The sequence below is a fragment of the Thermoactinomyces intermedius genome, from assembly GCF_013912365.1.
GTDB classification, from domain to species: domain Bacteria; phylum Bacillota; class Bacilli; order Thermoactinomycetales; family Thermoactinomycetaceae; genus Thermoactinomyces; species Thermoactinomyces intermedius.
Map to the genome: position 1 here is coordinate 115,343 of NZ_JACETT010000003.1, position 57,671 is coordinate 173,013.

Genomic DNA, 57,671 nt, shown 5'->3' on the forward strand with positions numbered 1-57,671 from the left:
GGCAATCACGGTCACCAAGGAGGTGTCTTTCAAAAGGGTGATCATTTCATTTCCGAGCGGCGGCAACATGTTTTTAAACGCCTGAGGCAACACCACAAACCTCATCGCTTGTGGATAAGTCATGCCCAACGAACGGGCTGCCTCCAACTGCCCTTTATCCACAGACTGAATGCCGCCGCGAAAAATCTCCGCAATATATGCTCCGGCATTCATGGAAAAAGCAACAAAACCGGAAATGACAGCTTCGGGCGGATCCATGAAAAACATTTCCGCCAGCGTGGGCAATACGGCAAAATGGAAAAACAAAATCTGCAAAAAAAGCGGGGTTCCGCGAAACAGATGGACATAAACCCTGGCAGGAATCCTGAGCCATTTCTTCGCGGAAATCAACATTATCCCCAGCAAAACCCCGATCACCAATCCGACGGCCACCGCCACCGCAGTCAATTCGATGGTCGTGATCAATCCCTGGATAAACAAGTCTTTATATTCGATGACAACCGACCAATCCCAATCCATCATTTATCCACAGTCTCCTTCTCCCTGTCCACAGTTATTCACATAGTTATCCACATTATCCACAAATTAAAAAACAGGCTCTTTTCACAACTTACCCACAAGTTATCCACAGATTTGGTTCACTTATCCCCAAAATATTTGGCATAAATTTTGTCATAAGTTCCGTTTTGTTTAATCTTTTTCAACCCGGAATTCAACTTGTTCAACAATTCCCGGTTTCCTTTTTTCACAATGATCCCGTAAGATTCCGCCGGCATCGACGAATCTTGAACCGTTTTGAATTGGCTTTTTCCCAACTTTTTTAGGTATTCCGCATTCACCGCTTCATCCACCACCACCGCATCAATGCGGCCGAGCTTCAAATCTTCCACCGCCGAGGAAATCACGTCATACCGTTTCAATCCCGGATACGTGTTTCCAAATGCTTTTTGCACCACTTGTTCCCCCGTTGTGGACGATTGCACCCCGATCTTTTTCCCTTTTAAATCGTTCAATGTTTTGACCGGGGAAGCCGACGGAACCAGAATCACTTGTTTCGCTTCAAAGTAAGGTTCCGTAAAATCGTAAATCTTTTGGCGCCCCTCCGTGATGGTGATTGCAGAGATCCCTGCATCCAGCCGGCCTCTTGCCACGCCGTTTAACATGACATCCCAGCCGGTATGTTGAAAATCAAACGAAAGGTTTTCCGCTTTGGCCACAGCCGACAAAATCTCGGCATCAAAACCGGTGATTTTCCCGTTCCCTTCCAACTTTTCAAACGGGGGAAATTCGGCATTGGTTCCCACTTTGATGCCATGTTCCTTTTCAGCCGGACTGTCGCAGCCGGCCAAAAGAACCAAAGAAGAAACCAAAGAGAGTATAATCATGCAAAAACGCATTTTTTTCACATCCCTTCCCAAACCCTTGATCCGCTAAAAACCAATGAGATGAAATCATTTCCTTTGAAAAGATTTGATTTAATTATACATATCAATGTATATTTATTCAATCTCGACATGGATGCAAATTCAGGAAACCGGAAATAAAAAAATCACCCGGGGCTCAGCGCCTCAGGTGATTCAGCAGGGACGGATTACTGATTGATCAATTCTTTCAATTGTTTTCCGGGTTTAAAAGCCGGGGCTTTTCTTGCTTCGATAAACATTTCTTCTCCGGTTTGCGGGTTTCTTCCTTTGCGTGCCGCGTATTCACGGACTTCAAAGTTTCCGAATCCGATCAGTGTAACTTTGTCTCCGTTTTTCAATGCTTCCGAAATGGTTTGCAAAACGCTGTCGACGATCATTCCTGCCTCTTTCTTCGTTTTGCCCGTTTTTTCAGCTACTTTTTCCACCAATTCCGTTTTGTTCATTTTTCAACGCTCCTTCACGATTACTTGATTTACACTGCTATCTACAAGAGTTGACCACTTTTTTCTATTCTAATACTTTATCTGGCAAATGTAACAGAGAAAACTTCTTGAAATCCCGCATTCCGCAAAACTTTTGCACACTCTCTGACCGTGGCGCCGGTGGTGTAAACATCATCCACGATCAACACGGACCGTTTCCGGCCCTTTTCCGCTTGCCTTTGATCCGCCAACTGAAAAACGCCATTTATGGAATGAAGCCGCTCACGGCGAGTACGCCTGCTTTGCGGAGTGGTTTCCTTTACCCTTTTCAATAAAGGACGTACCGGGATCCACAATTTTTTCCCGATGGTCAATGCCAATCGTTCCGCTTGATTAAAGCCCCGCTGTTTTTGCCTTTCGCCATGCATCGGAACATATGTGATCACCGAAACGGCTTTTCTCCCGTAGTGTTCCCGGACCACTTCCGCCATCCACTTTCCCATCGGCACCGCCAGGCTTTCCTTGCCGCCATATTTCAATGTCCATATCCATTCCCGGACCAAAGGGGAATAGGAAACAGCGCTGCGATTCACGACCCGTTCACCGGGAGGGACCCGCAGACAATCTCCGCAAATCTCCCCGTTGAATATCCCGGGACTCATGCAAATGGAACAAAACGGTTTTTGCAGCATTTCCGCTTGCTCCAGACAAACCGGACAGATGTGATCCGATACCGACACAGGGAGTGTCCCTTGCACGGGAGACGGGCAAAACCAGCAAGTACGAAAAGCCGGAAACAGAGACGACCACCACTTCACCTCTGATTATACGCTCCTTTTTCAGCAAAATCCTTCTTTTTCAGCAAAATGATTCAGCCACTTTATTTTTTTCAACGCTTGTTTTTGCGCCATGGTTTTTTCCTCTGACAAAAACCAAACCACTCCCTTTTGGTACCCGGCATTTCTCCCGACGCGGCCGGCGATTTGCACGAGGGTTGCTTCGTCAAAAACCGGATGATCTCCTCCCATGACCAGCACATGGCAACGCGGAACGGTCACGCCCCGTTCCAAAATGGTGGTGGTCACCAAAACGTTCCACTTTCCTTCGCGGAATTCCCGGATCTTTTGCTCACGGAAAGGATCGCGGGCATGAACACCCCCGGCTCTGGCGAAACGGGATGGGGCATTTTTCTTTAACCATAAAAGCACCAAGCGGACATCCCGGACCCTGGGCACAAAAATGAGAGCTTGTCCCCGGCATTCATCCAGTTGTTGCAAAAAACGGGTCAAGACGGCGACGGACTTCCCTTTGCTGATTTTCGTCCATAACCGGCTCTCCCGAAACAGCTTTGGAAGCGGAAGCGGATGTCCGTGATACCGGGCCGGCAACATCACGGCGGCCAGACGCCCCCTTTTCGCGGAGTCCTGCCAATAAACCGGCGGTGTCGCGGTTAACAAGACTTGTTGCCCGTCGGGGGCCATCGCCCGGTTCAATCCGCTTTCCAACGCCGGATCGCCATAAAGCGGAAAAGCATCCACCTCATCAATGATCATCAAATCAAACGCATGATGATGACGCCACACCTGATGGCAAGTGGCCAGAACAAGCGGGGAAGAAAGCCACCGGTGCGGGGATCCCCCGTACAAAGCAACCGTTGCCGGAAAAAATTCCCGCACCCGGGGGTACAACTCCAACACGACATCTTTGCGCGGCGTCGCCCATAAAATTCTTTTCCCGCGATCCAGTCATTTTTGAATCACCGGAAACATGATTTCGGTCTTTCCGGCTCCGGTGACAGCCCAGACCAAAACCCTTTTTTCCTGGTGCTCAAGAAGGGCTTCGATCCGGGAAGAAACCCGTTGCTGGTTTACGGTCAATGAGAACGCCGGTTCCTTGCTGGCCGGTTTTGCCGGTTTCCTTTCTTCCGGTTCAAACAAGAAAAAAGGAGTGCAAGCACGGCTGCGCCCCATCAACAGGCAATGTTCACAAACCGCACACTCGCCGCCGCACGACAAACAGACCGTCGCTTTGATTTCTGCACCCTGATAACCGCATCGTTCACAACGCCATCTGCGTACCGGACCCTCCTTGATCACACCGGGTTTCAATTGGCATTTTTGTTCCAGGATCAGGATTTGCAAGGCTCTTTTCATCATTTTCAAATCCATGCCTGACAAATGTTTCTCCACCAGGTTTTGGACTTCCTGCCACAACAACGCTCTCCCGGAAAGAATTGGAAATAGAAGGTTTGCTTGTTCCATCCATGCCGCAAATTCATGGTCAACCGGCATGGTGACAGGTTCCGGTGATTTTTCTTTCCTGCCCCGGGCCAAAGCCCAGGCATCCCGGATCGAACGGGTCCGATGCACCTCCGCCAATGTCTTTCCCCGCTTCTTCCAATACCGGAAATCCACTTCCGCCGCCAGACTGAAACGCCCCTGTTTTTCCCCTTCCAGACGATAAAAATAAACTTCCAACCCCATCACTTCCCAAAAATGAATCAGGCCGGATCAAGGCCTGATCAAATCAAGCGGATCCTTTTTCAGATTTGTCCGACGAATCAACCTCTCTCAAGTCCATCACAATCAGCTTCCCTCTGTTTTTCTCTTGGGATTGAAGCCAGCGATAAACCGCTTCATCTTCATCGGTACCGGAATGAAGCCGAATCACTTCCAATGTGGGATAACGTTGTTTCAACCGGTTTAAAATGAACAGGGTGTCATCTTTGGAACCGGCATCCAGACAAGTGATTTGCCCCGGCTTTCCCTGTGGACCGTTCCATGCATAATAGGACCGGATCATCCACTCGACTTCGTGTTGGCTGTTTTTTGTAATGATCACCAGATGGACGGCTTTGTTATGGTAATAGTTGCCCAAATAGCGGGAAAGACCCTTCACCAGGAAATAGAGGGCAATGTACAAAAAAACGCTCCACAAAATCCATTCTCCCATACCAAACGCCCCTCCTCAAAAAGCATCGTATGGCAAAAAGGCAGGGACTGTGACCATTACGGGATATTCGTCATATCAATTGAACCCATCCGTATCTCATCGCCATCAACACCGCTTGCGTCCGATCCTGAACATTCAATTTATACAAGATATTACTCACATGGTTTTTAACCGTCTTTTCGCTGATGTAAAGATGCTCACTGATCGTCCGGTTATTTTTTCCCTGTGCCAATAGTCTTAAAACTTCCATTTCTCTTTCAGTCAAAACTTCTCTCCAGGAGACCTTGGGAACCGTCCGGTAATGATAATAAATCGTCCCTTCCATACGGCTCAATCTGCGCAATTCATTGACCAAACTGCCCATCATGACGGGATGAATATAGACGCCTCCGTGGGCAATGACACGGATCGCATCGACCATCGTCCGGATTTCGGTATCTTTCAACAGGAAACCGGACGCTCCGGAACGAATCGTTTCCAACACATAGGGATCGGCATGATCGGATAAAATCATAATCTTTGTCTGCGGGCTCATTTTCCAAAGCCGGTAGGTGACTTCCACTCCGTCCACCCGCGGCAGGTATAAATTCATGACGACAACATGCGGGTTCAATGTTCCACAGGCCAAAGGAACCTCGTTCCCTTCGGATATTTCGCCAACGAGCATCATATCGCTTTCCCGCTTTAAGGCCTCTTTGAGCCGGTCACGAAACCGGGTGTCCTGATCGGCTATCATGATCCGGATCGGAGAAGGATGTTGTGAAATTTCGATATTTTCTTCTACTTCGGCCCGCTGTTTCTCCAAGGGAATCGCCTCTTTCTCGCAATATTGCCTCTATTTAAATTTTACCATGAATAAAATCAAGATGAAATAAGATGTCCATCATTTAAAGACAATCCTTCACTTCAAAAGAGAACGCCCATTTTTTTCATCACCGGCCGGCCGTTCCCTTGTATGCCGGAACCAAACAGCCAAAGCGGGCGGTTTTTTAAAATCCATAAAGAAAAGAGCTTGTGCCTGACGGTCACAAACTCTTTTCCGTTCTTTATTATAATCCGGCTTCTTTCTTCAACACGTCCGCCAGGTCAGTGCGCTCCCAAGGCAAGTCGACATCGGTGCGCCCAAAATGACCGTATGCGGCTGTCTGACGGTAAATCGGGCGACGCAAATCAAGTTGCCGGATAATGCCGGCCGGGCGAAGGTCGAAATGTTTTTCCACCAGTTTTACCAGCGTTTCTTCATCCACTTTTCCCGTGCCGAAAGTGTCCACACGAATGGAAACCGGACGGGCCACTCCGATGGCATAAGCCAGCTGTACTTCACATTTGTCGGCAAGTCCGGCGGCGACAATGTTTTTCGCCACGTAACGTGCCGCATAAGCTCCGGAACGGTCCACTTTTGTCGGATCTTTACCGGAAAATGCCCCACCGCCGTGCCGGGCATATCCGCCGTAAGTATCCACGATAATCTTCCGTCCGGTCAGTCCGGCATCCCCTTGCGGACCCCCGATGACAAAACGGCCGGTCGGATTAATGAAGGTTTTGGTTCGCTCGTCAAACATTTCGCCCGGAACGACCGGAAGAATCACATGTTCCATCAGATCTTTTTTAATCTGTTCCAATGTAACATGATCCGCATGCTGTGTGGATACAACAATGGTGTCGATCCGGACCGGTTTATCATCCTCATACTCAATCGTCACTTGGGTTTTTCCATCGGGACGAAGGTATGGAAGCGTGCCGTCCACCCGGACTTCATGCAAGCGACGGGCCAGTTTGTGTGCAAGCGAAATGGGCAGCGGCATCAATTCTTCCGTTTCGTTGCATGCAAACCCGAACATGATCCCTTGGTCACCGGCCCCAATGGCTTCAATTTCTTCTTCGGTCATGGAGCCCTCCCTTTTTTCAAGGGCCACATCGACGCCCATGGCAATATCGGGCGACTGTTCGTCAATGGAGGTAAGCACGGCGCAAGTTTCGGAATCGAAACCGTATTTTGCCCGGGTATAGCCGATATCTTTAATCGTTTGACGAACGATTTTGGGAATATCGACATAGCAAGAAGTTGTGATTTCACCACTGACCAACACCAAACCGGTGGTCACTGAAGTTTCACAAGCAACCCGTGCATTTGGATCTTTTTCCAGGATGGCATCCAAAATGGCATCGGAAATTTGATCGCAAATTTTGTCCGGGTGGCCGACCGTGACGGATTCAGAGGTGAAAAGGCTGCGTTTTGTTGCTGACATTCATTCTCCCCCTATCTACCCTGAAACTGCAAACAGAAAAAGCCCTTCCTTCGAGGAAAGGCTTTATTGTTCGTAATCCTCGATACCCAGATACATAAAACCCCTATTTTTATTTAACATTAGAATAACCTAATCATTCATGAATTACAACCGTATTCTTCTCTTCCACATTTTGACGGCATCCGCTTGTCAAACCGGTTCAAAAGAAATGATCAATTGGTACGGATCCTCAATCAGATTTCCTGCATAGTCCGTCACGCGAAAATAAAACGGCCCCGGCTTCACATCCAGCGACAAAGTTTCGGTTCTTCCTTCCCTCTCTTCATCTTGTCGCATGTTTTCCCAATCATCCTGCCGTATTTTAAAGATCACCGGATCAAAACGCGGGGTCAGGGGTTGAACCTGCACCACCAGCCTCCCCTCTTTCGGAATCGACAATTGGTACCAATCGGCATCGCCGGGACGGGAAATAGTTGCGGAAAATACTTTTTTGTTTTCCGAAAGCGGCAACAAGGTGGCTTGGGACAACAAATCATTCGCTTCATACTCATCCTCTTCCGGCAAATAAGCGGCATGAAACCGCAAGGCAACCTCTCGTTTCGATGTTTGGGACACCGACCATTTCAACAAGATCTTCCCCTGAGAAACCGGTGTGATGATCCGTTGTTTGCCCGACCAGGCGGAAAGGGAAAAGGAACGGGTTTGACCAGTCGTTGCCTGGATGATGGACAAAAAAACATCTTCCCCCGGTCCATCGAGCACTTCCACATCCACTTGCAGCCGGCCGGCCTTGTTTAAATCCAGTACGTACCAATCCGGATCCCCTTTTTGCAGGACCAGTCGGATTTCTTGGGAAAGAAAAAAAGGCGTCGCGGTTTGTTCACTGTCATTTGGTTCGGCCATATCGGGATCCAGCGGGGACCGAAGCGCACGATCCGCATCCAACAATCCAAACCCGGTCTTTTCATTCCAACGCGGTGATGAAGCCGTTTGCCGGAGCAACATGCGGATATCCCCGGGCGTGTAATCGGGACGAAGCTGCCAGATCAAAGCCGCCACTCCGGCAACTTGTGGTGTGGAAAAAGAGGTTCCCGAATCAAAAGCATAATCCCCGTCATTGGACATGGTATAAATCATGTCACCAGGCGCCACGATGTCCAAACCGTAACCGGTATTGGACAACGGCTCATGATTCCCCTGAAAATCCGTGGCACCCACAGACAAAACTGAAGGGAATGCCGCCGGATAATACAAAGGTTGGCGGAACAACAGCTCCCCTTTTTCGAATTCCGCATTCCCCGCCGCCGCAATCACCAGCACGCCTTGCCTTTCGGCTTCCTCCACCGCGTCTTCCATCAACTTGGAGTAAGTCCAGCTCCCTTGTGACAACACAATGATGTCAGCACCGCGCCGGATGGCTTCGCGGATGCCTTTCACAGTGTAGAAAATTTCCCCATCCCCGTCGTTTTCCATCACTTTGACCGGCATGATTCTTCCCTTTCCAACCGCTTTTCCCTCTCTGGCTCCCCAGGTGGAAGCAATCACCCCGGCAACTTTGGTTCCATGCCCGAAATGATCCTGCGGGGGCAGATCAGGATTTTTCACGTTCACTCCTTCGGTCAGAAAAGGCTTAAGCGCCGGATGGGACAAATCGACTCCGGTATCCACCACCGCCACCGTCACCGGCTTTATCCTGTCAGGATCCGCCTTTTTCCGGAAATAAGCCCAAGCCTTCGAAACATGGGTTTGTTGCAAATAATAATTTTTGCCAAACACAACCCGAAAGCGGCTCCGTTTCTTTTCATCCCCCAGTTCATACCGGATATCAGGGCCGATGGATTCGATGCCCGGATCTTCTTTCCATGTTTCAACCCACCGCTCATCATCCGTTCCCGGTTTAGTCCGCACCAAATACAAGCCTTCTCCCCCTTCTTCCAAAAGCTCCGCTTCCATCCAGAAAGAAGAAGGAACCGGCTGGCGCCACTTCACCACCCACTTTTGGCTTTTGCTCCGCGCTCCGGGGGTGGACATCATCGGCAAGGTTACAGCCAAAAGCAACAAAATAAACACAAAAAACAGCCCCACTGTCCTCTTTCGATTTATCATGTCAATCACCAAAAGTACGATTATTTTCAAAAAACATAAAGCCGGATTGTAGATTCATACGAATTTATTATATAAAATAGATAATTGTAGATAGAATCTTTCTTTTTCTTTTATAAAAGCTTCTCTACCTTTTGCACCGCTCTTTTGAAAGAATTACAGTGTCTCAGACACGTCATCCGAGAAAGCGGAAACAGAAGGGGACTCCTTGACACTCCACAGCTTTCCAAATTTTGAAGAAAGCTATTCCGGATTTTTCCAAAATCCCTCCATTCTGTTGAAAAAGCCTGTTTCGCCGTTCCCGTCGTTTCACCGTTTTCTCAAATTCGACAAATTTTTACGCAACCATCCTGATCGGATTACGTCTACATAAGTAAGTCTTTTTATAGGATTCCATTCGATTCTGTTTCCATTTTGATCCATGGTTTGAACGGGAGCCATTCTTCCCGATTCAAAAAGATTTCAACAAAGCGTCAATATTATCTGTTTAATCACTATTTGACGTTTTCTTTCCTAAATATTAATTTTCAGTGAATTTGATCATTATCCATCAGTCTTTACTTGATCCAATCCAAACCACGATGTTACCATTGAATGAAAACATTTAGCGCGAGTGGGGATTTCGATGAGAAGAGTAGAACAAAGCCGATTAAAGCGGGTTAAAAAAAACCAGCGGAAAAAATGGATCATCCGTTCCATCTCTTTGGCCTTCATTCTTCTTGTAGGTGTCGGTCTTTATTTAGGTTCCGAAATATGGGGAGTCTTTGCCAATACGAAAAACGATATCGGAAAATCCGACTTACGGGAAAAACAAGTGGAAATGGAATCCGAACCCTTCACCATTTTACTTCTCGGAACGGACCAACGGAAACGATCGGATCCGATTTGGCGGGCGGACACCATGATCCTGATTGCCGTCAACCCCAAAAAACACACGGCCAAAGTCCTGAGTATCCCCCGGGATACCTATACAGAAATCGCCAATACGAATGGTTTTAAATCAAAATTGAATTCTGCCGCTTACTGGGGATATAAAAAAGATGTCGGGCAAGTTGAAAATATCCGTAAAACTTTGGAAAATCTGTTGCATGTCCCCATCGATCATTACGCACGAATCAACTTCCAGGGATTTGAAGACATTGTCGATGCCTTGGGTGGAGTGGAAGTGGATGTGCCGTTTGCATTCCACCAAAAAGCCATCGGCGGCAAGATGGTTTACTTTGAGCCGGGTCCGGCCAAATTGAACGGTTCGGAAGCCTTGGCGTATGTGAGGATGCGCAAGCAGGATCCCCGCGGGGACCTGGGACGCAACGAACGACAACAAGAAGTGGTGTCCAAACTGATTGACAAGATCGCCAGTTTCAAAGGAGTCGGCAAATTCTCCGACCTGATGAAAGCGGTTGGAGATAACTTCGAACACAGCCTTGAATTAGACAACTTCCCGGCACTGGTAAGCATCTACACCAAAATACCGAAGAGCAATATTGAAACCTTGCACATCGAAACCTATCCTGAAACGATCCAAGGTGCAGGTGCGGTGTTGATCTGGCCTGAGAAAGACCGCAAAAAAATTCAACAAGCCTTGCGGGAACAATTGGAATTGCCTCCGCTTGAAAACGGGGACACAGACGGTGACTCCGGTTCCGGAACGGATGATGACATGTCGGATACCGACAACACCGATTCATATGACAGCGATAAAGAAAGTGACGGCAGCTATTAAGCCGTCACTTTTCCATTTTACCATTGATTCCCCGGCAAACTCCTGGTATTTCACCGCCGTTTTCATTAAGATAGTAGGGAAGAAGGTGAAACGATGTCTGAGAAACAGTATTTAACCGTCGGCCCTCAAGGGGAAACGGAAATCGTCATTCAGAAATCGCGTTTTATTTGCAGGGCCAAACGGGTGTCCACCGAAGAAGAAGCCCAACAATTCGTCCAGGAAATCAGCAAACAACATTGGGATGCCACACACAACTGTTATGCTTACCTGGTGTCCGACACCGTTCAAAAATCTTCGGATGACGGGGAACCGGCCGGGACCGCCGGACGCCCGATATTGGAAGTGATCCATGCCAAAAAGCTGATCAAAACGGCCATTGTCGTAACCCGTTATTTCGGGGGAATTAAATTGGGAGCTGGCGGACTCGTCCGCGCTTACAGCCAAGGGGCTTCCGCGGCGATTGAAGCAGCCGGTGTCATCCGGTGCCAGCTGCACCAAAAAATCACCTTTACGTTTGATTATCATTTTATGGGAAAAATGGAACATGAATTCCGCCAAACCGATTACTTTTTGGAAACGCCCCTCTATCAGGAGGTGGTGTCTTGGCCGGTGTGGATCCCGGTTGGGGAAGAAGAAGCCTTTATCCAACAAGTCACCAACTGGACCCACGGGCAAGTGAAGGTGACACGCGGAGAAAAAGAATATAAAGAAATCCCCCTTTCCTCCTGACGGAAAGGGGGATTTCTTTGTGTCTCAAAATGCCGGAACCACAACGCCTTTGTATTTTTCCTCGATAAACTTTTTCACTTCCGGTGAAGTAAGGGCTTCCGCCAGTTTTTTCACTGCCGGGTTATTTTCATTCCCTTGTTTGACCGCCAAAACATTCACATAAGGATTCTGGTCTTTTTCTTCCATGAACAATGCATCCTTGAGCGGATCCAAATCGGCTTGAAGCGCATAGTTGGTGTTGATCACAGCCAGATCCACTTCATTGATCATCCGTGGAAGAGCAGATGCCTCAAGCAGCTCAAACTGCAAATTTTTCGGGTTCTCCACAATATTTTTCAGGGTGATCTCCCCTTGATGTTCATTCAACTTGATCAACCCGTTTTTCTCCAACAACTGCAAAACGCGGGTGATTTCACTGGTTCCGTTGGGAATGGCGATTTTGGCACCGTTTTTCAATTGATCAACCGATTTTATTTTTTTGGAATAAGCCCCCATCGGCTCCAGATGGACACGGGCCACATCTTTCAAATGGTATCCTTTTTCCTGATTGGTGGTTTGAAGCCAGACAATGTGTTGGAAATAGTTAGCGTCAATTTCCCCTTCTTCCAACGCTTTATTCGGCAAAACATAATCCGTAAACACTTTGATTTCCAAGTTTACCCCTTGTTTTTCCAATTGCGGTTTGATATGCTCCAAAATCTCTGCGTGCGGAACCTGCGTGGCCCCGACCACGAGCGTGTTTTCTTTGCTTTGGTTGCCGCAAGCGGCTCCCAACACCGCAACCAGCACACTGACCAACAAAACCCAAAACTTTTTCATCCCATTTGTCCTCCTTAAGATCTTTTATCCAGGGCACGGGCAATCCTGTCCCCCACCGATTGCACCAATTGCACCAAGATGACCAACAAAATTCCACAACTGTACAGCATCCCGTCATTAAATGCCTGAAAACCAAACCGATATGCCGTGTCCCCGAGACCGCCGGCCCCGACAATCCCGGCCATTGCGGAAAAACTGATCAACGAAACACAAGTGACGGTCAGGCCGGAGACAATCGAAGGAAATGCCTCCGGAATCAGCACCTTGCAAATAATGGTCAACCGGCTGGCCCCCATCGCCTGTGCAGCTTCAATCACTCCTTTGTCGATGTCGCGGATGGCGGTTTCCACCATACGCGCATAAAAAGGAGCGGCTCCTGCAATGAGCGGAATGGTGGCTGCCGTCGGCCCCAATGTGGTTCCCACCAAAAGCTTGGCCACCGGAAACAAAAACAAAACCAAAATGATGAAAGGAACGGCCCGGAAAATATTGACCACCAAAGCCAAGATACGTTGAAAAACGAGATTTTCCCAGAAATAGCCGCGGTCCGTCACCACCAGAAGCACCCCCAGCGGAATCCCCAGCACTGCCGTCATCAGGGTGGAAATTCCCACCATATGAAGAGTTTCCAAGGTTGCTTCTTGCAACAGATCAAAATCTACCGACTCCCACATTCAAGTTCCCCTCCCAACACCTTCCGCACTTTTTCCACTGCTTCATCATTTCCGCCGATTTGTACTTGGACTGCATCTTTATCGCTGCTTCCTTTCACTTCCCCGCCAACCAATTGAAAATGGACGTTATATTGGCGGGCCAGTTCATCCAGTTTGGAAAGTCCGGACCACGGCACCCAAACGCCATCCTGACCGGGTTCTGCATCCTGAACAAATTTTTTCGTCAAAGGATGTTTCGGATTTTGAAAGATTTCGGCAACAGTTCCTGTTTCAATGATCCGTCCGTTTTCCATGACCGCCATTTTGTTGCAGATAGCACGTACCACGCTCATCTCGTGCGTAATCAAGACAAGGGTCAGCCCCAATTTTTGATGGATCTCTTTTAACAGCCTCAAAATCGAAGCCGTGGTCTCCGGATCCAACGCTGAGGTGGCCTCATCGCACAAGAGCACGTCCGGATCATTGGCCAGAGCCCGGGCAATGCCGACCCGTTGTTTCTGTCCGCCGCTGAGCTGTGCCGGATAAGCATCGGCGCGCTCCGATAACCCGACCAGTTCCAACAAGCGTCTTACTTTCTCCTTGATCTGTTTTTTGGGAACCCCGGCAATCTCCAGCGGAAAAGCCACATTTTCCGCAACCGTCCTCGACCACAACAGATGGAAGTGTTGAAAAATCATACCAATTTTTTGTCGGGCAAAGCGCAATTCCCGTTCACTGAGCCGCGAAATTTCTTTTCCATCCACCAGCACCGTTCCGCTCGTCGGTGTCTCCAAACCGTTTAACAACCGGAGCAACGTGCTTTTCCCGGCCCCGCTGTAACCGACAATTCCAAATATATCCCCTTTTTCAATTTCCAAGGAAATTTCTTTCAAAGCCGTAATTTCTTTGTTTTTACCTGCAGCCGGAAATGTTTTGACAACATTTTTCAACTGAATCATTTCCTTCACCGCCTTCGATCTGCAAACATTTTTTAAGCATAAAAAAACCTTCCTGCTCATTCAGATGCAGAAAGGATCACTTGCTCAATCTCCTTCTCTCATCTGTCAGAGCAGTGTACAGCTCTGCAGGAATTGGCACCTTCCCATGGGTTCATCACGCCCGACAGGGGGTTGCCGAGAGATCATCAGGCCTGTTCCCTCCCTCTCTCTGGATAAGAGAATGTTTCATTCCCATATGCAATTTTGTTCAAGATCTTTTCTAAAATTATCACATAAAATCATTTCAGTCAACAATTAGCGTTCCAATTCGTGCAATTTTTTTAAGAAAATGTATAACTCCATTTAATTTATGGAAAAATATACCTGTTTTCAGCATCTTATCAACTGTTACTCCCAGATTACATTTCATTAACAAAGCCGCTACTTCGATCTATCCAAAAGGAAGATGGCGTATAATAAAAATACATTCATCCCTTGGAGGTGCGCATATGGAGCACACGGTTGTCGGCAAGTCCTTCTGGATCGGAGTCATGAACGCTTCTTGTTTGAGTGTGCCACTGTGGCTTCTCATGTACCTGTTTTTAAAAATCATTTTCTGAATGAGCGCACCAAAAGAAATTCATCACCCTTCCGATAAATAAAAAAGATGCCACCTTTTTGGCAGCATCTCTTTAGCGGGCTCCATTTCCGGAAACAACCACCCAAACCGTCCGAAACAAAATCTGCATATCCATTTTAAAGGATTGGTTTTGAATGTAGAACATATCCAACTCAAACTTTTCAGCAGGTGTCATCTCATATCCTCCGTTTACCTGAGCCCACCCGGTCAAACCTGGTTTCACCAACAAGCGCTTTTTAAAACCAGGAATCTCCTTGTCAAATTTCTCGGTAAAAACAGGTCGCTCCGGGCGGGGACCGATCAGACTCATGTCACCACGTAGGATATTGATCAACTGTGGAAGCTCATCAATCCGCGTCTTACGGATAAATTTACCTACTCGAGTGACACGCGGGTCATTTTTTGCCGCCCATTGCGGACCATTTTTTTCAGCATCAGTACGCATGGATCTGAGTTTGATGATCTCAAACCGTTTCCCGTTCAACCCCACACGTTCTTGTTTATAAAAAACAGGACCCGGGGACTCCAGTTTAATCGCGATCATGGTCAGTACAAGCACAGGCAATGTAAACAGCAGCAATGCAATCGAAAAAACAATCTCAAAAGCCCGCTTGAAAATGGGATAAATGGTTTGTCCGGAAAATGCACCCGTGTTGCTGCTCTCGTAGGCTAACTTGGAACGCATCAGCTATCCACCCCTGCTGTGTATAATAATCAGAATCCCTTCCGTTTCTCGCTAAGTTTACAAAAATAACAGTAACATTACAGTAATGTTTCAAACCGATTACTGTAAATCAGTATACTGCAGAACCCGCGGAATGACAATAGGTTCTTTTTTGAAAACCGTGTCAAATCCTTGACCGATCACAGCATATGCTTATTTTCTACATTTCTTTGTCCATTTTGCGATATTCGTTTTGGTAATATTCGTAGGTTTTGCGTAAACCTTCCATAAGAGTGTATTTCGGTTTCCAGTCCAATATGCGGCAAACTTTGTCATTGTTGAAATAACTGTGTTTGATGTCCCCCGGACGGTCCGGGCCGTGAACCTTTTGGTTTTCAAACGAAGCGATTTCATCAAACAAAGTAAGCAGTTGGTTCAACGAAGTTTGCACCCCGGTTCCGACATTCAGGATCTCCCCGTCTCCTTTTGAAAGTGCCGCGACGTTGGCTTTGGCCACATCTTCCACATAAATGTAATCCCGCGTTTGTTTGCCATCGCCAAAAATGGTGAAAGGTTCTTTCTTCAAGTACTTATCCACCAAGATGGAAATGACTCCGCCTTCACCGCGGGGATCCTGCCTGAGCCCGTATACATTGGCGTAGCGCAAAATGGTGTATTTCAACCCGTACAAATGGGCGTACACTTCCAAATAATGTTCCACGGTATGTTTGGAAATTCCGTATCCGGAAAGCGGCGACACCGGATGTTCTTCATCCACCGGCAGGTATTTCGGATCTCCGTAGACGGCGGCGGATGAAGCGTAAACCACTTTCTTCACCCCGCTTTTGCGGCAGGCCTCCAAAAGGTTGATCGTTCCGATAATATTGGTGTTGGCATCAAATACCGGATCTTCAACGGAAACATCCACACGGATTTGCGCCGCTTGATGGATGACGGCTTCCGGTTTTTCCCGCATGAACACATCCCTTAATTCCGGATTCGTCAAATCCACTTCAATCCATTTCGCTTCCGGATGGATGTGCTCTTTCTTGCCCGAAGAAAGATTATCAATGATCACCACCTGGTCTCCTCTTTCAATCAACAAATCGACAATGTGGGAACCAATAAAACCGGCTCCGCCTGTCACGATTACCTTCATTGTTACAGACTCCTCTCTCGAGTGGACTTTGTCAATTGAGTCGGCCATTTTCAACGTATTCCCGTCTATCTTATCAATTCCGCCGGTCAGAAGCAAAAGACAAGTTTTAAACTTTTTGTCCATATTTTTTGAAAACGGGCCCTTGGCCCGCCACTTCCCCATCCAAGATTTTGGAAGGTATTTTCCCATGGAAAAGAAGAATAATATAGTACATAAAACCTAACACCTGTGAGGGATTTTCCGTAATGAAAAAATGGATCCTGCGTTTTTTTCTGCTTTTGTTTATAACCGTTCTGCTCGGATTTGGATATTATGTGTACCTGATCTGGTCCGCCGCTCACCGGTCCTATGTCCCTCCTGAACAGGAGAAATCGGACAAACGTCAAGAAGCGGTCAAATGGCATGAGGATCCTGTCGCCATTTTGATGCTTGGCGTGGATGAACGAAACGGAGATCAGGGACGTGCCGATACCATTATGATTGCGGCCTTAAATCCGCAAGAAAAAGACATCGTCTTAACCAATATTCCACGCGACACCCGGGTTGAAATCCCCGGTAAAAACTTCCGCGACAAGATCAACCACAGCTATGCCTACGGCGGGGTGGATTTGACCCGCAAAACCGTGGAGCAATTTTTGGATCTGCCCATCGATGGTTACGTTCAAATCAACATGCAAGGCTTGAAAGAAATCGTGGATGAGCTGGGTGGAATTGATGTGGAAGTGCCTTTCACCTTTTCTTATGGAGGACACACTTTCAAAAAGGGACCCATGCATTTAAATGGAGAAGAAACCCTTGCCTTTGCACGGATGAGAAAAGAGGATCCGCTGGGGGATTTCGGACGGATTCAGCGGCAACAAGAAGTGATCCGGGCCATCGTCCGCAAGGGAACGGATTGGACCACCATCACCAAACTGGACACGATCATGGAAAAACTCGGCTCCAATGTCAAAACCGATATTTCCCCCTTTCAACTTTTGCAATTGCAAAACCGCTATGCCAATCTTTCCCGGGACCATATCAAAACGGTCCGGTTCAAAGGGGAAGATGCAACGATTGACGGTATTTATTATTTCCGGGTGTCACCCGAAGAAATCAAACGCGTCCGGAAAGTCCTGGCGGAACAACTGAACTATACCCGGCCTCCGGACACCCTTTATTAAAAGGATCCTGCCATGGACAGGGGAATCCCCCTGATCATGGACACAGGATCCTTTTCATTGAAGCAGTTCCTGATATAAAGATAGAACTTTCTTTTCCTCAACCTTCCAATTATAACGGGTTTCATGGGCTTTTCTCGCATCGGTGCTCATTTGGCCGCGCAGTTTGTCATCGCTTAAGATCCGTTCCACTTTTTGCGCAATATCCTTGGGATCCAATGCATCGGCCACCAACCCGGAATGGCTGGATTCCACAATTTCCCTCCACATCGGAAAATCCGTCGCCACCATGGGCAATCCGGCGGCCATGTATTCAAACATCTTGATGGGAAGGGATTCCCGGTAATTCTCGACCGGATGCAGGCAAACCAATCCCACTTTCCCTTTTCCCAACCACTTCTGCACATCATCAAACGGAATCCGGCCGTGCAAATAAACCCTCTTCTGTTCCAGTGCGAACTTGTCCCGGTCTTCCGGTTTGATATGCTGGAGGGGACCGATGATGTGAAGTTCCGCTTGCAAGGATTCCGGCAAATAATCCATCATCTGAATCATTTCCCGGTAACCGCGCAGATACGACACGCCCCCGACATACAAAATCCGGTTGACGCCATCCTCTTCTTTTTCGATCTCCGGCATCGACAACGGATAGTTTTTAATCACTTCGACTCTTTTGGCTTGATGGAACTGTCTTTGAATCGATTCCGTCGCTGTAATGACCGCGGACAACCGGCGGGCCAATCCCTTTTCCACTCTATGGACGATTTTTGCCAGCGGGGCACGGAGTTTTTCGGGTATCCACGGTTTGGTCTGGATCTGTTTGGGCAAATCCTCGTGCGAATCATATATCACCGGACATCCGGTCCGCCAAGCCAACAACACTCCCCACGGCAATAACTCCGGATCATGAAAATGATACAAATCCGCTCCGCATTTTAAAGCGCGCCGGTAAAGCTCATACCCGGTCCAAAGCCGCTTCCACTTTTTGTTGACGCGCTTGACCCCCCGGATTTTTACGCCATCAATCACTTTTTCTTTAAAATCGGCGATGGCGTGGAGTTCCACCCGGTATCCGTTTTTCGCCAGTGATTTTGCTTGTTTGTGGAAAATCCGCGAATCATCATAAGGATGAACCGAACTGAAGATCATTACTTTAGCGGACACTCAAGCAACTCCTTTCTCCTCACACTCCCTTTAAAGACCCTTTTTCCAGCTCCGATCCGGAGTGTTTCTTTTTCAAAGTTTCCCCGATGGCAATGATGGCCAGGCCGATTCCGTAACAAATCCACATCGGCGTATAGTGAATGGCCGTGCTAGGTGCCATGCCCCCGAAGAAATAACCGGTCAATGCGGCCATGGTGGAGTAAGCACCCCAACGCAAAACCGGGTTCAATTGCGGCGAATGCTTCAAGCTGGCCAGTTTCCACAAGCGCCACAACATGAGGAAGTAAAGGGACATATACAGGATAAAGATAATCACGCCAAAGTTGACCAACACTTCGCCCCACCAATTGTGCATATTGACTTTATCCACTTTGGGGGCGCCGTCCATGTAAACTTCAACGTTTCCGGGACCGACTCCCATGTAATGGCTTTGATGGAGGAAGCGGAGTCCGTTGATGATCAAAAACTTTCGGACCGTGGCACTCCGTCCGGTTTCCGCATCGATGGGGTCTTCTCCCCCTTCATCCACCGTCCACGGGCTGTTTTGAACATCCATCAAGAAGCCAAAAGTGCTGGACAGTTTTGTTTTGGCTTGTTCCCTGGCTTCAGCACTCAAGAAAACCATGCTCAAACCATTGGCCAGTATGAAAGCCACCAAAACGGCAATTATGCCTTTACCTACATTTTTCATCGTGATTTTGCTCCGGTCCATCACCATCGGCAACAGCACCACCAGCGGCAAAGCGGCAAGCGGCAGGGCAAAGAAAGTGTTGCTGCGCGAACCGGTCGCAATCAGGGTATAGATGGACAAAACACCGATAATATAGATAAACCATTTGTGTTTTCGTTTCAGATCCAGTATATACAAGGAACTGGCCAGGAAAGGAAGGCCGAGCGTGATGCAGGTTGCCAAATCATTTTGATTGGTAAATACCGACGTCACTGAAGCCGATATCCGTCCAAACGCACGCGACTGCGGCAAATGAATCAAAGTAATGGATTCAAAGACCGCAAACAAAATAATGGCTGCATAAACCCAAAACAAAATCCGCAGGGCTTTCCAAAAATGATCGGTCGTTTTCAGGAAAAACGGGAACGAATACGCAAGAGGCAACATCATTCCCAATAAAAAGAGATACCGCACCCCGGCAGACAGACTGGCCGACCAGGATAAAGCAATCACTCCGTAAGCAAACCAAAACAAAAAGAAGGCTCCATACCACCGAACCGGATACATGTAGGAAGTTTCCAATTTCTTTTCCGCCGCAAATCTCAGCGCGATTCCCGCCGCCAACAGCAGAAACGCGATACGGAAAAACGTCAGATTAAATCCGCTGGTGATCGGAACCCCCAAGGTAGGGCCGATCAGTGCAAAAACGATCATCAAATAGAATAATCTATCCAAACGCTTCTGCTTTGAAAACAACAGTTCACTCACCAACTCTCACCCTTTTCCTCCTAGTTTGGGTAACAAGTGACCGATCCGATTCAGTGAAGAAATGGAAAAGAGCCCTGTCGCAAAGACCGATCCGAAGGTCACAACAAACGCCAGCACATAACAGATCCAAGCATATTCCATCTCACTTAATTGCACCCAGGTAACCCCGGTCATTGAGATGAAAAAGACGGCCAAATAAATGAGAATGGATCGAAACCGGAAATCGATCGGATATTCTTTTTGATTTTTCCAATAAACCCAAACAATGACAAAAAGATAAGCAACCACAGTCATGATGACAGTGCCCCAGATACTGAAAACCGGCACCAGGATCAAATTGCCGATCAGGTAAATGGCTGCGGCAATCATAAATCCGTAGGAAATGACCTGGGTTTTTTTCTTGATCAACAAACCGACACCAAAAACATTATGCAACACATTGAACAAAGTTCCCAACGATAAAGCCCAGACATAGATATAACCGGATGAAAGCGACTGATCATCCCGACCGATAATATACAAATGATACAGTGGTTTCATGAAGAAGGCCAAAATCATGACAGCCAGCGTTCCAACCACCAACAATGCGCGTCCGACCAGCCCGAACAATTGCGGGGCATCTTCCCGCTCTTTGATGGACATGGAAAAAGGGCGCCATGCGAGTTGAAACGGTGAGGTGATCAACACAATGATGCTTGCAATCCGGATGCAGGTTTCGTAAATATCCGCACTCAGTCGGGAATCCATGTGATACAAAATGGGCCGGGATACGGATGTCATCACCCAAAAAGCCAGCAGTGTCGGCAATAACGGAGCACCGTAACGAATCAAATCCATCAAATGTTTACGCGAAATCCGCAAAACAAATTCCTTGCGAAATAGGATAATCAGAATCAATGCCACTGTCAATTGACCGATTAATTGTCCATAAAAAATTCCCATAACCCGCATGTCATAGACAGCGACAAAAAAGATGCTCAACAAATTGGAACCAATCACATAAGCCATGCTGAAAATATTAAACAGCCATACCCGGCGGCTGTATCTGGCATATCCCAAAATATGCTGAATAATGATCGCCCCAAACGTGGCCATAAAAGCAACCGGCAACAGGTTGGAATAATCCCGCGTGCTTTCATAGACCCATTCGGACAAAGGGGCCCCGAACAAAAATGCAAAAACGGTAAAAATCAAGCAAACCCCGGCACTGAAAATCACGGCATTGGTAAAATAAGTGCGACGTTCCGTGACATCCTTGGCATCATAAAAATAGAACGCCATCGCCGCATCCGTTCCCAAAATGCTGAGATAAGTCAAAATCAGGGTCAGCGTGTTGGTGAGTCCCCACTCTGCAATTTCCCCTTCTCCGGTCAAAAAAGCAACATAGATGGGGCCAAGCATGGCCGCAACCACCTTATTCCCCATCGTTGCAATTGCAAAAGCGGCTGAATCTGAAAAAAGCCGTTTAATGAGTTGTTTCATGTTTAAACAACACCTTCTGCCTGCAGGCTGTTACTCTTGATTTTCCAATTTCTCACGGTCAGGAACATCACGCAAAACCCGTGCCGGAACCCCGATATACACTTTGCCCGGCTCCGTGTCCCGATTGACCAACGCCCCGGCGGCAATGAAGCTTTCTTCGGCCACCGTGATCCCCGGCAAAAGGATGGATCCGCCGCCCACACGCGCTCCTCTTTTCACAACCGGACCGCGCACGTATTTGAAACGCTCTTTGGTCCGCCCCATGAAGTTGTCGTTCGTGGTTGTGACGGTCGGGGCAATAAAGACGTGATCCTCCAACACGGTATAAGCTGTAATATAAGCATTCGTTTGAATTTTTGTAAAAGATCCGATTTTCACCTGATTTTCCACCGCGACGCCACGGCCGATCACCACACGGTCCCCGATCTCGCATTTTTCACGAACCGATGCCTGATCCCCGATCATCACTTCTTTCCCGAAACGGCTTCCCCGGTAAAGAACGGTGTTGGCACCGATCGTCGTTCCGTCGCCGATTTCCAGCGCCGGCAAGTCGGCATCCACCTTTACGGTGGATGACTTTGCCGGTCTCGGCCAGCGGCCCAACACACAGTTGTCAGAGATAAATACATCGGAACCGATCACGGTTCCTGCTTTAATGGTGACATTGTTGCCGATCGTCACATTGTCGCCAAGAACCACGCCTTCTTCAATGACAGAGAAATACCCGACGGAGACATTGTTTCCCATTTTGACTGAATCATGAATGAATGATTGTTTCATGAAAAACCCATCCTCTTATAATTTTTCGTAATCCGCTTTGATGTTTTGGACATCTTTCAAAGCATTCCGCGTGTCAAAAATCACTTTCGCTTTATCGGCAATTTCTTGGTAATCAAAGTCGCTGTGATCCGTGGTGATCAAAACCAGATCCGCCGACTCCAAAAGTTCGGTGGTCAGCTCTTGCGTTTCATATTCTTTGCCTCCGGCTTTGAAGGTTTTCACATGCGGATCCACCAGCGTAAACTCTGCCTGATATTTCTCAAGCAGCTCGACAATTTGAATCACGGGAGACTCGCGATAATCATCGATATCCTTTTTATAAGCCACCCCGAGCACGGCCACTTTGGACCCTTTCAACGATTTGCCGTAGCGGTTCAAGATTTTCATGCAACGGTCCACCACAAAGTCGGGCATTTCATTGTTGATTTCACCCGCCACTTCAATCAAGCGTGTATGATAATGATATTCGCGGGCTTTCCATGTCAGATAGAACGGATCAATGGGAATGCAATGTCCGCCCAGACCCGGTCCCGGGTAAAATGCCATATAACCGTAGGGTTTGGTTTTTGCGGCATCGATCACTTCCCAAATATCGATTCCCATTTTGTTGCAAAGAATAGCCATCTCGTTCACCAAGGCAATGTTAATGTTGCGGAAGGTGTTTTCAAGAATTTTTTCCATTTCCGCGACTTTCGGGCTGGACACCAGATGGACTTCCCCGTCCAATACCGCACGATACAAAGCTCCGGCGACTTCCGTGCATTGGTCGGTCACACCGCCCACCACTTTGGGGGTGTTTTTGGTGTTAAACACTTTGTTGCCGGGATCCACACGTTCCGGCGAATAAGCAAGGTAAAAGTCTTCGCCCGCTTTCAAGCCGGTTTTTTCCAAAATCGGTTTCACCACTTCTTCGGTGGTTCCGGGATAAGTGGTGCTTTCCAAAACCACCAGCATGCCCGGGTGCAAATATTTGGCTATGCTTTGTGCCGAAGATTCAACATAAGAAACATTGGGCTGCTGATATTTGTCAAGCGGTGTGGGAACACAGATGGCCACCGCATCCACTTCACGGATCAAAGAGTAATCCGTGGTCGCGGACATTTGCCCGCTTTCCACCAATTGTTTCAATTCTTCGTCCACCACATCGCCGATATAGTTCACTCCACGGTTCACCATGTCCACACGGTTTTGCAGAATGTCAAAACCGATCACTTTGAACCCGGCTTTGGCTTTTTCCACAGCCAGGGGCAAACCGACATATCCCAATCCGACAACACCGATTTTTGCCGTTTTGTCATCGATTTTTTGCAATAAAGTCTTACCACTCACGGTTATTCCTTCTTTCACTTGGATTTGTTGGCATAATAACTTTTGATGGTATTGGCGATCAAACGGATGTCCTCATCCTCCAATTCCGCATACAGAGGAAGGGCGAAGGTGCGTTTGGCCATGTATTCGGAAACAGGCAAACTTCCTTCTTCATATCCCAAGTCTTTATACACTTCCTGCTGATGCAGGGGAACCGGATAATATACTCCGCAGGAGATTCCCTGCTCTTTCAAATGAGCCATTAATTCGTCGCGATCTTCCGCCTGAATGATATACAAATGATAGATGTGTTTGCGGTCTTCCGCTTCATAAGGAGTAACCACCGGTGTATCTTTTAACAGTTCGTTGTACAGTGCCGCTTTTTTCCGGCGGCCGTCATTCCAAGCATCCAAATGGCGCAGTTTGATGCGCAAAACAGCGGCTTGCAAAGCATCCAAGCGGCTGTTGTATCCGATCATGCTGTGGTAATACTTCGGATTGGAACCATGAACCCGCAAGATCCGGATCTTCTCCGCCAGTTGGTCATCATTGGTGACAACCATTCCCCCGTCACCATAGCCGCCCAAGTTTTTGGTGGGAAAGAAGGAGAAGGTGGCTGCATGGCCCCAATTTCCGATTTTCCGTCCTTTATATTCCGAACCCATGCCTTGAGCCGCATCTTCCAAGACAAACAATTGATGCTCTTCGGCCAATGCCATAATTTCTTCCATGTTGGCCGGCTGGCCGAAAATGTGAACCGGAATGATCGCTTTGGTTTTTTCATTGATTTTTTCTTTTATTTGGTTCACATCGATGTTGTACGTTTTCGGGTCGATGTCAACAAAAACCGGGGTGGCCCCGACTTGAGAAATCGTTTCGGCGGTGGCGAAAAAGGTAAACGGCGTGGTGATCACTTCATCGCCGGCTTTGATTCCTGCCGCATCCAATGCCAGAAGCAACGCATCCGTGCCGTTTCCAACGCCGATGGCATGTTTCACCCCGAGATATTGGGCCACTTCTTTTTCAAAAGCTTTGACTTCGGGCCCCATAATGTATTGTCCGCTGTCAATCACCCGCTCCACCGCTTGGAGAACTTCTTCACGAATCGGTTGCAACTGTGCCGTCAAATCCAATAAAGGAATCTTTTTCATCGCTTTCTACTCCTTTAATCATTTCAATTTATTTTCGGTTTAATTCGTCCATTTTGACCGGCCGATTTTGATCAGCAGCCAACTGGCATCCGATCACAAAGCTCAACGCCTTGCGCCCTTCTTCACCGGAAACGACCGGCTTCCGGTCATTTAACACCGCTTCGGTCATATCTTGAATGATGCATTGATGTCCCGGAATTCCGAATGGATCTTCTTCCACCCGGCGGATTGTGTTTTGAGCCTCTTCATCCGGGAGACCTTCAAATTTCCATTCTTTGATCCAATTGGCCGTCGGCCCGCCGATCACCGCGGTCCCCTTTTCGCCAAAAATACTTAATGATTCTTCCAAGTTTTTCGGATAAATGGTGACCGCCGCTTCCAACACCCCGAGTGCCCCGTTTTTAAAGCGGATCACCGACACCGAGGTGTCCTCAGCTTCAATCTTCCGGATGCGTGTGGCGTGATAAGAGGAAATCTCTTCAATGTCCCCCATCATCCACAACAAAAGATCCATGTTGTGAATCGCCTGATTCATCAACACGCCTCCGTCCATTGCTTTCGTGCCACGCCAAGGAGCCTGGTCATAGTAAGCCTGGTTTCGGTTCCAACGAACCGTTGCGTTGGCATGCCCGATTTTGCCGAAAGCTCCTTGTTCCAACTGCTTTTTAAGTTCCACGACAGCCGGGCGGAAACGGTTGGGGTGAACCACCGCCATTTTCACACCGTTTTTCTCACAAGCGTCGATCATCCGATCTGCATCTTCCAAAGTCAATGCCATGGGTTTTTCCACGATTACATGCTTTTTGGCTTCCGCTGCCTGGATGGTCAGCGGTGCATGAATCCCGCTCGGTGTGCAAATGCAAACCACATCCACATCCGAAGCCAGCATGTCTTTCAAATCGGTATACCCACGGACACCGTCGACGGCAAACTCGGAAAGACGCTCTTCATTGGTGTCGCAAACCGCAACCAATTCGGCTCCTTCCACCGCTTTAATGGCTGCCACGTGCTTTTTCGCAATGTGACCACAACCTACAATTCCATAGCGTATCAAAAGATCTCCCTCTTTTCTTTTACCCTGTCAGTCAATTCATATCCAATCTATATTACAGTAACATTACAAAATCTATTGTTCAATGTAACATAGATGAAATCTCTTGAGTACCCTGCATCAAAAAAGTCATAAACTTTTCCGTTCTGTTAAAGATGTATAAATTTGTAAGGTGGTCCGCGCGTTTTCGCTCCAAGTCAATGCACGGGATGCATCCAACGCATTTTTTCCCATGGTGTCGATGAGGGAAGGATCATCGATCAGGATTTTGCGCAGGCAACCGGCAATTCTGTCCACATCTTTGGCCGGCGCAAGCAAGCCGGTCTTCCCGTCTTGAAGAATTTCCTTGATTCCGCCCACATCTGTTGCCACCATGGGCCGGCCGCACCCCATCGATTCCAGCATTATGGAGGGAAGCCCCTCGCTCAGACTGGTGAGAACCATCACATCGGCACTGTTGATCCAGTCGGGAATCTCGGCGTACGGCTTTTTGCCTAAAAAGGTAACAGCTTCGCTTAACCCCGATTCTTCCGCTTGTTTCTCAAGCCGGGGGCGCAAAGGTCCGTCCCCGATCAAATACAGATGAATGTCCCGGCTTTCCCGGCGGATCCGGGAAAAAGCTTCCAACAAATAAGAAACGCCTTTGACCGGATACAAGTTGCCGACAAAAAGCAAAATTTTTTGTTCCCCGTTCAATCCCAGACGTTCCCTTGCCTCTAGACGGTCCATGGGGCGGAATTTCTCCGGGTCAAAACCGTTGTAAACCGTTTTGGCCGCAAGCCCGGGATGCATTTTTTCCGCTTCTTCTTTCAACCTGTCGCTGACCGTGATGACCAGGTCATTTTCCTTTAATGCCTGACGCGTCTGTTCATAAACGGAACGTTTTCGTTTGGGATACAACATGATGTCCGAGCCATGGATCGTGCTGACCACAGGCACCTTCCAAATTTTCTTCAGTTCCCCTCCCGCATAACCATCCGGATAGATGGTGTGGCAATGAATCAAATCAAAAGGAAACGATTTATGTATTTCCTCCACTGCCTTTCGCAGGGCTTTTGTATAATACTTGCCATAGCGCTGGAAAAAAAATCCCCCCGGAATCATTCGCGTGGGAACATAATAAACGGCAATTCCATCTTTTTCTGTCTTTTTCGGCAATTGACGATACCCTTGCCACTTCGGGTAAAAGGGAAAAGAAGGAACGGGCACCACCACACTTACCTCTGCCCCTTCTCTTTTTAAAGCTTTTGCCTGGTTATGGACAAAAATTCCCGCCATGGGATTGACCGGATTCGGGTACATATGCGAAATGATCAAAATACGCCCATTCATTGAAACCACTTCCTTTATCCGGTTTCATTTCCGAAAGATTACTGTCAATAGGATTTTCCAAACCGGTGATACTATGTACAACACCACACAGGAGAGGTCGTTGTCATGAAAAGACAAAGAATCGCCAGCGACTCCTATGACGGATTCCTCGGCATGTTGAATGCCTTTCTCATCAGCTTGCCTTTTTGGGGACTGATTTATTTCGGACTTCGCATTCTTCATTTATGGTAATAAATACATGACAAGGAAGGTCCATCCCCAAGGACCTTCCCGCTTTATGTATTTTTCAATCATTGATCGCAAACATCAGGTCCGCTTCCACCGCCACATGTTCCCCGACACGGGCGATACCCTTGCCTTTCCCGACTTTTCCTTTCACCCGGGTCAATTCCACTTCCAGCGTGAGAACATCTCCGGGTTTGACCTGATGACGGAAACGGACTTTATCCAATCCGGCAAAAAAGGCAATTTTGCCCCGGTTCTCCTCCACACTGAGAATGGCCACGGCTCCCACTTGCGCCAATGCCTCCACAATCAGCACACCCGGCATGACGGGATAGTCCGGAAAATGCCCTTGGAAAAACGGCTCATTCACGGTCACATTTTTGATTCCCACCGCTTTTTTCGCCGGTTCCAATTCCGTGATCCGGTCCACCAACAAAAAAGGATACCGGTGAGGAATAATTTCTTGAATTTGCTTAGCATCTAACATCGTCATCCACCTCTCAACAACCGTCTCGCCTTCTGAAATCACTTGTCACCATTATAGCGAAACCGTATTTAAATTACCAAACATCCGGGCGGCATAAAATGGCGGTTTCTTAACAATCTGGAGAATAAAAAAACACTTTGTCAAACGGGCCAAAAAGCCCGTATAACAAAGTGTCAATGCTTGTGCCCCGTAATTTTTCATGACAAAGCGGCAGTCCTTTCCACCGCGCGGGCCACTTCCCGATGGACTTTGGGATCCAAGGGATGCGGCGCCAATTCCCCGGGACTGGTGCAATCTGCAATGGCTTCGGCGGCAGCCACCAACATCGGGTGAGTGATTTTCTTGGCGTTGGCATTCAACACACCGCGGAAGATCCCGGGAAACCCGAGGACATTATTGACAGAACGCCCGTCTGCTGCAAAAGAAGCACCGGCTTTGAGCGCCAGTTCAGGATCGATTTCCGGTTTGGGATTGGATAAAGCGAGGATCACCTGGCCTTCCCGGATCATTTCCGGTTTGATCAATCCGGGAACCCCGGTTGTTGCCACCACAATGTCGCAGCGTTCCATCAATTCTTCCATGCTCAGCGGAATGCCACCGTAATTCTCCAAACGCTCCAAAGCTTTTTCCTGCCGGTCGGCACCACACATCTCCCGCACCCCGTACGCTTTAAACATGCGGCAAATGGCCAAACCCGCGGCACCGAGCCCGATTTGCCCGACCGACGCTTCTTTCAGGTTGATTCCGGTGGAACGGCAGGCAGAAATCACGGCAGCCAGTGTCACGACTGCCGTTCCGTGTTGATCGTCATGCATCACCGGAATGGGCAACTCTTCTTTGAGGCGTTCTTCAATCTCAAAGCAATGCGGGGAACCAATATCCTCCAACAAAATGCCTCCAAATCCCTGATAAATGTGTTTCAAGGTTTTCACCACTTCATCCGGATCACTTGTATCCAACAAAATCGGAATCCCGCTGATCCCGGCAAAGCGGTCAAACAAAGCGGCCTTGCCCTCCATCACCGGCATTCCCGCCAACGGTCCGATATTGCCAAGCCCCAAAATGGCTGTGCCATCGGTCACAATGGCAACGGTGTTTCCAATGCTTGTATAATAATTGGCTTTTTCCGGATTCTCCCGGATCTCCAGGCATACATTGGCCACCCCCGGGGTGTAGACACGTCGCAAATCCGCCAGGGACCGAATGTCCATCTTGCTGACCATGCGGATTTTTCCGCCTTCATGGGCACTTAACACTTCATCTGATATGGAGTGAACGTAAATGCCGCCCCCCAATGCTTCAATGCTGGAAACCACCTGATCCAGATGCGCTTCACTCTCACACTGGACCGTGATGTCCCGGAGTGTGGAAAACGGGCCGATCTTGATGGTGGTAATGTCCCCGATGTCGCCTCCTGCTTGTCCAATCGCTGTGGTCACTTTTCCCAGGTTGCCAGGCTTTGAAGGAGTTTCCACGATAATGCTGCGTGTCATATTCCGTACCATCCGTTAACCTCCCTAATCCGTCTGAAGTCAAATCGAAAAAAGAACCGGATCCGGTCACCGATTCTTCCTACATAGCCCGTTCGTTCACCGTTTTCAATTGCAACAGGTAAGAAAGTGTCGTGATGTAGGACAAAATAATGACCGACCATAAAAAAGTTTGTGCAAGCGGCAATTCAAACATGATAAAAAATAAAGCAACATAAAACAAAAAGGTTGTCAGCTTGCCGAAAATGTTTGCCGGGACCGTTCGTTTGCCTCTCAGCTTCAGGAAAACAGAAAAAAGGATCATGGACACATCACGCAAGACAATGATAAAGGCAGCCCAAACTCCGATTTTTCCGGAAATCATCAGGGATAAAAAAACAGAGAGCATCATTAATTTGTCCGCCAAAGGATCCAGCATGATTCCGATCTGGGTCACTTGCTTTGTCTTTCTGGCCACATACCCGTCAATGACATCGGTGAACCCCGCAAGAAGAATGATCCCAAACGCCCAGTGTACATTCCATGGCGTGTCCGAAAAAAATGCAACAAAATACGCAGGAATCAAAAAAAGGCGAATCATGGTCAAGAAATTGGGCAAATTCATTCAGGACCCCCCTTCTTACAGTTTACCGAACGGATGGTTGATAAAAAAGGAAAGAGCCCGTCTTTCATCCAAATGACAGACGGGGCTTATGATCCAAAAACCAATTGATAAATATGCACCCACATGTCAAAATTCAAGAAATCGCCGGCCGGTTGATCACCAATGATGGTATGACCAACGACGAATCCCGCATACAAAGCCACAATGAGCGAAACAGGCAGCCAAAGAATTTTAACCCATTTTCGAATTTGCTCTTTTTTCTCATCAATCGCCGGATCATCATCACCGTGAGAAGCGGGACTTTGCCTTTTTTCTTTGGTGAAGCCCGGTTGTTCCACCCGCGGTTCCACCGGCTGTTCCGCAACAAAAGACGGCTTTTTTACTTCTTCTTTGAAATTCTCGTCGCCGCTGTTTGCTCCGATGACCGGATCAATGGAATATTCCTTGAAATCGATGGGAGTTAACGTGTCTTCCAATGAAAGCTGCCGTTTTTCATGCGGGGAAGAAGGTTGTTCCACTTCGAAGGATGGAGGTGCGCCATGCTCATTGGAACCAAACTGGTTGCCGGAGTCTTTCTTCTCCTCCGTCTGTTCCTGCTTTTTCTCTTTGTCTTTCTCTTTGTCGCTGTCATGCTTTGCAGGCTCAAACTTGCGGGCAGCCTCCAAGCTGTCGTGGGTATCTTGCTCTTCTTCTTCATCTTTTCGCCATTTCAATTGGCCTACCGGCAAAATATCATCCACTTTTTCATTTCCCACTGTCGAATGGTTCGATGGATTATTGAATTTTTCTGCTGAAGACTCCACATCGTCGGATTGGTAGTCCATGTGTTTTTCTTTATCAGAATAACTCATCTGCATTCCTCTCCAAGGCTAACTTCTATTTCCGATCCTCTCTATTTCATGAAGCTCGTCCAACAAAATCAAGTTTACTTCTAAAGAAGCTCCATTCTACTCATAATAGAATATATCGCAACTATGAACATAAGTCTATACTTACAGCTTATAGGAGTGTGAAAGTTTCTTATACAGAAGAAGCACCGGTTGGGAGGAAAAAGGATACATATTATGGCAATGATTCGGGGATCTTGTTTTTATGTAAACACTGCCGGTGCTTCCGTCTCATTTTCACAGTCACACGGACACTTCTTGCTTCTTTTTTCCGGTTTTTTGCTTATATTTAATCTTTGTCGCTTCTCCTCCTCTTATATGACGAATCGACTTATGGTATTCCAATATCTCTTTCACTTGACGAGCCAGTTCCGGGTTGATTTCCGGCAATCGTTCCGTCAGGTCTTTATGGACCGTGCTCTTGGATACACCAAACTCTTTCGCAATCGTCCGGACCGTATTTCGCGTCTCCACAAAATAATGTCCGATCTTTAATGTTCGCTCCTTAATATATTCATGCACCCCGCCAGACCCTCCTCTCTTCTCCATTTGCTACATTATATTGAGGGAAGAGGCGGGTTATTCTTTCTAAACAAGCCATGACAAGCCATGTTTGGCAATTTTTCTTTTTCCTTGGAACAAAAAAAGCGTTCCCTTGGACGGAAACGCCTTTTTCCTTATTTTTCCCCGCTTAAATAAACATCCGGATTGATGGCTTTCTGATTCCGGTCGCGGATTTCGAAATGCAGATGAACACCTGCTTCCTTTTCAAAACGATTGCGTCCGGCTTTGGCAATCACTTGTCCTTTTTTGACGGTTTGTCCGTTTTTGACCCGCACATCGTCCAAGCTTTGGTAAATCGTTTGAATGCCGCTTTCATGCTGAATGACCACTTGCCATCCGACAACCGGGTTTTCCTCGACTTTCACCACTTTCCCTTCCAATGCCGCCACCACATCAAAGGTGCCTCCGTCTTTTTTCGCGAAGTCAACCCCCGAATGCGGCGTGAACGTGTTGGCATACTGGTTCAAAGAGGATTCCCGGCTCGCTTCCGGATCTTCTTGCTTGTAAAATCCCATGGTTTTGTTGGCATGGGCATTTTTTGCGACAGGCAATACCATGTCATCATCGGTCGGATTGGTCGGAATCGGCTCTTGGGGAAGATTTTGTTCCACCAGATCCCTGGTGGTTTTGGATGCTTTTTCGACCTGATGATCCTGATACCACCATGCCACACTTAAAATCAGTGCTGCCACAAAGAGATAAACAGCAGGGAAAAACCATTTTTTGGACATTAACTTTTTCCATTTCAAACGTCGCTTTGCTTTTTCAAAGGAAGAAATCTGGTTATTTGCATTTGGTTCCTTCGATTTCATGGAAATCACCTCAGGAACCATTGTCGACCAGCTTCTCTCTTTTTATACCCACAGATGGGAACTTTTAGTAAATTCGAAGCAAAGTCAAAACTGAGACATACATGATCTTCATTTCTTTGGCTCATACTTTAGAAAAGGTTTGGCAGAAGGAGGTGAAACGGTGATAAAACCCTTTGAACCCGATCTGGTCTACTACGAACCCGGAGCCTTGGACTATCCGCTGGGAAAAGAATTGGTGGCAAGGTTCCAAAACATGAAGATTCCGGTCCGGCCGACGACCTCGCACAACCAGGTGAAAGGCCTGCCGGGAAAAACCCCGTTGGATAAATACCGGATTGCCAAGCGGACCTTGGTCATCGGGGTGAAGAAATCATTGAAATTCGAACAATCCAAGCCCTCGGCCGAATATGCCATTCCGCTGGCCACCGGCTGTATGGGCCATTGCCATTACTGTTATCTGCAAACAACGCTCGGAAAGCGTCCTTATATCCGGATTTATGTCAACCTGGATGAAATTTTTTCCCAAGCCGAAAAATACATTCAAGAACGCGCTCCGGAAATCACCCGGTTTGAAGCCGCATGTACTTCCGATCCGGTGGGCATCGAGCACATTTCCGGGTCGCTTTTCAAAACCATCGAATTCATGGGAAAACAGCCGTTGGGTCGTTTGCGCTTTGTCACCAAGTACGCCAACGTGGAACCCCTTTTGAATGCCGACCACAAAGGACATACCCGTTTTCGCTTCAGCATCAATGCCGATTATGTGGTCAAGCATTTTGAACCGGGAACCTCCCCGTTGCCGGACCGGATCGAAGCCGCCGGAAAGGTGGCGGAAGCCGGCTACCCGCTCGGATTTATCATCGCTCCCATCATGTCTTCTTTTTCCGGATGGAAAGAACAATACGAGGCCTTATTGAAAAACTTGTCCGACCGCCTTCCCGAAGTGGATGATTTGACCTTTGAACTCATCACCCACCGTTACACGCAAAGCGCCAAACGGGTCATCGAAGAACGTTACCCCAAGACCAAGCTGGACATGGACGATGAAAAACGGAGAAAAAAATGGGGCCCTTACGGACGGGTAAAGTATGTTTACCCCAAAGAGCAAATGGACGAAATCAAAGATTTTATGCACCGCACCATTTCCACTTACTTCCCCCGGGCAGAAATTCTTTATTTTACTTGATCGGGGGAGAAGGGCTCAATCTTTACCCCCTGGTAATAATGCCGGATGATTTCATCCACCTTTTTTCCCTGTTTTGCCATCAAATTGGCGCCCCATTGGCTCATGCCGACGCCGTGTCCGTATCCGCGGGTGGTAATTTGAAGCTGATCCCCCCGTACCTCCACATCAAAGTCGGTTGAAGCCAATCCCAAGGCTTCCCGGATTTCCCTGCCGGTAAATGTCTGATCGCCAATCCTGATTTTGGCGATTCTTTTTCCTTCCGTACGCCCGGTCACCCGGATCAAACGCGTACCGGTTGAGGCCGGAAGGCTGACCGCCTGTCCGGTTTTCTTTTCCAGCCGGCTGACAAACTCGTCCCATGACAACGTATGCCGGTGAATATATTTCGGGGACATCCGGTCCCATGGGGAAGACACGCTCCGCAAGTACGGATACTTATGTTTGAAATACTCCTCCGAATTCTCAGTATAACCGTTGCTGGTTGAAAAAAACGCGGCATAAATGGGCTTTCCCCGATAGGTGATGATCTGGCCTTCGGTTTCCTTCACGGCCTCCCGGATGGAATTCCGGAAGGTTTCATACCGGGCTTTCCACTCCTTTTTCAACATGTCATCCGTTTTAAAAGCCTGATGGTTCACTGTGTCCGTGACATGTGCTTTCTTTGCTTCTTTCCCCCATTTGGACAGATCCGAATAATCTTTCCGTTCCAGCCGGTCCACGATATAAGTCCGGGCAGCCAAAGCCTGGGCTTTTAAGGCTTCCTTGTGGAAATCCGCCGGCATTTCCGCCGCCACGACCCCGTAAATGTACTCTTCCAACGGCAACTGAACCACTTTTTTCGACTCTGTCAAGTACACTTTGACCCGGATATCCTGATTTTCATTTTGAATCGCTTTCTCTTTTGCCAATGCCTCCGGCGGAACATCGGAATCCAAGGCAACCAAAAACACCGGAACCAAAAGGATGACGCCCAACAGCCCCAACAATGCCATCAGCAATCCTTTGTGCAATCTGTTCTTCGCCTCCATTTGCATCACAGCGTTTACTACCAAGCTATGAAAAAAACCCCCTTTTTTAGAACCGGAATTCGTAGATTTCCTGATAAAGAAAAAAGCGGCTTCCTTTCAAAGAAGCCGCTTGACCTTCGTTTGGTCATGCAAAAGATTTTTGTTCCACCCCGGAACTTTTTTCCTCGCTCACCCGTTCAATTTTGGCTCCCAAACCTCTCAATTTCCCGACAATATCCACATAACCACGATCCACATGATGCAGCTCCGTCACTTCGGTGACTCCTTCCGCCGCCAACCCGGCCAGAATCAAGGCCGCACCGGCACGCAGATCCGTGGCTTTCACCTGAGCCCCCGACAACGGTTTTCCACCTTCAATCAATGCGGTGCGCCGGTCGATTTTAATCTGCGCCCCCATCCGCTTAAACTCTTCCACATGCATAAACCGGTTTTCAAACACGGTTTCCGTCAACATGCTGTTTCCGTTTGCGGTAAGCAAAAGAGCCATCATCTGCGATTGCATGTCCGTCGGAAATCCGGGATAGGGCAAGGTTTTGACATCCACGGGTTTCAACTCCCCTTCTGCACGGACGTGAATCCCGTTTTCGCCGTCAAGCACATGAACTCCCATTTCACGCATCTTGGCAATCAACGGAACCAAATGATCGGAAATGGCTCCTTCCACAAAAACTTCGCCGCGGGTGATGGCAGCCGCCACCATGTAAGTTCCGGCTTCGATCCGGTCGGGAATCACGGTGTATTCCGTTCCCCGCAAAATATCCACGCCATCGATGCGAATTTCATCAGTACCGGCTCCCCGGATTTTTGCGCCCATCGCATTGAGGAAGTTGGCCAGATCCACGATTTCCGGCTCACAAGCGGCATTTTCAATCACTGTCCGGCCTTCAGCCAATGTTGCTGCCATCATGATATTTTGGGTAGCTCCGACACTTGGGAAATCCAGATAAATCGTTGCTCCATGAAGGCGCCCGTCAATGGTTCCTTCAATGTAGCCCTGCCCGATGTCAAACCGGGCACCCATGGCTTCCAATCCTTTCAAATGCAGATCAATCGGCCTGCTTCCGATGGCACATCCTCCCGGGAGAGGAATCCGCGCATGTTTTTTTCTGGCAAGCAGGGGTCCCATCACCAAAACAGAAGCTCTCATCTTGCGCACCAGTTCATAAGGCGCTTCGGTGGATCCCACTTTTTCTGCATTGATCACGATTTGGTCATCACCCAGATCGGCTTGGATCCCCAAGCGTTTCAACAGTTGAGTGATGGTTTTCACATCTTCCAAAAGCGGAACATCCGTAATTTTGATGTCCCCTCTGGATGCCAAAATGGATGCGGCAATCAAAGGAAGCACCGCATTTTTGGCGCCATGTACTTTCACTCTTCCTTTTAAACGTGTTCCGCCTTGAACGATGATCTTTTCCAAAGCTTTTCCCCCCAAAAACTAATATTCGATGGTGATAATTGGCGTGCCTAAAGTGATAACCATGCGATGGGCATCCTGATTCATCCGAACGGCCGCTTGCATATTCATCATGCCGCCTCTGGTCTTGATGCCTGCCGGCAACAACGGAGAAAGTGCGGAGATGCTGATGGTATGATCCGTGTGCATCGCTTCCACCTCTTCCGCTTTCAACAACCGGAAAATCTCCGCAAGTAAATGTTCCTCCTGTTCGTTTTGCACCGGCCTGCTTCCCTGAACAGAATAATGATAAGATGGAGTAATGCCATGATTTAACAACACACGCGTCACATGATCGCGGGCGGCTTGCCAGTTTTCCCGGTCACTTCCTTTTCCTTCCAATTGAATGGACAAATATGGATGGTTGAGTGCTTCAGACGGTTCATCATTGATCACAACCATTTTCACCAAAATGTTTTGTTCAATGATCCCTTCCGCCGAAAATTTTATTCCGTCAAACTCATCATTGCGTTCTGCAGGTCCGATATTGAATGAACGACTCAATGCTTGTGTCCACTCTTCGATCTCTTGCCGGCTCATTGCCCGGTGCAGCCGGTTTCCATAATGCAGCACATATCGCTCCGGCTCCACGCCGACTTTCTTGAACGCTTGGATCAATTGCCCTTCAGGCCGGGATTGTTCCTGTGATCCAATGAATAAAAAAGGCAAAAAGACACAAAAGAGAATCACTTTTTTCACAATCCCCCACATTTTCCATCCCTCTCCCCAAATTCTTATTATTCCCATTCTTCACATTCAGGGGAAAGGATATACGTGGAACCGGTCAGTGAATCAGCTGGCTGATCAGCCTGGACCAACTGAGATAATCAATAAAAAAGGACGCCAGTTGATGCCCGAGAATGATCGACAAGACGATCATCAAGGCTCTGATCTGAGCCGTGTGATTCTTTTTAAACAGTTGCTCGATGCGCATGCCCAGCAAAATCCACCAGACAAAGGCAATGCTGAGGATCGAGAGGAATATGTTCACCAGCCCCGACAAGGCCAGCTGCGTCGTCCCATCCATAATATGCACTCCCTCAGGCATATGTTCACATGCTACCATGGTACAAAAAAAATGGCGAATGCGCAAAAGATATTTTTGCAAATGCATGAACAAAACAAGCATACCCCTCCTGACGAAGGGTATGCTTTCACCGGATAAAAAGAGACTCTAAGGGGAAGAATTGGCGGCTTGGGAGAACGCGGACATCCAATCCAGATCTCCCAAGGCTTGAAAGAAGTAGTCCGGCATCAATCCCAACAAAAGGGTGCCCAAACATCCGATCCCGATCACAGCCATCACCGCCCAAGGGACGTTCAGCTTTCCAACCTCCCCGGCTTTTCTAAAATAGATGTGCCGGGCAATGCGAAAATAATAGTAATAAGAAATCACCGTTGTGATGATCATGATGAGCGCCAGCCAATGATGGGAACCGGCCACCGCGCTCATCAAAATGTAAAATTTCCCCACAAACCCCGCCGTCACGGGAAGGCCGGCAAGAGACAAAAGAAACAGGGTCATGATCACCGCCAGCCCCGGCGAACGCTGGTACAATCCGGAAAAAGCTTTCAAATCATAGGTTCCCACCTCTTTTCCCACAACTTCAATCACCACAAAGGCCCCGGCCGTCATGAACAGATAGGCGATGAGGTAATACACCAGACTCGGGAACAAATCATATCCCACAAATCCCATCGTGGCGGGAGGAACCAGCAGATAGCCGGCATTGGCGATGCTGGAGTAAGCCATCAGCCGCTTGGCATTGGTTTGGCGTAATGCCACCGTGTTTCCCACAATCATGGAAGCCGCTGCCATGATCATCAATGTCCAGGAAATCACTTCATTCCAGACACCGTTTGACACCAGGGGAATATAGGCCCCGAGCAATATCCGGAGTACCAGGGCAAACGCTGCGGCTTTGGACACCACAGCCAGAAACACCGCCACCGGGGTGGATGCACCCTGATAAACATCGGGAACCCAAGTGTGGAAAGGCACGGATGAAATTTTAAAACCAAACCCGACCATCATCAAAAAGAACGATAAAAAGAGGAACAGCTGGTAATCAGTTGCCGCCACTTCCGCCACACGGTCCCGTATCTCAAACAAATGGGTGCTTCCGGTCAATCCGTAGAGGAAGGACATCCCGTACAGGATAAAAGCGGAGGAAGCCCCTCCCAAAACAACATATTTCCACGCCGCTTCGGTCGCATCGGTCCGTTTTTTCCGAATCCCGGCCAATATGTAGGATGAGAGGCTCAAAAGCTCCAAGCCGACAAACAACGTGATCAATTCCGCCGACGACACCATAATCATGGCACCGAGCAATGCGGTAAGAAGCAAAGAATAATATTCGCTTTCCGCTTTCAACTCTTCGTCCTTCCGGAAGGAAAACAAGAAAACCAAAGCCGTTCCGGCAAGCAAAATGGCTTTGAGCGTCAAGCTCAAATGATCAATCCGGTACGAATCCCCCAAAATCTGATACGGTTCATGCCCCCAACCCATACCGACGAAAACGCCTGCCGCCAAGATGGCAATGAGCCCGAAGATGCCCATCCATCTCTTTGACACCGTTTCTTTCAACAACAAATCCAAAATCATCAACAGAGCGGCGACAACGACGATCGTCAGCTCGGGGGCCATCACCCTCAGGTCAAAATCCAGCAATGTTTGCATCATGCCCCTACCCTCCGATCCGAGATACAATAAGATCTAACGTTTCTTGCATCGGTGCACTCAAAACGGCCGGATAAACACCGATCAGGACAATCACCATCACCATCACCAACATCGGAAAGGTTTCGCGCCAATAAAGATCACCAACCGCCTGAAAACGTTCCGGCAACGGCCCGAAGGTCGTTTTTAACACGGCACGCAATGCATAAACCACGGTGAAAATCAACCCGAGTGCCCCGACCGCTCCAATCACCGGATGGTTTTGGAACACGCCGAGATAAGCAAGAAACTCGCTGATAAAACCGGAAAGCCCAGGCAATCCCAAAAGCGCCAATCCACCGGTCAGGAAAATTCCCGAAAGTACCGGTGCCGATTTGGCCAGTCCGCCCAGATCGTCCAATTCCGTCGTTTTGGCACGCTCATAAATGCTGCCGACGAGGAAGAAAAGCAGTGCCGAGATGATACCGTGGGACACCGCCTGAAAAACCGCTCCGTTTAATCCGGCCGTATTTATAGCGGCCAGTCCGAACAAAATGATTCCCATATGGCTGACACTGGAATAAGCCAGCACATGCTTCAACTCTTTTTGCACAATGGCAATATAAGCTCCGTACAAAATGTTCACCAAGCCAAACACGGCCAGATAGACGGAAATTTCCTTCATTTGCACCGGGAACAATCCCAGCCCGAACCGGATCAAACCGTAAGCCCCCATCTTCAGCAGGACCCCGGCATGAATCATCACCACCGGGATGGGAGCTTCCACGTGCGTTTTTAACATCCAGCTGTGGAAAGGAAACACGGGCAACTTAATGCAAAATGCGATCACAAGGGCCGCAAACGTTCCCCACAGCATCGTTTTCAAAGCCGGGGGCAGCAGTGAAAATTGCCCCATCACTTGATCCATCCGGTCTTGCAACGCCGAATAGTCCAACGTGCCAAAGAGAAGCAGCAAAGCCACCATGGCAAACAGAAGGAATCCGGATCCCAGACCGTTAAACAACAAAAACTGGTTGGCTGCTTTCTCCCGGCCCAAAAACCCCCACTTTCCGATCAGAAAATAAGCGGCAATCAATGTGACTTCAAAGAAGATGAAAAAGAGAAACAGATTGGATGCGGCAAAAACCCCGATCATCCCTGTCTCCAAGAGCAAAAACAGCTGGTAAAACCCTTTGGTCTCCTCCCTGATGAACCCGGATGCCGCGGCAGCCACGGCACTGATCAGGGTGGTCAAAACAATGAAAGGAAGCGATAATCCGTCCACTCCCATACTGTAATGAAAGGTCCACGGTTCTCCCTGTAAGAGGGGGATTTGAAACCAGACAACCGATTTCACCCACTGGAACCCTTTCAACCCCTGATCAAATTGCGCATACATCAACAAGGACAACAAAAGCGGCGGAAGTGTGGACAAAATCCCGCAAATCCGGTGCCAGCGCACTTTCTCACGGGGAAGAAAAATGAGAACCAAAACCCCTAAAAGCGGGAGAAACGTGATCAGTGAAGGCATCCAATCAAACCGACTCATTTAAATAACCTCCCCGCTGTCATTCCTACCATCAAAAGGACAAACCCAATCACACTCACCAGCACATAAGTCTGTGCCTGCCCGTTTTGGATCCTGGAGCCCAAACGCCCGGTCAATTGGACGACCCAACCGACAAACCGGACAATCCCTCCGATCACAAACCGGTCCCATCCGGACAAAAACCATCCGATGCCTTTGGTCGTCCATACAAACAAATATTGATACAATTCATCCACATAATATTTGTTCAAAACCAGGCGATGGAGCCAGGGAACGGTTTGTGCCGCCTGACGGGCACTGAACTTTCCTTTTCCGTAAAACAGCCAGGCCAATCCGATCCCGGCCAGGGAAACCGCCACCGTCACGACCGCCAACCACACCGGAGCCGATGCGGCATCGGGAACGGATCCGTTACCGGCGGCCAGCCAGTGTTCAAATCCCCCGCCGGAAAGCAAACCGACCCATCCGCTTCCAATCGAGAAAATCCCCAGCACGGCCACCGGAATCATCATCACGGCCGGCACCGGCCGGTCAGCCTTGGGTCCCCGCGGTTCCCCGGCAAACACCAGAAAGAAAAGGCGGAACATATAAAGAGCCGTGAAGAAGGAGGCAATCAACCCGGTGACAAAAAGCCCCGTCCTTCCATCCTGGTAAACGGAAAACAAAATCTCATCCTTGGAGAAAAATCCGGAGAAAGGCGGAATCCCCGCAATGGATAAACAACCGGCCAAGAACCAGACACCGAGTTGGCGGTGGGTTTTCCAGAGCCCTCCCATTTTCCGCAAATCCTGTTCATGGGCGAGCAAGACAATGACCGCCCCGGCTCCCAAAAACAACAACGCTTTGAAAAAGGCGTGGGTAAAGAGATGGAAAACCCCGGCAACATATCCGGCCGAACCCAGGGCCAACATCATGAAGCCAAGCTGGCTCACCGTGGAATAAGCAAGCACCCGTTTGATGTCATGCTGCATCAATCCGATGGTCGCGGCAAAAATCGCAGTGAATCCCCCGATATAAGCCACCACATCCATGGCAGAAGGGGATGACTGAAAGAGGAAAAACAGATTGGCAACGAGATAAACCCCGGCAGCTACCATGGTGGCGGCATGGATCAGGGCACTGACCGGCGTCGGACCTTCCATGGCGTCCGGCAACCAGGTATGTAACGGGAACTGCCCGGATTTTCCAACCGCTCCGATAAAGATGAGAACCGCCAACAAAGTGATCAAGCCGGGGGACATTTGCCCGGAAACCACAGCCGTTTTCAAATCGGAAACTTCAAAGCTTCCCACATGCCAAAACATCAGGACAATGGCAATGAAGAAACCGACATCCCCGATTCTTGTGACGACAAATGCCTTGCGTGCCGCTTCCCTGGCTTCCGGTTTGAAATACCAAAACCCGATCAACAAGAAGGAACAAACCCCGACCAATTCCCAAAAGATATAGATCCACAACAGATTGGCCGACATGACCAGACCAAACATGGAAAAAGTGAACAAAGCCAAATAAGCATAAAACACCCGGATCCGATCATCCCGTTCCATATAACCGTAAGAATACAGATGAACCAGAAAACTGACGATGCTGATGATCAGAAGCATCAAGATTTGCAGGGAACCCAGATGGATGCTGAAAGAAACCGCAACGTCCCCCAGATTCAACCAGGGAATGTTCCATGTGACGGTTTCCCCGGACAACCAAACATAAACGGACAGCAACAAAGAAAGAAACGTTGCCGTCACTCCTGTTGCGGCCGCAAATTTCCTTTGAATGAATCCACGGCCGGACAGAAGCAAAAGAAATGCAATGAATGGAAAAAGAGGAATCAACAGAGCCATGTTTGCTTCCATTTCTGACCCTTCCTTCTTTTTAGAAGTTTGATCGCTTCCGCTAACCTCTCAGCGAATGATAACGGTCGGCTTCCGCCGTGGACACCTGCCGGTACAAGGCAATCAGAATGGCAATCCCCACGGCCGCTTCCGCCGCTGCCACCGTAATCGTAAACAGCGTGAAGATTTGGCCCGTCAGATTGGGAAACAGCCCGAATTTGGAAAATGCCACAAAGTTGATATTTGCGGCGTTAAACATCAACTCAATGCAGAACAGAACCATCACGGCGTTTTTCTTCGTCAGCACGCCATACAAACCGATACTGAACAAGATGGCCGACAAAGCAAGGTAAGAAGTGATGACCATCTCATTTCTCCTCCCTTTTTGCCAGAATGACTGCCCCGACCAGTGCCACCAAGAGTAAAATCGAAGCCAGTTCAAACGGGATCACGTATTCGGTGAAGACCCGCTCTCCCAGCCGGACGACGTTCCATCCTTCCCCGTTATGCGGTTCGCTCCACACCGGTACCCGGTATATGATCCACATCATGACGCCAAAAAAGGCGGCGACAGCGATAAAACCGAGCACGGCATGCCAAGGTGCGACCGAACTTTTCTCTTCATCCCGGTGTTTGGTCAACATGATCCCGAACAGCATGAGAATCGAAATGGCCCCGGTATAAATGAGCACCTGGATCACCGCCAAGAACTCGGCGTTTAAGAGCAAATAAATGCCTGCGATACTGAAGAAAGTGAATGCGAGCGCCAAAGCCATATGGATGACCCTTGTGAAGTTGATCATGAACACGGCCCCGCCAATCGCCATGACGGAAAGGATAAAAAATGCAATGAATTCAGCGTTTACGGGCATTATTTTTTTCCTCCCGGTTTTTTGATGAGATTGGTGCTGTTTTCTTTTCGAATCTTTGTGTTATTTTGGTTGAGCCACTCCAAATCTTTAAACAATTCATCCCTTCCGTAAACGGCGAGCTCATAGTTATTGGTCATGACAATGGCTTCCGTCGGGCAGACTTCCGTGCATAAATCGCACAAGATGCAAATTTCAAAGTTGATATCGTAAGTGTCAATCACTTTCCCTTTCTTTTCCGGATGCTTTTTCCCCGTCAATGAAATGCAATCGGTCGGGCAGATGCGGACACATTGGTTGCAGACAATGCATTTTTCCGGATCGAAATGCTGTATTCCGCGAAAGCGGTCGGGCATCTCGAGCGGCTCATCCGGATAACGGTAAGTGACCTTCGGCTTTGTCATGTTTTTGAGGGTGACCCCCAACCCTTTGATCAAGCCAAGCACCATTTTCCCCTCCAATCCGTTTCCGTTAATAATAAGTCCCGATCACCGGCACTTCTTTTAAAAGACAAGTCAGCAAAATATTGAAAAGAGCCACCGGCAACAACACCTTCCATGCAAATTGCATCAGTTGGTCCACACGAATCCTCGGCATGGTGGCTCTCAACCAGAACAGGAAAAACACGACCAGCAAAAATTTCAATATAAACCAAATGACCGGCGGAACCCACGTGAGGCCAAACGGTGCATTCCATCCGCCCAGATAAAGCACGGTCGTCAGGGATGCCATGGCAAAAATGTAGGTATACTCCGCCAGCATAAAAAATGCAAACCGGAAACCCGTATATTCCACGTGGTAACCGGCCACCAGTTCCGATTCGGCTTCCGGCAGGTCAAACGGCGTCCGGTTCAATTCCGAAACCGATGCAATCAAAAAGACCACAAAACCGATAAATTGCGGGAAAATAAACCAAACCTCTTTTTGGGCCTCCACAATCTCGGCAAGGTTTAAAGAACCGACTGACAAAGCGATCCCGACGACAGACATCACCAGTGGAATTTCATAACTGATCATTTGCGCTGCCGAACGCATCCCGCCGATCAATGCATATTTGTTGTTGGAAGACCAGCCTCCCACCATGATTCCGATGATGGTAATGCTGGAAACCGCCATGTAATACAGCAAACCGACTGCAAAGTCAGAAAACTGAATGGAAGGGGTGAAAGGAATCACCGCAACCACGGCAAAAGCGGGAACAAAGGCAATTGCCGGCGCCAGTTTAAACAATCCGGCATCCGCTTTTTCGGGAATGACATCTTCTTTGATGAGCAGCTTCAAAACATCCGCCACGGTTTGAAACATCCCCCGGGGGCCCACCCGGTTCGGGCCGATCCGGTTTTGCATCCAGCCCAGCACTTTCCGCTCAAACAAAATGGCATACGTCACAAACCCGAGCACGATCAGCAAAAGCAAAACCGGTCCGATGATCATCCACGGATTCATCAACAATCCACCTCCCCGAGCACAATGTCGATTCCGCCCAAAATCGCCACCAAATTGGATATATTCTCCCCTTTTAATAAAGTCGGGAGTATCTGTAAATTATAAAAAGACGGACGCCTGAACTTTAACCGCCACGGTTTGTCTTTCCCGTTGCTGACAATGTGGCAGCCCAGCTCTCCCCGTGGAGATTCGATACCGCAATAAATCTCTCCTTCCGGAACCCGGAGAACCCGGGGAACTTTCCCCATGACCGGACCGCTTTCAGGAAACTGAGCAACCGCTTGTTCAACGATTTTCAGCGATTCATCAATTTCCCTCATCCGGCACAAATATTTTTCATACAAATCTCCGGTTTTCCCGACCGGCACATCAAATTCAAACCGTTCATAAATCGCATACGGCTGGTTCTTCCTCAAATCCCAATCCACGCCGGTCACCCGTAAATTGGCACCCGACAATCCGTATTCAATGGCCAGTGACGGCGAAACCACCCCGATTCCTTTGGTCCGCTGAATAAAGATTTCATTTCCGGTGATGAGATCATGGTATTCTTTCATTTGCCGTTTCATGTTCTCCACGAATTGCCCGACCTTGTCAATCCAACCCGGAGGCGCATCCCATTTGACACCGCCCACGCGCATATAGTTGAACGTGATCCGGGCACCACACAACTCATTAAACAGATCCAAAATCTTTTCCCGGTCCCGAAATGCATATAAAAAAGGGCTTAAAGCACCGATATCCAACAAATACGTTCCCATCCAAACCAAATGGCTGGCAATCCGGTTCAGCTCCATCACAATGACCCGCAAAAATTGAGCCTTTTCCGGAACTTCCAGTTGCATCAGCTTTTCGGTGGCATGGACGATGGAATAATTGTTGGTCATGGCGGACAGATAGTCCATCCGGTCCGTATAGGGAATGATTTGCGTATAATTCAGATCCTCCGCCAGTTTTTCAGTTCCACGGTGGAGATATCCAATCACCGGCTCGGCATCCACAATGATTTCCCCGTCTATTTTCACGACCAAACGGAGCACACCATGAGTGCTGGGATGTTGAGGTCCGACATTCAGCAACATTTCTTCCGTTCTAAGCACAAGGATTAAACCTCCTTATCCAGTGGTTCGTAATCTTTCCGGAGCGGATGCCCCACCCATTCATCCGGCAACAAAATCCTCTTCAGATTCGGGTGCCCTTCAAAAACAACCCCCATCAGGTCATAAGCTTCCCGTTCATTCCAGTCGGCTGCTTTCCATAAATGAGCCACACTCGGCACTTTGGCCTCATCCCGGTCTGTTTTGACGCGAATGGCAATCTGGTGTTTCTTTTTGAAAGAGTAAAACTGGTAAACCACTTCAATTTCTTTTTGGTAATCCACAGCCGACAGATTGCGCAAATAATCAAAGGAAAACAAGGGATCCTCTTTCAAAAGCCGGGCCACCTCAAGCCATTTTTCTCTGGCGATGACAAACGTGGGAACATGTCCGCTGGCCCGGTTGATATAATCTTCAACCACGGCGTCTTCCCCTGCTTTTTCCACGATTTCCTGCTTAAAACGTTTTAAAACCGGTTCAAGCGGTGAGGGCTCTTCCGGTTTTTTCTCCTCTTTGCCGGCTGGTTTAGAAGCAGGCCTTGCCCGTCGGGGAACGGCTTTTTCTTTCGGCTTCGGGGATTGGGGAGCCGGTTTTTCCGGTTCTAAAGCATTTGAATCCGGCCCGGCGTCTGATGCGTTTTTCTTTTCCATCCCTTTTTCTTTTTCTTCAGATTTTTTTCGATCTTCTTCATGAGAACTCACCGGTTCGTCACCTTCTTCCCGTATTTGGCTTCATAACGGATTTTTTCCTGCAATTTGTTGATCCCGTAAATCAGGGCTGCCGGATTGGGAGGACATCCCGGAATGTAGACATCGACCGGCACAATTTGATCAACGCCTTTGACAACGGAATACGATTTCACATACGGTCCGCCGGCGGTGGCACAAGAACCCATGGCGATCACCCACTTGGGTTCCGGCATCTGATCGTATAATCTGCGCAACAAAGGCGCCATTTTTTTGGTCACGGTTCCTGCGACAATCATGACATCCGACTGACGCGGGGATGCACGAAAAATGACGCCAAACCGGTCGAGATCATAATGCGGGGCCCCCGTGCCCATCATTTCAATCGCACAACATGCCAACCCGAAAGTGAGGGGCCATAAAGAACTGCTGCGCGCCCAGGCTTTGATTTGTTCCAAATTCGTCGTCACCACATTCCGCTTTAATTCCTGCTCTTCAACCGGAGCGAATCTTTCAAAATTTACTCCCATTCTAACACCTTCTTTTTCCAGGCATAAAGCAAACCCAGGATCAGAAAGAAAACAAACAAAACCATTTCCACCAGAATGAACAGCCCCACCTCAGAGCGCAAAACATCGTAACCGGCTGCCCAAGGGTATAAAAAAACCGCCTCCACATCAAAGATGACAAACAAGAGCGCGAACAAATAATAGCGGACATTAAACTGAATCCAACTGTCCCCGGTCGGATCCACACCGCTTTCATAAGAAATGGCCTTATCAGGGGCAGGCTGATGGGGACGAAGCAGTTTTCCGATGGAAAGCGCCACAATGTGCAAAACAATGCCGAGAATAAAAAAGATGGCAATGAACCCGTGACTGACGGCAGACAAACAAACCCCTCCTTCATCTTGATCTATACAAAAATAAAACGCTTACATTCTTTGAATGGAATACTAATTTTTCAGTAGTAATATACTTTTTTAAAGCAGTGCTAAAAAGTTGGCAATCCCCTCCTCTATTGTTTGATTATACACTACTTTCCCAATTGTGAGAAGGATCGTTTCCTTGAGAAAAATAGCGCTTATCTGAGATGGTTCACCAAATGCGGGAAATATTTTTCACAAACCTTAAAATAAAAAAGACACCTTCTGAAAAGGTGTCTTTTTGGAGATCCGTTTTTATACCTCTGCGGATTCAGCGAGAATGGTGACTTTATCGGGGCGCACTTCAATGAACCCGCCGCTGATTTTAAACGTCTCTTCCGATCCGTCATTTTTCACCCGAACGGTATCCCCGATAATCGGGCTCACAAACGGAACATGCTGGGCCATCACACCAATCTCCCCATCGGCCGCCTTTGTCACCACCATATCAATGTGCTTGGAATAAACAATCCGCTCAGGTGTTACAATATCCAACTGCACTTTATTCCCCATCATGACCTGCTGATCCCGGGAACAACCACGGGATTTGGCAGGGCTTCACCTCCTTGTCCTGCGGAGTGAGCCGTGTATCCATCCATCGGTATTCCGGTTGGCACCGGAAATCCGCCGGAAAAATGCCGGGATCTACACCATGCGGGTATAACCCAGTTTTTTCGCTTTTTCAATGGCTTCGTCAATGCCGCCCACCATGTAGAAAGCGTCTTCCGGCAAGTCGTCATATTTTCCTTCCAGCACTTCTTTGAAGCTGCGAACCGTTTCTTTCACCGGCACGTATACACCCGGGTTACCGGTAAACTGCTCGGCAACGTGGAAGTTTTGCGACAAGAACTTCTCCACTTTCCGTGCACGGGCCACCACGATTTTGTCTTCCTCGGACAATTCATCCATACCCAAGATGGCAATGATGTCTTGCAACTCTTGGTAACGTTGCAGGAGTTCCTGCACGCCACGGGCAACCCGATAGTGTTCTTCTCCCACCACTTCCGGGGTCAGGATGCGGGAAGTGGATGCGAGCGGATCCACCGCCGGGTAAATCCCTTTTTGAGACAAACGACGTTCCAGGTTGGTGGTCGCATCCAAGTGGGCAAAGGTGGTCGCCGGAGCCGGGTCGGTGTAGTCGTCAGCCGGCACGTAAATGGCCTGAATGGAGGTGACGGAACCTTTTTTCGTGGAGGTGATCCGTTCTTGCAATTGACCCATTTCCGTTGCCAATGTCGGCTGGTAACCCACCGCAGACGGCATCCGGCCCAAAAGTGCGGACACCTCGGATCCGGCTTGGGTGAAGCGGAAAATGTTATCAATGAATAACAGTACGTCCTGACCTTCTTGATCACGGAAATACTCCGCCATGGTCAAACCGGTCAAAGCCACACGCATCCGCGCTCCCGGTGGCTCGTTCATTTGTCCGAACACCATAACGGTTTTGTCAATGACCCCGGTGTCTTTCATCTCATGATAAAGGTCGTTCCCTTCGCGGGTACGTTCACCAACCCCCGCAAACACCGACAATCCGCCGTGCTCTTGTGCGATGTTGTTGATCAACTCTTGAATTAAAACGGTTTTTCCCACTCCCGCACCGCCAAAGAGTCCGATTTTTCCACCTTTGGCATAAGGGCAGAGCAAGTCAACCACTTTGATTCCCGTTTCCAGCATTTCCTGCTCAGTCGATTGTTCTTCAAAGCTCGGTGCCGGACGGTGAATGGAGTGTTTTTCGGCTCCTTTCACTTCTCCGGCTTCATCAATCGGTTCTCCCAAAACGTTAAACACCCGTCCCAATGTCGGACGGCCGACGGGTACGGAGATCGGTCTCCCCGTATCGATCGCTTCCATCCCCCGGACCAGACCGTCGGTGGAAGCCATGGCTACGGTACGCACCGTGTTATCTCCCAAATGTAAAGCCGTTTCCAAAACAAGCTCGCTTCCGTCCACCCGCTTGACTTTAATCGCGTTGTTAATCTCGGGCAGATGTCCGCGTTCAAATTCAACGTCCACAACCGGCCCCATAACCTGAAGCACACGTCCAGAACTCATCGAATTCCCTCCTTAAACTGCCATGCACTGGTTTCTTCGCTTGTGAAAAGATCATGCTCAGCCGTTTAGCGCAGATGCACCGCCGACAATTTCAGCGATTTCCTGAGTAATTGCAGCCTGACGCGCACGGTTCAACTGTAACGTCAATTGATCAATCAGCTCCGTCGCATTATCCGTTGCATTGCTCATCGCTGTCATTTTGGAAGCAAATTCACTTGCTTTCGCATCGAGTAAGGCGCTGTAAATTAACGATTCCGCATACCGGGGGAGCAAGACGGATAACACTTCTTCCTGTGATGGTTCATATTCGTAAGATGTTTTCGGACCCAGTTCCTGCCCGCTCAAATCCTCGCTCGCAAGCGGCAATAACCGTTTGTCCAAAGGCCGCTGAACAACCGGGTTGACAAACTCGTTGTAAACGATGTACAGCTCGTCATATTTCTCTTCTGCATAAAAACGAACGGCTTTTTTCGCAATTTCTTGCACTTCATCATAAGAAGGTGAATCAGAAAGTCCCGTAATCTCATCAATGACTGGATAATTGCGTTTTTTCAAGAAGTCCCGGCCTTTCCGGCCAATGACAAACAACACGTACTCATCTTTGCTTTGATGCCGTTCATGCAAAGTCTGAAGCAACATCCGCAACAGGTTGCTGTTGTAACCTCCCGCAAGGCCGCGATCCGACGTAATCACAAGATAGCCTGATTTACGTACGGGGCGCGATACCAGCATGGGATGTTTTGCACTCGTCGTGCCTTGGGCAATGCTTACGATCACTTCACGCATTTTTTCCGCATAAGGACGCGCTTTTTCCGCTCTTTCCTGTGCACGGCGCAAGTTCGCGGCTGCAACCATCTTCATCGCTTTGGTGATTTGTCTCATTTTTTCCGTCGAACGAATGCGCCTTTTGATCTCACGCATCGATTGACCCATGTTTTCACCGCCTTTCCGCTGCCAATCTCCCCGTAAGAGCCGCGGCCAGCGACTCTTTTCTACTTTATCTGAAACGGCTTATTTCTCGGTTACCGCAAACCCTTTTTTAAAGGTTTCGATCGCTTTTTTCAGTTTCTCTTCGGTCTCGTCTTCAAGCACTTTTTTCTCCCGGATCGATTTCAAGATGTCTTCTTCGTTGGTTTCCAGATAGCTGTGGAACTCTTTCTCGAAACGGCGCACATCTTCCACCGGAATATCATCCAAGTGTCCCCGGGTGACCAGATACAAGGAAACCGCTTGTTTCTCAACCGGAAGCGGATGGTGTTCCTCCTGTTTCAAAATTTCCTCGGTGCGTTTCCCCCGTTCCAGTTTCGCTTTGGTGGCTTTGTCCAAATCCGAACCAAATTGGGCAAAAGCTGCCAGCTCATAGTATTGGGACAAGTCCAAACGCAACGTTCCGGTCAGTTTTTTGATGACTTTGGTTTGCGCCGCACCACCGACACGGGATACCGATGTTCCCACGCTGATCGCCGGACGGACCCCGGAGTGGAACAAGTCGGATTCGAGGAAAATTTGCCCGTCGGTGATGGAGATCACGTTGGTCGGAATGTATGCGGACACGTCCCCGGCTTGGGTTTCAATAAACGGAAGTGCCGTCAAGGAACCACCGCCGCGTTCGTCGGACAATTTCGCTGCCCGCTCGAGCAAACGGGAGTGCAAATAGAACACGTCCCCCGGATAAGCTTCACGGCCTGGCGGACGACGGAGCAAGAGCGAAAGCTCGCGGTAAGCAGCGGCTTGTTTGGTCAAGTCGTCATAAACGCAGAGAACATGGCCGCCTTTGTACATGAAGTATTCACCCATTGCACAACCGGCATAAGGAGCGAGATATAAAAGCGGTGCCGGATCCGAAGCGCTGGCAACCACCACAATGGTGTAATCCATCGCACCGTAGCGGCGAAGCTTTTCAACAACCTGTGCAACGGTCGATTGTTTTTGCCCGATGGCCACATAAACACAGATCATGTCTTCATCTTTTTGGTTGATGATGGTGTCAATGGCAATCGTGGTTTTCCCTGTTTGACGGTCCCCGATGATCAACTCACGCTGCCCGCGTCCGATCGGGATCATGGAGTCGATCGCTTTGATTCCTGTTTGCAGAGGTTCATGGACGGATTTCCGGTCAATGACACCCGGTGCAGGAGATTCGACGGGGCGGAATTCGGTGGTTTCAATGGGGCCTTTTCCATCAAGCGGCTGACCCAGCGGATTCACGACACGGCCAAGAAGCGCTTTCCCCACCGGTACTTCCATCAAGCGGCCGGTGCGTTTGACCTGGTCCCCTTCACGAATATCCTGATAAGGTCCTAAAATAATAACCCCCACATGATGTTCTTCCAAGTTCAAAACCATTCCCATGACGCCGTTTTTAAACTCAACCAGCTCACCTGCCATTGCGTTGGAAAGGCCATGAACTTGTGCGATCCCGTCACCTACTTGAATGACGGTGCCGACATCCGTCACTTCCACTTCGGAACGGTAATTCTCGATCTGCTCTTTAATCAGGGAGCTGATCTCTTCCGGTTTAATGCTCATATATGTCACCCCAATCTTTCCGTCTGTAATCTATCCAACTTGATTTTGTTTCAGCTGTTCTTGGAAACGATTCAGCCTGGTTCGCAAACTTCCGTCGTACAAACGGTCGCCGATTTGCACAACCACGCCGCCCAGGATATCGGAATCCACTCTTTCGACCAGTTCCATGGTTTTCCCGATCATTGGCTCAAAGGTTGCTTTGACCTGTTTTTTATCCTCTTCGGTCAATTTGAATGCCGTCGTAACAACCGCTTCAACAATTCCTCTGGATTCATTTGCCAGCTTTTTGTATTCTTCATACAGATCAAAAAGAACGTTTTCCCGCCGGCGATCCACCAACAGATACATCAGATTCTTGGTATATGCGTTCAACTGATCAAAGATTTTGGTGAGCAGTTCCTTTTTTTGCCCGTTCCCGACTGAAGGATGGCTGAGCCATTCCGTCAATTCCGGGGAAGCTTCCAATGTATCGGTGATTCGCTTCAAATCTTTCTCAATGGCGTCGATCTGCTTTTGTTCAGAGGCAACTTCAAACAGCGCTTTGGCGTAACGTCTCGCTACTGTCTTACTCATTGCAATCTTCCTACCTCGTCAAGATAGCTGGAAACCAAATCGGAATGCCGGTTTTTGTCCAACTCTTTTTCCAATAATTTGGACGCCAACTGAACGGAAAGCCCGCCGACTTCATCACGCAAGCTGGCCAACGCTTTTTCTTTTTCGCGCTGAATTTCGTTCGTCGCCTCTTCCAGAATGCGCCCTGCCCGTTCCTGTGCTTGCTTGATGATCGCTTCCGCTTCGCGGTCTTTTTGCGCTTTGGCACGTTCAATGATCTCTTTGGCTTCCTGACGGGCTTTTTTCAGTTCCTGCCGTTGTTCTTCCAGCAGTTTTTCCGCTTCTTTTCTGCGTTCTTCCGCTTCCTTGATCTGGCCTTCGATGTGATCCGTGCGTTGTTTCATCACCTGCAGCATCGGACGAAGGGCAAACTTGGACACAAGAAGCATTAAAATAATAAATGCGATCAGCTGAAACAGCATCGTACCGATTTCGATGGTCAGCAATCCAACTCACTCCCTTCGGGATCGTGTTTCTTCTTCCTCAATACGACCAGACGGGGACTATCAACTGCATCCCCGCCTCCATCAAACGGATCGATCCATTAAATTACACCGAAGAACAACATGACTCCAAATGCCACGGCAATAACCGGCAATGCCTCAACCAACGCAATTCCGATAAACGCCCGGGTGAAAAGTTTCCCTTCCATTTCCGGCTGACGGGCAGATCCTTCCAAATAACGGCTGTATACCATTGCGTTTCCAAATCCTCCGGCAATCGCTGCAAATGCGAGCAACAAAGCACCAGCCAAAATGTTTACATCCATGATATTTCCTCCTCTGATTTGTTTTCGTTTCAAAATTTTTTTGATTGTCCTTATGCGGATGACAAGATTGACTTCAGACTGCATTCTGATTGTCACGCTTCAATTTTTTGCGCCATGTAAACCATGGCCAACACGGTGAAGACATAGGCCTGAATCGTTCCGACGAACAAGGAATAGCCCAGCCATACAATCAACGGGGCCCCGGTCAGAAACCAGCTGCCTTTCACCATCACAAGGATCAACACTTCACCGGCAAAAATATTGGCCCATAAACGCATGCCGTGCGTCAAGGGTTTGGACACTTCCTCAATCGCATGCATCAAAACCATCGGCCAGAAAGGTTGGAAGTAGTGGGCCAGATAATGCTTGGGAGATTTTCTGAAGGCCAGGAAATGAGCTGCCAGTGTGATGGCAAAAGCCATGGCCATGGTCACATTGATGTCCGCGGTGGGCGATTTCCACAGGGCATACGCATAATGTTCCCCTTCCCCGGCTGAATCGGCCGCCCATATTTTCAACCACGGAATCGATATATGCGACTCGGCGACGACATTGAACATGACTCCCATCTGGTTGGCAATAAAGATGAACAGAAAAAGGGTGAATGCAAAGCCGTAGAATCGTTCAGCCGTTTTGCCCGACAAGTTGGAGCGGACAATTCCCTGAGTGAATTCGATCACCATTTCAACCACGTTTTGCATGCCGGTCGGGACAAGCGAAAGGCGACGGGCAGCAAGCATGGCGATCACAAAAACCAGGATGCATGCGACCGTGGTTGTAAACATGACCGTGACGTCAAATTGAACCGGAATGCCGGCCACTTCAAACCGCAGCTTCGGTGTAAGTTCCATTTCCCTCACTCCTTTCTCTTTAAGATGAAGAGCGAATCACTTGGATAAACTGAGTGCAATAAAGGAATATATAGCAAACTGGTAACCCTGCGACAATTGCTCTGGGATCAATCCATTCCGGAAATTTCACAGCAATTATGATAGCGAGGGCAACCATGAGATAACGATGAATGATTCCAACTCCCCGATATCTTCCTGGTTTTAAGTAAACGGCACTTTCCTTTACCGGTTTCATTTTCCACAACAAATTTAAGACATTGTACAAACTTACACATAAACCCAGGAAAACGCCAGCAACAATACGTTGGTGCGGAGTCATAAACCAAATGATCAATAAGAGAGTGAGGAGTCCGGTTGTGAGGGATACCACTCGCTTCCGAATGGTCTTCACGGTATCCATGAGGATTCATTCCTTTAACAATGCTTTCAGGGTGTAAATGGCACTGAAAAAACCCACTCCCAATCCCAACAACACTCCAGCCATCAAAAGATACGGCCGGGTTCCCCAAACCGTATCCAGTTTTTTCCCCAACCAAGCTCCCCCCAAGGTCAAAAGAACGATTTCCATTCCCATGGAACTGATCACGGCCAACAGCCGCCACATATTCCCGTTCAATTTAAAACCCCCGTAACATCTGGCATTTTCAAAGGGGAAGTTTCGCTTGTAGGGAGCCGGATTGACAAGAGTGAAGTTTTCTCAGTTTTCCATCCTTCCCCCTGCCTATAGTAACGAAGCGTTCTATCTTTTGTCAACGTTTTCTCAAAATCACTTATGAACAAATTGTCGCAATTAAAAAAACTCCGCTTGAAACACCAGGCTTTTTCTAAAAATTATTTTGTACCGAAGAGTCGATCTCCTGCATCTCCCAGTCCCGGAATGATATAACTTTTTTCGTTCAGAACCGGATCGACTGCCGCGACATAAATATCCACATCATCGTGTTCTTTTTGCACGCGGTCAATGCCGGCTTGAGCAGCAATCAAACACATCAATTTGATTTGTTTGGCCCCCATTTCTTTCAGCACGGAAATTCCCGCTGCGGCCGACCCGCCCGTTGCCAGCATGGGATCGATCACGATCAATTCCCGTTCTCCGATATCCGGAGGCATTTTGGAATAATATTTCACCGCTTCCAGGGTTTCCGGATCCCGGTACATTCCCAAATGACCCACCTTTGCGGCAGGGATCAATTTCAAAATTCCGTCCACCATGCCGAGTCCTGCGCGCAAAATCGGAACGAGGCCCAGTTTTTTTCCAGCCAACACTTGACATTTGGCCTTGGCCAGCGGTGTTTCCACTTCCACTTCACGCAAAGGCATGTCTCTCGTAATTTCATAAGCCATCAAAGCGGCAACTTCATCCACCAGTTCCCGAAACTCTTTCGTGCCGGTGTTTTTGTCCCGGATATACGTCAGCTTATGTTGAATGAGCGGGTGATTTAAAACATGTACACGACCCACTTTTGCTTCACCTCTTCCTTATCTTTTTTTATCCAACTGATTATAACCATAATTCACCCTGTGTACACAACTTTTTTATATATGTTTCTTATTGCCAAAAACCCGACCCTCGCGGATCGGGCTCAGGAATCCATTAAAGTTGTGGATACAAAGGGTATGTTTCCGTCAGACGGGCCACCCGTTTTTTGGCTTCCTCCCGTGCATTTTCGTCTTCCGGATTTTTCAGTGTCAATCCGATGATTTGCGCGATTTCCTCCATGGCTTTTCCGTCCATGCCGCGGCTGGTCACAGCGGCCGTGCCAATCCGGACTCCGCTGGTGACAAACGGTTTTTCCGGATCAAAAGGAATCGCGTTTTTATTGGTTGTGATCCCCACTTCATCCAGCAGGTGTTCCGCTTTTTTACCGGTCAGGTTGAAATTGCGGACATCCATCAGGATCAGATGGTTATCCGTTCCGTCTGAAATCAGGTTAAACCCTTCCTCTTTCAAAGATTCCGCCAACTTTTTGGCATTGTCCACAATGTTTTGGGTGTAGGTTTTAAATTCATCGGTCAAAGCTTCCCCGAGTGCCACGGCTTTGGCCGCGATCACATGCATCAACGGTCCTCCTTGAACCCCCGGGAAGACGGATTTGTCAATTTGCTTTGCATATTTTTCTTTGCACAAGATCATGCCGCCCCGCGGTCCGCGCAACGTTTTATGTGTGGTGGTGGTGACAAAATCGGCATAAGGAACCGGATTGGGATGAAGTCCCGTCGCCACCAGTCCGGCAATGTGAGCCATGTCCACCATCAGATAAGCGCCGACTTCATCGGCGATTTCCCGGAACCGCTTGAAATCGATGATCCGGGGATAGGCGCTGGCTCCCGCCACAATCAGCTTCGGCTTATGTTCCAATGCAACTTTGCGAACCTCTTCATAATCGATCCGGTGGGATTCACGATCCACCCCGTAGGCGACAAAATTGTACATTTTTCCGGAAAAATTCACCGGGCTTCCATGGGTCAGATGGCCCCCGTGGGCAAGATTCATGCCCAATACCGTGTCTCCCGGCTCCAAAACAGCAAAATAGACAGCCATATTCGCTTGGGCTCCGGAGTGAGGCTGAACATTGGCGTGTTCTGCACCAAACAATTCCTTGGCACGGTCCCTTGCCAGGTCTTCCACCACATCCACATATTCACAGCCTCCGTAATATCTTTTTCCCGGATAGCCTTCCGCATACTTGTTCGTCAAGACCGTCCCCATCGCTTCCATCACAGCCGGGGATACGAAGTTTTCCGAAGCAATCAACTCGATTTTATTCCGTTGACGCCCCAGTTCCTGTCGGATGGCTTCAGCCACTTGCGGATCACTGGTGATTAATTGCTTCATGATTTGCCTCCTTGTCCTGTTCGGTAATTTTCTCTATTTTATCAAACAAGTTCTCTTTTTTGGACTCGGATTACTTTTCCAACGCATAAACGGCCCGCTCTCCCCCGATCAGTTTGGGGCGGGTTTTGGCCAACGTGACATGGGCTTGTCCGATCGTTTTTTGCCGGGAGCGCACGGGAACGGCCACGGGTTTTAAATGCATCCCGATCAATGTGTCCCCGATATCAATGCCCGCATCGGCCTGAATCTGTTCGACCACCACCGGTTGCTCCATATGTCTGTACGCATAAGCAGCCATGGCTCCGCCGGCATTGTTCACGGGAACCACCGTCACTTCCGGCCAACCAAAACGTTCGGCGGTTTTTCGTTCGACCACCAATGCCCGGTTCAAATGCTCGCAACATTGAAACGCCAGATGAAAGCCGGCTTGCTTTTGGATTTCCGAAATTCCCTCATACAACTCGCGCGCAATCTCCTCACTGCCGCCGGAACCGATCCGTTTCCCGGCCACTTCGCTGGTGCTGGCGCCCACAACCAAAACATGTCCGGCATCCAAGGGCATCGCCGCCAATAAATCACGTAAGGCCCTTTTCACTTCCTCTTTCATCATCATCCCTCGTTTTCCAATTGCTCGATCTTTTCCAGCCGGCGTTGATGACGGTCTCCTTGAAATTCGGCCTCCAGCCAGGTACGGACGATGGATTTGGCCAAGTCGGGCCCCACGACCCGTTCCCCCAATGCCAGGACATTGGCATTGTTGTGTTCACGGCTCATCCGCGCCGAATATTCATCGCTGACGACCGCACAACGGATTCCCTTGATTTTATTGGCGGCAATCGACATTCCGATGCCGGTTCCGCAAATTAAAATCCCCCGGTC

Annotated in this window: 63 protein-coding genes and 1 riboswitch (2 of these 64 running past the window's edge); of the genes, 5 read left to right on the plus strand and 58 right to left on the minus strand. The window is 48.6% G+C overall.

Annotated elements, in window-relative coordinates:
- From H1R82_RS01125 to H1R82_RS01170, 10 genes are all read right to left on the minus strand, one after another.
- Positions 1-522, minus strand: the 5' portion of a protein-coding gene (locus tag H1R82_RS01125) for an amino acid ABC transporter permease (protein WP_181731356.1). Its footprint begins 159 nt before the window's first position; only the first 522 of its 681 coding nucleotides appear in the window; the start codon lies at positions 520-522; its stop codon lies off the left edge, out of view.
- 116 nt (positions 523-638) lie between these two features.
- Positions 639-1,397 carry a basic amino acid ABC transporter substrate-binding protein gene (locus H1R82_RS01130; protein WP_181731355.1) on the minus strand — a complete coding sequence of 253 codons (759 nt, stop codon included), beginning with the start codon at positions 1,395-1,397 and terminating at the stop codon, positions 639-641.
- Between the two features lie 194 nt (positions 1,398-1,591).
- The gene (hbs, locus tag H1R82_RS01135) at positions 1,592-1,867 is read right to left on the minus strand and encodes a non-specific DNA-binding protein Hbs (protein ID WP_037997689.1); all 276 of its coding nucleotides are present in this window, start codon (positions 1,865-1,867) and stop codon (positions 1,592-1,594) included.
- Between the two features lie 77 nt (positions 1,868-1,944).
- The gene (locus tag H1R82_RS01140; RefSeq protein WP_181731354.1) at positions 1,945-2,664 is read right to left on the minus strand and encodes a ComFC family protein; all 720 of its coding nucleotides are present in this window, start codon (positions 2,662-2,664) and stop codon (positions 1,945-1,947) included.
- 21 nt (positions 2,665-2,685) lie between these two features.
- Positions 2,686-3,522: a helicase-related protein gene (locus H1R82_RS01145; protein ID WP_181731353.1), complete on the minus strand. Its 837-nt coding sequence runs from the start codon at positions 3,520-3,522 to the stop codon at positions 2,686-2,688.
- 69 nt (positions 3,523-3,591) lie between these two features.
- Positions 3,592-4,323, minus strand: a complete 732-nt coding sequence (locus H1R82_RS01150; protein ID WP_181731352.1) for a DEAD/DEAH box helicase family protein — start codon at positions 4,321-4,323, stop codon at positions 3,592-3,594.
- A gap of 49 nt (positions 4,324-4,372) precedes the next feature.
- A complete protein-coding gene (locus H1R82_RS01155; protein ID WP_181731351.1) occupies positions 4,373-4,798 on the minus strand; it encodes a glycosyltransferase family 2 protein in 426 nt (141 codons plus the stop codon).
- Between the two features lie 70 nt (positions 4,799-4,868).
- Positions 4,869-5,603: a response regulator transcription factor gene (locus H1R82_RS01160; RefSeq protein ID WP_232333920.1), complete on the minus strand. Its 735-nt coding sequence runs from the start codon at positions 5,601-5,603 to the stop codon at positions 4,869-4,871.
- Positions 5,604-5,847: 244 nt separating this feature from the next.
- A complete protein-coding gene (gene metK, locus H1R82_RS01165) occupies positions 5,848-7,047 on the minus strand; it encodes a methionine adenosyltransferase (protein ID WP_181731350.1) in 1,200 nt (399 codons plus the stop codon).
- Between the two features lie 189 nt (positions 7,048-7,236).
- A complete protein-coding gene (locus tag H1R82_RS01170) occupies positions 7,237-9,117 on the minus strand; it encodes a S8 family peptidase (protein WP_181731349.1) in 1,881 nt (626 codons plus the stop codon).
- Between the two features lie 658 nt (positions 9,118-9,775).
- On the opposite strand from H1R82_RS01170, the gene H1R82_RS01175 reads away from it, so the two are divergent.
- Both H1R82_RS01175 and H1R82_RS01180 read left to right on the plus strand, forming a co-directional pair.
- Complete coding sequence (locus H1R82_RS01175; RefSeq protein ID WP_181731348.1) at positions 9,776-10,873, plus strand: LCP family protein; 1,098 nt, start codon at positions 9,776-9,778, stop codon at positions 10,871-10,873.
- A gap of 93 nt (positions 10,874-10,966) precedes the next feature.
- Entirely contained in the window at positions 10,967-11,602 is a 636-nt protein-coding gene (locus H1R82_RS01180; protein ID WP_181731347.1) for a YigZ family protein, read from the plus strand.
- Positions 11,603-11,626: 24 nt separating this feature from the next.
- On the opposite strand, the gene H1R82_RS01185 is transcribed toward H1R82_RS01180, so the two are convergent.
- The 5 genes from H1R82_RS01185 to H1R82_RS01205 all read right to left on the minus strand — a co-directional run bounded on the left by H1R82_RS01185 (position 11,627) and on the right by H1R82_RS01205 (position 16,475).
- A complete protein-coding gene (locus H1R82_RS01185; RefSeq protein ID WP_181731346.1) occupies positions 11,627-12,421 on the minus strand; it encodes a MetQ/NlpA family ABC transporter substrate-binding protein in 795 nt (264 codons plus the stop codon).
- Positions 12,422-12,435: 14 nt separating this feature from the next.
- Positions 12,436-13,095 (minus strand): methionine ABC transporter permease, encoded by a 660-nt coding sequence (locus H1R82_RS01190; RefSeq protein WP_181731345.1) that lies wholly within the window; start codon positions 13,093-13,095, stop codon positions 12,436-12,438.
- A complete protein-coding gene (locus tag H1R82_RS01195) occupies positions 13,080-14,033 on the minus strand; it encodes a methionine ABC transporter ATP-binding protein (protein WP_181731344.1) in 954 nt (317 codons plus the stop codon). Before H1R82_RS01195 ends, H1R82_RS01190 begins: the two co-directional genes overlap by 16 nt.
- A gap of 95 nt (positions 14,034-14,128) precedes the next feature.
- Positions 14,129-14,252: riboswitch (SAM riboswitch) on the minus strand.
- Positions 14,253-14,704: 452 nt separating this feature from the next.
- Positions 14,705-15,337 (minus strand): sugar transferase, encoded by a 633-nt coding sequence (locus H1R82_RS01200; protein WP_181731343.1) that lies wholly within the window; start codon positions 15,335-15,337, stop codon positions 14,705-14,707.
- Positions 15,338-15,536: 199 nt separating this feature from the next.
- The gene (locus H1R82_RS01205; protein ID WP_181731342.1) at positions 15,537-16,475 is read right to left on the minus strand and encodes an SDR family oxidoreductase; all 939 of its coding nucleotides are present in this window, start codon (positions 16,473-16,475) and stop codon (positions 15,537-15,539) included.
- 245 nt (positions 16,476-16,720) lie between these two features.
- Between H1R82_RS01205 and H1R82_RS01210 the strand changes: the two genes are divergently transcribed.
- Positions 16,721-17,638: an LCP family glycopolymer transferase gene (locus H1R82_RS01210; RefSeq protein ID WP_181731341.1), complete on the plus strand. Its 918-nt coding sequence runs from the start codon at positions 16,721-16,723 to the stop codon at positions 17,636-17,638.
- 54 nt (positions 17,639-17,692) lie between these two features.
- Here the strand turns inward: H1R82_RS01210 and H1R82_RS01215 are convergent, their stop codons facing one another.
- The 8 genes from H1R82_RS01215 to H1R82_RS01250 all read right to left on the minus strand — a co-directional run bounded on the left by H1R82_RS01215 (position 17,693) and on the right by H1R82_RS01250 (position 27,341).
- Complete coding sequence (locus H1R82_RS01215; RefSeq protein WP_181731340.1) at positions 17,693-18,799, minus strand: glycosyltransferase family 4 protein; 1,107 nt, start codon at positions 18,797-18,799, stop codon at positions 17,693-17,695.
- Between the two features lie 19 nt (positions 18,800-18,818).
- On the minus strand, positions 18,819-20,237 hold the full coding sequence (locus H1R82_RS01220) for an O-antigen ligase family protein (protein WP_181731339.1): 1,419 nt from the start codon (positions 20,235-20,237) through the stop codon (positions 18,819-18,821).
- Positions 20,238-20,243: 6 nt separating this feature from the next.
- Positions 20,244-21,719 carry a lipopolysaccharide biosynthesis protein gene (locus H1R82_RS01225; protein ID WP_181731338.1) on the minus strand — a complete coding sequence of 492 codons (1,476 nt, stop codon included), beginning with the start codon at positions 21,717-21,719 and terminating at the stop codon, positions 20,244-20,246.
- 30 nt (positions 21,720-21,749) lie between these two features.
- Complete coding sequence (locus H1R82_RS01230; RefSeq protein WP_181731337.1) at positions 21,750-22,499, minus strand: acyltransferase; 750 nt, start codon at positions 22,497-22,499, stop codon at positions 21,750-21,752.
- Between the two features lie 15 nt (positions 22,500-22,514).
- Positions 22,515-23,828 (minus strand): nucleotide sugar dehydrogenase, encoded by a 1,314-nt coding sequence (locus H1R82_RS01235; protein WP_181731336.1) that lies wholly within the window; start codon positions 23,826-23,828, stop codon positions 22,515-22,517.
- 14 nt (positions 23,829-23,842) lie between these two features.
- Positions 23,843-24,958: a DegT/DnrJ/EryC1/StrS family aminotransferase gene (locus H1R82_RS01240; protein WP_181731335.1), complete on the minus strand. Its 1,116-nt coding sequence runs from the start codon at positions 24,956-24,958 to the stop codon at positions 23,843-23,845.
- A gap of 28 nt (positions 24,959-24,986) precedes the next feature.
- Complete coding sequence (locus H1R82_RS01245; RefSeq protein WP_181731334.1) at positions 24,987-26,012, minus strand: Gfo/Idh/MocA family protein; 1,026 nt, start codon at positions 26,010-26,012, stop codon at positions 24,987-24,989.
- Between the two features lie 126 nt (positions 26,013-26,138).
- Positions 26,139-27,341 carry a glycosyltransferase family 4 protein gene (locus tag H1R82_RS01250; RefSeq protein WP_181731333.1) on the minus strand — a complete coding sequence of 401 codons (1,203 nt, stop codon included), beginning with the start codon at positions 27,339-27,341 and terminating at the stop codon, positions 26,139-26,141.
- A 105-nt stretch (positions 27,342-27,446) separates the two neighbouring features.
- On the opposite strand from H1R82_RS01250, the gene H1R82_RS14545 reads away from it, so the two are divergent.
- Entirely contained in the window at positions 27,447-27,572 is a 126-nt protein-coding gene (locus H1R82_RS14545) for a hypothetical protein (protein WP_255516916.1), read from the plus strand.
- Between the two features lie 55 nt (positions 27,573-27,627).
- Here the strand turns inward: H1R82_RS14545 and fabZ are convergent, their stop codons facing one another.
- The 6 genes from fabZ to H1R82_RS01280 all read right to left on the minus strand — a co-directional run bounded on the left by fabZ (position 27,628) and on the right by H1R82_RS01280 (position 32,410).
- Entirely contained in the window at positions 27,628-28,053 is a 426-nt protein-coding gene (gene fabZ, locus H1R82_RS01255; protein ID WP_181731332.1) for a 3-hydroxyacyl-ACP dehydratase FabZ, read from the minus strand.
- Positions 28,054-28,250: 197 nt separating this feature from the next.
- Positions 28,251-29,558 carry an NAD-dependent malic enzyme gene (locus H1R82_RS01260; RefSeq protein WP_181731331.1) on the minus strand — a complete coding sequence of 436 codons (1,308 nt, stop codon included), beginning with the start codon at positions 29,556-29,558 and terminating at the stop codon, positions 28,251-28,253.
- 67 nt (positions 29,559-29,625) lie between these two features.
- Complete coding sequence (pgsA, locus tag H1R82_RS01265) at positions 29,626-30,147, minus strand: CDP-diacylglycerol--glycerol-3-phosphate 3-phosphatidyltransferase (protein WP_181731330.1); 522 nt, start codon at positions 30,145-30,147, stop codon at positions 29,626-29,628.
- An 86-nt stretch (positions 30,148-30,233) separates the two neighbouring features.
- A complete protein-coding gene (locus tag H1R82_RS01270; RefSeq protein ID WP_181731329.1) occupies positions 30,234-30,998 on the minus strand; it encodes a DNA-directed RNA polymerase subunit beta in 765 nt (254 codons plus the stop codon).
- Positions 30,999-31,277: 279 nt separating this feature from the next.
- The gene (spoIIID, locus tag H1R82_RS01275) at positions 31,278-31,556 is read right to left on the minus strand and encodes a sporulation transcriptional regulator SpoIIID (protein ID WP_037996666.1); all 279 of its coding nucleotides are present in this window, start codon (positions 31,554-31,556) and stop codon (positions 31,278-31,280) included.
- Between the two features lie 155 nt (positions 31,557-31,711).
- A complete protein-coding gene (locus tag H1R82_RS01280) occupies positions 31,712-32,410 on the minus strand; it encodes a M23 family metallopeptidase (protein WP_181731328.1) in 699 nt (232 codons plus the stop codon).
- Positions 32,411-32,570: 160 nt separating this feature from the next.
- Here H1R82_RS01280 and splB point away from each other — a divergent pair, with 160 nt between their 5' ends.
- A complete protein-coding gene (gene splB, locus H1R82_RS01285; protein WP_181731327.1) occupies positions 32,571-33,596 on the plus strand; it encodes a spore photoproduct lyase in 1,026 nt (341 codons plus the stop codon).
- Here splB and spoIID read toward each other — a convergent pair.
- The 29 genes from spoIID to rpiB form a co-directional block, all read right to left on the minus strand.
- Complete coding sequence (gene spoIID / locus H1R82_RS01290) at positions 33,584-34,648, minus strand: stage II sporulation protein D (RefSeq protein ID WP_232333919.1); 1,065 nt, start codon at positions 34,646-34,648, stop codon at positions 33,584-33,586. The two genes, splB and spoIID, sit on opposite strands and share 13 nt — an antisense overlap.
- Before the next feature lie 100 nt (positions 34,649-34,748).
- Positions 34,749-36,044: a UDP-N-acetylglucosamine 1-carboxyvinyltransferase gene (gene murA / locus H1R82_RS01295; protein WP_181731326.1), complete on the minus strand. Its 1,296-nt coding sequence runs from the start codon at positions 36,042-36,044 to the stop codon at positions 34,749-34,751.
- A gap of 18 nt (positions 36,045-36,062) precedes the next feature.
- Positions 36,063-36,791, minus strand: coding sequence for a YwmB family TATA-box binding protein (locus tag H1R82_RS01300; protein WP_181731325.1), 729 nt, complete (start codon positions 36,789-36,791; stop codon positions 36,063-36,065).
- 73 nt (positions 36,792-36,864) lie between these two features.
- The gene (locus H1R82_RS01305; protein ID WP_037996714.1) at positions 36,865-37,107 is read right to left on the minus strand and encodes a DUF1146 family protein; all 243 of its coding nucleotides are present in this window, start codon (positions 37,105-37,107) and stop codon (positions 36,865-36,867) included.
- A 147-nt stretch (positions 37,108-37,254) separates the two neighbouring features.
- Positions 37,255-38,763, minus strand: coding sequence for an NADH-quinone oxidoreductase subunit N (locus tag H1R82_RS01310; RefSeq protein WP_181731324.1), 1,509 nt, complete (start codon positions 38,761-38,763; stop codon positions 37,255-37,257).
- A gap of 4 nt (positions 38,764-38,767) precedes the next feature.
- Positions 38,768-40,288 (minus strand): complex I subunit 4 family protein, encoded by a 1,521-nt coding sequence (locus tag H1R82_RS01315; RefSeq protein ID WP_181731323.1) that lies wholly within the window; start codon positions 40,286-40,288, stop codon positions 38,768-38,770.
- Positions 40,285-42,141 carry an NADH-quinone oxidoreductase subunit L gene (gene nuoL / locus H1R82_RS01320; RefSeq protein ID WP_181731322.1) on the minus strand — a complete coding sequence of 619 codons (1,857 nt, stop codon included), beginning with the start codon at positions 42,139-42,141 and terminating at the stop codon, positions 40,285-40,287. Before nuoL ends, H1R82_RS01315 begins: the two co-directional genes overlap by 4 nt.
- A 40-nt stretch (positions 42,142-42,181) precedes the next feature.
- Positions 42,182-42,487, minus strand: coding sequence for an NADH-quinone oxidoreductase subunit NuoK (gene nuoK, locus H1R82_RS01325; protein WP_181731321.1), 306 nt, complete (start codon positions 42,485-42,487; stop codon positions 42,182-42,184).
- A gap of 1 nt (position 42,488) precedes the next feature.
- Complete coding sequence (locus tag H1R82_RS01330; protein ID WP_181731320.1) at positions 42,489-42,992, minus strand: NADH-quinone oxidoreductase subunit J; 504 nt, start codon at positions 42,990-42,992, stop codon at positions 42,489-42,491.
- Entirely contained in the window at positions 42,992-43,435 is a 444-nt protein-coding gene (gene nuoI / locus H1R82_RS01335) for an NADH-quinone oxidoreductase subunit NuoI (RefSeq protein ID WP_037996710.1), read from the minus strand. Before nuoI ends, H1R82_RS01330 begins: the two co-directional genes overlap by 1 nt.
- A 25-nt stretch (positions 43,436-43,460) precedes the next feature.
- Positions 43,461-44,435, minus strand: coding sequence for an NADH-quinone oxidoreductase subunit NuoH (gene nuoH / locus H1R82_RS01340; RefSeq protein ID WP_181731319.1), 975 nt, complete (start codon positions 44,433-44,435; stop codon positions 43,461-43,463).
- The gene (locus tag H1R82_RS01345) at positions 44,435-45,535 is read right to left on the minus strand and encodes an NADH-quinone oxidoreductase subunit D (protein ID WP_181731318.1); all 1,101 of its coding nucleotides are present in this window, start codon (positions 45,533-45,535) and stop codon (positions 44,435-44,437) included. Before H1R82_RS01345 ends, nuoH begins: the two co-directional genes overlap by 1 nt.
- 5 nt (positions 45,536-45,540) lie before the next feature.
- The gene (locus tag H1R82_RS01350; RefSeq protein WP_309544763.1) at positions 45,541-46,233 is read right to left on the minus strand and encodes an NADH-quinone oxidoreductase subunit C; all 693 of its coding nucleotides are present in this window, start codon (positions 46,231-46,233) and stop codon (positions 45,541-45,543) included.
- A complete protein-coding gene (locus H1R82_RS01355; RefSeq protein ID WP_181731317.1) occupies positions 46,230-46,748 on the minus strand; it encodes a NuoB/complex I 20 kDa subunit family protein in 519 nt (172 codons plus the stop codon). The genes H1R82_RS01350 and H1R82_RS01355 overlap by 4 nt, the downstream gene beginning before the upstream one ends.
- Complete coding sequence (locus H1R82_RS01360) at positions 46,739-47,110, minus strand: NADH-quinone oxidoreductase subunit A (protein WP_181731316.1); 372 nt, start codon at positions 47,108-47,110, stop codon at positions 46,739-46,741. The genes H1R82_RS01355 and H1R82_RS01360 overlap by 10 nt, the downstream gene beginning before the upstream one ends.
- Positions 47,111-47,398: 288 nt before the next feature.
- Positions 47,399-47,656: an ATP synthase F1 subunit epsilon gene (atpC, locus tag H1R82_RS01365; protein ID WP_181731315.1), complete on the minus strand. Its 258-nt coding sequence runs from the start codon at positions 47,654-47,656 to the stop codon at positions 47,399-47,401.
- 132 nt (positions 47,657-47,788) lie between these two features.
- A complete protein-coding gene (gene atpD / locus H1R82_RS01370) occupies positions 47,789-49,195 on the minus strand; it encodes a F0F1 ATP synthase subunit beta (protein ID WP_181731314.1) in 1,407 nt (468 codons plus the stop codon).
- 57 nt (positions 49,196-49,252) lie between these two features.
- On the minus strand, positions 49,253-50,128 hold the full coding sequence (gene atpG, locus H1R82_RS01375) for an ATP synthase F1 subunit gamma (protein ID WP_181731313.1): 876 nt from the start codon (positions 50,126-50,128) through the stop codon (positions 49,253-49,255).
- A gap of 78 nt (positions 50,129-50,206) precedes the next feature.
- The gene (gene atpA / locus H1R82_RS01380) at positions 50,207-51,724 is read right to left on the minus strand and encodes a F0F1 ATP synthase subunit alpha (protein ID WP_181731312.1); all 1,518 of its coding nucleotides are present in this window, start codon (positions 51,722-51,724) and stop codon (positions 50,207-50,209) included.
- A 30-nt stretch (positions 51,725-51,754) separates the two neighbouring features.
- Positions 51,755-52,297: a F0F1 ATP synthase subunit delta gene (locus H1R82_RS01385; RefSeq protein WP_181731311.1), complete on the minus strand. Its 543-nt coding sequence runs from the start codon at positions 52,295-52,297 to the stop codon at positions 51,755-51,757.
- Complete coding sequence (atpF, locus tag H1R82_RS01390; protein ID WP_370527016.1) at positions 52,294-52,782, minus strand: F0F1 ATP synthase subunit B; 489 nt, start codon at positions 52,780-52,782, stop codon at positions 52,294-52,296. The genes H1R82_RS01385 and atpF overlap by 4 nt, the downstream gene beginning before the upstream one ends.
- A 98-nt stretch (positions 52,783-52,880) precedes the next feature.
- A complete protein-coding gene (gene atpE / locus H1R82_RS01395) occupies positions 52,881-53,105 on the minus strand; it encodes a F0F1 ATP synthase subunit C (protein ID WP_181731310.1) in 225 nt (74 codons plus the stop codon).
- A 92-nt stretch (positions 53,106-53,197) separates the two neighbouring features.
- On the minus strand, positions 53,198-53,956 hold the full coding sequence (gene atpB / locus H1R82_RS01400; RefSeq protein ID WP_181731309.1) for a F0F1 ATP synthase subunit A: 759 nt from the start codon (positions 53,954-53,956) through the stop codon (positions 53,198-53,200).
- A 19-nt stretch (positions 53,957-53,975) separates the two neighbouring features.
- Complete coding sequence (locus tag H1R82_RS14890; protein ID WP_181731308.1) at positions 53,976-54,356, minus strand: ATP synthase subunit I; 381 nt, start codon at positions 54,354-54,356, stop codon at positions 53,976-53,978.
- Between the two features lie 6 nt (positions 54,357-54,362).
- Entirely contained in the window at positions 54,363-54,572 is a 210-nt protein-coding gene (locus H1R82_RS01410) for an AtpZ/AtpI family protein (RefSeq protein WP_181731307.1), read from the minus strand.
- A 215-nt stretch (positions 54,573-54,787) separates the two neighbouring features.
- Positions 54,788-55,417, minus strand: a complete 630-nt coding sequence (upp, locus tag H1R82_RS01415) for a uracil phosphoribosyltransferase (RefSeq protein WP_181731306.1) — start codon at positions 55,415-55,417, stop codon at positions 54,788-54,790.
- A 133-nt stretch (positions 55,418-55,550) separates the two neighbouring features.
- Positions 55,551-56,792: a serine hydroxymethyltransferase gene (glyA, locus tag H1R82_RS01420; protein WP_181731305.1), complete on the minus strand. Its 1,242-nt coding sequence runs from the start codon at positions 56,790-56,792 to the stop codon at positions 55,551-55,553.
- 70 nt (positions 56,793-56,862) lie between these two features.
- Positions 56,863-57,405, minus strand: a complete 543-nt coding sequence (locus H1R82_RS01425; protein WP_181731304.1) for a TIGR01440 family protein — start codon at positions 57,403-57,405, stop codon at positions 56,863-56,865.
- On the minus strand, positions 57,402-57,671 hold the 3' portion of the coding sequence (gene rpiB / locus H1R82_RS01430) for a ribose 5-phosphate isomerase B (RefSeq protein WP_181731303.1). 174 nt of this gene lie beyond the right edge of the window; only the last 270 of its 444 coding nucleotides appear in the window; its start codon lies off the right edge, out of view — the gene reads right to left on this strand; it ends in the stop codon at positions 57,402-57,404. Before rpiB ends, H1R82_RS01425 begins: the two co-directional genes overlap by 4 nt.

Bases quoted from the DNA above. Each gene is read 5' to 3' on its own strand.
- H1R82_RS01130 (WP_181731355.1), bottom strand. From the start codon at position 1,397: ATGCGTTTTTGCATGATTATACTCTCTTTGGTTTCTTCTTTGGTTCTT.
- hbs (WP_037997689.1), bottom strand. From the start codon at position 1,867: ATGAACAAAACGGAATTGGTGGAAAAAGTAGCTGAAAAAACGGGCAAA.
- H1R82_RS01155 (WP_181731351.1), bottom strand. From the start codon at position 4,798: ATGGGAGAATGGATTTTGTGGAGCGTTTTTTTGTACATTGCCCTCTAT.
- metK (WP_181731350.1), bottom strand. From the start codon at position 7,047: ATGTCAGCAACAAAACGCAGCCTTTTCACCTCTGAATCCGTCACGGTC.
- H1R82_RS01175 (WP_181731348.1), top strand. From the start codon at position 9,776: ATGAGAAGAGTAGAACAAAGCCGATTAAAGCGGGTTAAAAAAAACCAG.
- H1R82_RS01180 (WP_181731347.1), top strand. From the start codon at position 10,967: ATGTCTGAGAAACAGTATTTAACCGTCGGCCCTCAAGGGGAAACGGAA.
- H1R82_RS01185 (WP_181731346.1), bottom strand. From the start codon at position 12,421: ATGAAAAAGTTTTGGGTTTTGTTGGTCAGTGTGCTGGTTGCGGTGTTG.
- H1R82_RS01190 (WP_181731345.1), bottom strand. From the start codon at position 13,095: ATGTGGGAGTCGGTAGATTTTGATCTGTTGCAAGAAGCAACCTTGGAA.
- H1R82_RS01195 (WP_181731344.1), bottom strand. From the start codon at position 14,033: ATGATTCAGTTGAAAAATGTTGTCAAAACATTTCCGGCTGCAGGTAAA.
- H1R82_RS01200 (WP_181731343.1), bottom strand. From the start codon at position 15,337: ATGCGTTCCAAGTTAGCCTACGAGAGCAGCAACACGGGTGCATTTTCC.
- H1R82_RS01205 (WP_181731342.1), bottom strand. From the start codon at position 16,475: ATGAAGGTAATCGTGACAGGCGGAGCCGGTTTTATTGGTTCCCACATT.
- H1R82_RS01210 (WP_181731341.1), top strand. From the start codon at position 16,721: ATGAAAAAATGGATCCTGCGTTTTTTTCTGCTTTTGTTTATAACCGTT.
- H1R82_RS01225 (WP_181731338.1), bottom strand. From the start codon at position 21,719: ATGAAACAACTCATTAAACGGCTTTTTTCAGATTCAGCCGCTTTTGCA.
- H1R82_RS01230 (WP_181731337.1), bottom strand. From the start codon at position 22,499: ATGAAACAATCATTCATTCATGATTCAGTCAAAATGGGAAACAATGTC.
- H1R82_RS01240 (WP_181731335.1), bottom strand. From the start codon at position 24,958: ATGAAAAAGATTCCTTTATTGGATTTGACGGCACAGTTGCAACCGATT.
- H1R82_RS01250 (WP_181731333.1), bottom strand. From the start codon at position 27,341: ATGAATGGGCGTATTTTGATCATTTCGCATATGTACCCGAATCCGGTC.
- H1R82_RS14545 (WP_255516916.1), top strand. From the start codon at position 27,447: ATGAAAAGACAAAGAATCGCCAGCGACTCCTATGACGGATTCCTCGGC.
- fabZ (WP_181731332.1), bottom strand. From the start codon at position 28,053: ATGTTAGATGCTAAGCAAATTCAAGAAATTATTCCTCACCGGTATCCT.
- H1R82_RS01260 (WP_181731331.1), bottom strand. From the start codon at position 29,558: ATGGTACGGAATATGACACGCAGCATTATCGTGGAAACTCCTTCAAAG.
- pgsA (WP_181731330.1), bottom strand. From the start codon at position 30,147: ATGAATTTGCCCAATTTCTTGACCATGATTCGCCTTTTTTTGATTCCT.
- H1R82_RS01270 (WP_181731329.1), bottom strand. From the start codon at position 30,998: ATGAGTTATTCTGATAAAGAAAAACACATGGACTACCAATCCGACGAT.
- H1R82_RS01280 (WP_181731328.1), bottom strand. From the start codon at position 32,410: ATGAAATCGAAGGAACCAAATGCAAATAACCAGATTTCTTCCTTTGAA.
- H1R82_RS01300 (WP_181731325.1), bottom strand. From the start codon at position 36,791: ATGTGGGGGATTGTGAAAAAAGTGATTCTCTTTTGTGTCTTTTTGCCT.
- H1R82_RS01305 (WP_037996714.1), bottom strand. From the start codon at position 37,107: ATGGATGGGACGACGCAGCTGGCCTTGTCGGGGCTGGTGAACATATTC.
- H1R82_RS01310 (WP_181731324.1), bottom strand. From the start codon at position 38,763: ATGATGCAAACATTGCTGGATTTTGACCTGAGGGTGATGGCCCCCGAG.
- H1R82_RS01315 (WP_181731323.1), bottom strand. From the start codon at position 40,288: ATGAGTCGGTTTGATTGGATGCCTTCACTGATCACGTTTCTCCCGCTT.
- nuoL (WP_181731322.1), bottom strand. From the start codon at position 42,141: ATGGAAGCAAACATGGCTCTGTTGATTCCTCTTTTTCCATTCATTGCA.
- nuoK (WP_181731321.1), bottom strand. From the start codon at position 42,487: ATGGTCATCACTTCTTACCTTGCTTTGTCGGCCATCTTGTTCAGTATC.
- H1R82_RS01330 (WP_181731320.1), bottom strand. From the start codon at position 42,992: ATGCCCGTAAACGCTGAATTCATTGCATTTTTTATCCTTTCCGTCATG.
- nuoH (WP_181731319.1), bottom strand. From the start codon at position 44,435: ATGAATCCGTGGATGATCATCGGACCGGTTTTGCTTTTGCTGATCGTG.
- H1R82_RS01355 (WP_181731317.1), bottom strand. From the start codon at position 46,748: ATGGGAGTAAATTTTGAAAGATTCGCTCCGGTTGAAGAGCAGGAATTA.
- atpC (WP_181731315.1), bottom strand. From the start codon at position 47,656: ATGGGGAATAAAGTGCAGTTGGATATTGTAACACCTGAGCGGATTGTT.
- atpD (WP_181731314.1), bottom strand. From the start codon at position 49,195: ATGAGTTCTGGACGTGTGCTTCAGGTTATGGGGCCGGTTGTGGACGTT.
- atpG (WP_181731313.1), bottom strand. From the start codon at position 50,128: ATGGGTCAATCGATGCGTGAGATCAAAAGGCGCATTCGTTCGACGGAA.
- atpA (WP_181731312.1), bottom strand. From the start codon at position 51,724: ATGAGCATTAAACCGGAAGAGATCAGCTCCCTGATTAAAGAGCAGATC.
- H1R82_RS01385 (WP_181731311.1), bottom strand. From the start codon at position 52,297: ATGAGTAAGACAGTAGCGAGACGTTACGCCAAAGCGCTGTTTGAAGTT.
- atpE (WP_181731310.1), bottom strand. From the start codon at position 53,105: ATGGATGTAAACATTTTGGCTGGTGCTTTGTTGCTCGCATTTGCAGCG.
- atpB (WP_181731309.1), bottom strand. From the start codon at position 53,956: ATGGAACTTACACCGAAGCTGCGGTTTGAAGTGGCCGGCATTCCGGTT.
- H1R82_RS14890 (WP_181731308.1), bottom strand. From the start codon at position 54,356: ATGGATACCGTGAAGACCATTCGGAAGCGAGTGGTATCCCTCACAACC.
- glyA (WP_181731305.1), bottom strand. From the start codon at position 56,792: ATGAAGCAATTAATCACCAGTGATCCGCAAGTGGCTGAAGCCATCCGA.
- H1R82_RS01425 (WP_181731304.1), bottom strand. From the start codon at position 57,405: ATGATGATGAAAGAGGAAGTGAAAAGGGCCTTACGTGATTTATTGGCG.